The organism is Staphylococcus sp. GDX8P114P-2 (assembly GCF_017892945.1).
Lineage (GTDB): Bacteria > Bacillota > Bacilli > Staphylococcales > Staphylococcaceae > Staphylococcus > Staphylococcus arlettae.
In genome coordinates this window covers 1-57,671 of sequence record NZ_JAESMB010000012.1, presented here as the reverse complement: position 1 = coordinate 57,671, position 57,671 = coordinate 1, and the positions used below count along the sequence as shown (strand labels likewise).

Below are 57,671 nucleotides of genomic sequence, written 5' to 3'. Positions count from 1 at the left end.
GATGACATTTGACCATGTCCTAGACTGGAATCTTCTGGAGATAATGGTAAGACAGTTTTCTTAGATGGTTTGTTTTCTAATACAGTGACAAAATGACTAAAGTAAATGTTTAATTCGTCGATTTCTTCATCTCCATATAAATCAATAGCCTTTTTAGCTATCGCTTGAACAGATTTAAAGGATGGTTGGTCAGCAATATCAACGATTGAACCTTTTACTTCATAGCCTCTGTTTTTGAGAAAATCAACACCCGTTTGACCTAGTACTAAAATTTCATATTCATCTGCTCGTTCATGTTTACTTTTTATATCATTCAACAAGTTTTTTAATACACCAGCATTATATGCACCAGCTAAACCTTGATCACTTGTAATAACTAAATAGCCACTCTTTTTAACTTCACGTTGTTGTAACATTGGATGACTAGAGTTTTTATTAGCTCCAGCAACTGCAGTAATCGCATCTTGCATTTTTTCCATATACGGAGCAAATTGTTTTGTATTACTTTCAGCACGACGTAGTTTTGAACTTGAAACCATGTTCATTGCTTTAGTAATTTGTTTCATTTTTTCCGTAGATTTTATACGTGTATCAATCTCTTTAAGAGATGCCATTATCTCACCACCTTTTGTAGCTTATATTAATTATTGTGATTGACTAAAGCTCTTTTTAAATTCATTAATCGCAGCTTCAAATTTTTCGTTTTCTGGTAATCCACCTGAATTTCTAATCTCATCAAGTAATGATGAAGCATTTGATTTTGCCCATTGATTAAATTCAGTTTCAAAACGAGTAATATCTGCTACTGGGATATCGTCTAAATAACCTTTAGTTAATGCAAAAATAATTAATACTTGGTTTTCAACAGGTAGTGGTTTGTTTTTATCTTGTTTCAACACTTCTACTGTACGTTTACCACGTTCTAATTTTTGTGCAGTAAATTCATCTAAATCTGAACCAAATTGTGCAAATGATTCTAATTCACGATAAGAAGCTAAGTCTAGTCTTAACGTACCAGCAACTTTTTTCATTGCTTTAATTTGCGCTGATCCACCTACACGAGATACAGATTGTCCAGCATTGATTGCTGGTCTAACTCCTGAGAAGAATAAATCAGATTGTAAGAAAATTTGTCCATCTGTGATTGAAATTACGTTTGTTGGCACATACGCAGAAATATCGCCAGCTTGTGTTTCAATGATAGGTAAAGCAGTAATAGAACCGCCGCCTAGTTCATCATTTAATTTTGCTGCTCTTTCAAGTAATCTACTATGTAAGTAGAAGACATCACCTGGGTATGCTTCACGGCCTGGTGGTCTACGTAATAATAATGATAATTCACGATAAGCTGCTGCTTGTTTTGTTAAATCATCATAAACAATTAATACGTCTTTACCATCAAACATAAATTCTTCGCCGATTGTCACTCCTGCATAAGGTGCAATATATAACATTGGCGCTGGGTCTGCAGCTGATGCTGAAACAATGATAGTATAGTCTAATGCGCCTTCTTGACGTAATTTCTCAACATTCGCACGTACTGTTGAATCTTTTTGACCAATTGCTACGTAAATACAAATAGTATTCTCGCTCTTTTGGTTTAAAATAGTGTCAATTGCTAATGTTGTTTTACCTGTTTGACGGTCACCAATAATTAATTCACGTTGTCCTTTACCAATAGGTACTAAGGCATCAATCGCTTTAATACCAGTTTGTAAAGGTTGATCAACTGATTTACGATCCATTACACCAGTAGCTTTTTTCTCCACTGGTCTTGTTTTAGAGGTATTAATTGGGCCTTGTCCATCAATTGGTTGACCTAATGGGTTAACTACTCTACCAACCATTTCTTCACCAACAGGAACTTCCATAACACGACCTGTACGTTTTACTTCGTCCCCTTCTTTGATATCTTGATATGGTCCCAAAATAACAACACCGACGTTAGATTCTTCTAAGTTTTGTGCTAAACCTAGTACACCACTTTTGAATTCTATTAATTCTCCAGCCATAACATCGTTTAGTCCGTGAATTAATGCAATACCGTCACCAATTTGAAGTACAGTTCCAACATCCGTAACAGACATTTCTGACTCATAGTTTTCAATTTGTGAGCGCAATAATGCACTAATTTCTTCAGCTTTAATGGCCATCTATGTCACTCCTTTAATATTTATTAGTTCACTCTTTTGAAATGTTTTTCTAATTGTGCAAGATCATTTTGTATACTTGCGTCCATTACTTTTGTACCTACATTAATTCTAATTCCACCAATTAAAGCAGGATTAATTTCATTTGAAAGAATGACTTTAGATAATTGTGTTTTATTTGTTATTATTGTTTCGATTTCTGATAACTCTTGTTCTGACAATTCATATACAGATTCAACTACTGCATAATCACGGTTGTAAAATTCGTTGTATTGTTGAGTAAATGCATTATAAATTTTATCGATTAGCCCTAAATGACGATTAGATGCAAGAATCATCAGCATATTTTGTATGTATTGATTAGAATTACCAAATACAATACCTACGATTCTACGACGATGATGACCATCTATTTGAGGATCCTGATCCATTGCTACTAAATTAGGAATCTCAGATTGTACAGCCTCATGGATTATTGAAAACTCGTCATAAACACTATCTAGTATTTCTGCATCTTTAGAAGCGTCAAATAATGCTTTAGCATACTTGTTAGCTACAATAGCCATTATTTATCCCCTGCCTCTTTAAGGTACTTAGCAACTAGTTCTTTTTGATCTTGGTCACTAATTTCTTTTTGTAATACTTTAGATGCAATTAGTACCGACAAGTCAGACACTTGATTATTAATATCCGCAATTGCACGTTCTTTTTGGCTGTTGATTTCATTTTGTGCTGTTTCAATCATGCCATTTGCGCGTACATTAGCTTCATTGATAATTTCTTCATGTTGTTGACGTGCTTGTACTTTTGCGTCTTCTAGTATTTTGTGAACCTCGTCCTGTGTTTCTTTTAAAGTTTGTTTATTTTGTTCTTCTAATTTTTGTGCATTTAATTTAGCTTGTTCAGCATCATCAATGTCTTTATTTATATCACGTTCACGTTTGTCCATAACTTCTTTTAAAGGACCCCATGCAAACTTTTTCAATAATGCTAATAAAACAAGAAAAGTAATTAAGGTAACAATGATCGTACCCCACTGAACACCACTAGCTTGGCTTGCACCTAATACTAATGTATTTGTCATCGCATTCACTAGCTCATACACTCCTTTCTTTCATTGTAACTATTTGCTGTTAGATAAAAACGAATGGCGAAAGTCAAAAAACGACTTCGCCTTTTTTAAAGTGTAATTACATGAACATTACGATGAATGAAATTACAAGACCAAGGATTGGTAATGCCTCAACTAAACCAATACCGATGAACATAATTGACATTAATTGTCCACGTGCTTCTGGTTGACGTGCTACACCTTCTACTGTTCTAGATACGATAAGACCGTTACCGATACCTGCACCTAATGCTGATAAACCAATTGCGATTGCTGCTGCGATTAAATTCATTAATAAATCCTCCTAAAAATTGTTTTATAATTTTATTTTTAATGGCTATCTTGTACTTTGTGTGACATATAAACCATTGATAGCATAATGAAAATATAGGCCTGAATTGAACCTATGAAAATCGAGAATGCTTGCCAAACAACTAAACCTGGTAAACCTATAATCCAACCCCATAACAAGTTATTAACTACTAATCCTGATAAAAGAGTAAGTAATAATTCACCAGCATAAATATTACCGTAAAGACGAAGACCTAACGTTAAAGTTGAAGTGAACTCCTCGAATAAATTGATTGGTAATAAGAAAATAGGTTTTGTGTAATTACCAAAGTAACTCTTTGTGCCACGCATTTTAATACCATAATAATGCGTCAACAGAATTATTAGCGTTGACAGTGTTAATGTAACAGTGGCATCTGCTGTTGGTGATTTCCACCACAACGTATGTCCTGACACAATAGAGAATGGTAAGCCAAGCATATTACTCACAAAGATAAACAAGATCAAAGTAACTGCAAGGAAGTGGAATTGACCACCTTTTGACCATGCCATATTGCTTTCAATAATACCTCGAACAAAGTCAAAAACCCATTCTATGAAGTTTTGCTTGCCGGTTGGACGTTTTTGAAGATTACGTGTACATATAATAGCTAGTACAAATACAATAATCGCTGTAATAATTAACATCATAATTGATGATAAATTAAACACGAGGTCTAAACCAAATACATTCCAACTGACAAGAGGGTTGTCGTGTTGCATACAATTTCACCTCTCTTTTACTAGTTTTTTTTCTTATGAATAAACGGTTTAATTGTTACCACAACATAAGAAATCATTAAACCTAAAGCCACACCAAAAATATTGATATTGTCTTTAAAAAAGACCCATATGGTACAAGCTAAAATCGCTACCAAATATCTCCAAATATTGCCCGTAGAAATATGTATCGTGTCACTCTTCTTAGCTTTCGCTAAGTAATATTCGAAAATAATCGTATTGAGTAACGAACCAACAGTACCTATGATTAACCCCAATATAAAAGGTGATTGTGTGAAAAAACACACAATAATCAATACAATTAATAAGTATAGATAGTATTGTATATATTGATTGAAAATGATGGAGAAACGTTTCAATTTTGTGCCTCATTTCGTCTATTTCATTCGTTTATGAAAACCGTTCCACTCATACAAATTTAATAATAATATAGCCTGTAAGTCGTGTCAATTCTATTAAAATTGTTAAATAAGTTTTTTTGCAGTCGACATAAAATTGTCACATTTAAACAAATGAATTTGGCTTTTTATCAATTATGCCAAAATAATATTTAATATGCTCACAAATGCGACTCGATGCATTGCCATCACCATAAGGGTTTTTTGCTTCACTCATTGCTTCGTAGCTATGCTGATTATCTAAAAGCTCTTTAGTTGCTTGTTCTATTGTTGCTGTTGAAGTACCTACAATTTTTAATGTGCCAGCCGTTACTCCTTCAGGTCGTTCTGTTGCATCTCTTAACACTAAGACAGGTTTACCAAGTGATGGCGCTTCTTCTTGGATGCCACCAGAATCAGTTAGAATAATATGAGACTGATTTGCAAAATTGTGAAAATCAGTTACACCTAATGGTTCTATTAATTCTATTCTGTCATGTCCTGCCAAATAATTGTTTGCAATTGCTCTTACCTTTGGGTTTTTGTGCATTGGATAGACAACTACCACATCGCTATACGTCTCAACAATATTACGTACAGCTTGAAAAATACGTTCCATAGGTTCGCCAATATTCTCTCTACGATGAGCAGTTAATAAAACAATACGTTTACCGGGATGGCGTTTGAGAATTGCTGAATCATAGTGTGTTTTTATTGTAGTTTTCATGGCATCAATCGCTGTATTTCCAGTTACTACAATACTCTCCTCTGATTTGTTTTCATCTAGCAAATTTTGGGCAGCATTAAATGTAGGGGCAAAATTTAAATCTGCCATTACCCCTACCATTTGTCTATTCATTTCTTCAGGAAACGGAGCATATTTATCCCATGTTCTCAATCCTGCCTCAACATGACCAATAGGAACTTGATTGTAAAATGCAGCTAAACTACCAGCAAACGTGGTCATAGTATCACCATGTACCAAAATCATATCCGGTTGTTCTTCTTGAATAACACTTTCGAGCTTCATTAACACTTTCGACGTAATTTGTGATAATGTTTGACCTTGCGTCATTATATCTAAATCATAGTCTGGTTGAATGTTAAAAGTATCTAAAACACCATCTAACATTTCTCGGTGTTGTGCTGAAACTACGACTACTGGCTCCAAAGCATTACTTTCTTGTAATGCTTTGACCAGAGGTGCCATTTTCACTGCTTCTGGACGAGTGCCAAAAACAGTCATAATTTTCTTCATTTTACTCCACTCCTGGATGTCACTATTTTGTACCAAACAAACGATCACCAGCATCACCTAAACCAGGTGTTACATATGCATGTTCGTCTAATCTATCATCTAATGCAGCAATGTAGATATCTACATCTTCATGCGCTTCTTTCATCTTTTCTACACCTTCAGGTGCAGCAACTAAACACATAAAACGAATATGTTTCGCCCCGCGTTTTTTCAATGAATTAATTGCTTCTATAGCAGAAGAACCTGTTGCTAACATAGGATCAACTACAACAATTTCACGCTCTTCAATATCTTGTGGTAATTTAGCAAAGTATTCTATTGCCTCTAAAGTCTTTGGATCTCTATATAATCCAATATGACCTATTCTAGCCGCTGGCACGAGGTTAAGAATACCTTGTGTCATGCCTAAGCCAGCTCTTAAAATTGGAACAAACGCTAATTTTTTACCTGTTAAACGTTTTGCTACCATTTTTGTCACTGGTGTTTCGATTTCAACGTCCTGTAAATCTAAATCTCTTGTTACTTCATACGCCATTAACATACCGACTTCGTCAACTAATTCTCTGAATTCTTTTGTGCCAGTATTTACGTCACGAATATAACTTAATTTGTGTTGAATTAATGGATGGTCAAAAACATGAACCTTGCCCATTTCATTTCCCTCCTAATATTAATTGTATAAAGGATGATTTGTAGTTAATGCCTTCACTCTAGATTTACCTTCTTCTAAAGTTTTTTCATCTTCTGGATTCTTAAGCACTAAACTAATAATTTTTCCAACTTCTTCGAATGCTTTTTTATCAAAACCTCTAGTAGTTGCTGCAGGCGTTCCTAATCTAATACCACTTGTAACAAATGGTTTTTCTTGATCGAATGGTATTGTGTTCTTGTTACATGTAATACCAATCGCATCTAATGTTTCTTCAGCAATTTTACCTGTGATACCAACTGATGATTTCACATCAACTGCTACAAGATGATTATCAGTACCTCCTGAAACAACTCTGAAACCTTCGTTTGTCAATGTTGATGCTAAAGTTTGAGCATTTTTGATGACTTGCTCTTGGTATGTTTTAAATTCGTCTTGTAATGCTTCACCAAAAGCAATCGCTTTACCGGCAATAACATGTTCTAATGGACCACCTTGAATACCAGGGAAGATTTTTTTATCAATTTCTTTTTTATATTCTTCCTTACATAAAATCATACCACCACGAGGCCCACGTAATGTTTTGTGCGTAGTAGTAGTAACAAAATCTGCATACTCAACAGGGTTTTGATGTAAACCAACTGCTACTAGTCCTGCGATATGTGCCATATCTACCATTAATTTAGCCCCTACTTCGTCTGCGATTTCTTTAAATCGTTTGAAGTCAATTTCTCGTGGATAAGCTGAAGCTCCTGCTACGATTAATTTAGGTTTGTGTTGCTTAGCGATGCTTAAAACTTCATCGTAATCGATTTTTTCAGTATCTTTGTCAACGCCATAGTCTACAAAGTTATAAAATTGGCCACTAAAGTTAACTGGTGCGCCATGAGTTAAATGACCACCGTGGCTTAAGTTCATTCCTAATACAGTGTCACCATGTTCAAGTGCAACTAAGTAAACTGCCATATTTGCTTGAGAGCCTGAATGTGGTTGAACATTAACATGTTCTGCACCAAACAATTGTTTAGCTCTTTCTATTGCTAAGCTTTCAGAGACATCAACGAATTCACAACCACCATAATATCTGCGGTTAGGATAGCCTTCAGCATATTTATTTGTTAATACTGATCCTTGTGCTTCCATTACTGCTTCTGACACGAAGTTTTCTGAAGCTATAAGCTCGATGTTGTTGTTTTGACGGTTAAATTCATTTTGAATCACTTCATAAATTTCTTTATCTTGCTTTTGAATAAATGACATTGGTAAATTCCCTCGCTTCTGTATTAGTTATATTTCGCTCGTTCGCCACCAATTTTCTTAGGTCTAGATGATGCAATCGTTACATTCGCTTCACCAATTCGTTTTACACTAGTACGTTCAGGGATAGCCACATGTTGTATATGCATACCAATTAATGTTTGACCAATATCTATTCCTTTAGGTACTGAAATAGTCTCTACAACCATTGGATCATTTAATTGACTATAAGCATAAGTAGCTAAACTACCTCCAGCGTGAACATCTGGCACTACTGTAACTTCTTCCATCGTATGTGGGTCAAAGTTGGATCGATCAATAGTTACTGCTCGATTAATATGTTCACAGCCCTGAAATACGAAAGACACGCCTGTTTCTCGTTCTATAGTCGCTAACAAATTATATATTGTTTCTGCTACTTCCATAGAACCAACGGAACCAATTCGCTCACCTATGATCTCGGATGTCGAACAACCAATCAGGCACAATTCATCTTCAACAAAAAATTCACGCGCTTTGAGTTCATTAAGCAATAACTGCAAATCTTCCTTCATTTTCCCACCCCTTTGAAAATAATTATATACAAAGTGTAAAGTTCTACCATTTACTATATAAATATATAAATTCAGCAAACTTGCTACACCTAGTTATTATAACGTATTTTTCAGATAACTTATACTAATTCTACAAATTTATTGCGTTAATATTTTAATTTTTATTTTCTCAATCAAAGTATTAAGTTCTTCAAAAACTGCGTCGTAAGCGTCTTCATCCGCACCAAACGGGTCACTAACTTCTCCTTGATAACCTGCATATTCTTTAATTGTGAATACATGATTTTGCTGACCAAACATGTAACTAATTGTATCTTTATGCGTTGTTGACATCGTTAAAATTAAATCAGCTTGCAAATCTGTTTCAGTAAACATTTGAGTATGGCTTGGTTGAGGTAATTGTTGTTTATTAATAATTGCTTGGCTGTGTGTTGAAATTGCCCCGCCATTATTTGCATATAATCCTCTTGATTCAATTGTGTAATGTGCCAATTTAGCCTTAGCTATACTTTCAGCTAATGGACTTCTACATGTGTTACCCGTACAAACGAAAATAATCTTCATAAAGTATCTCCATCTATCCATAATTGATTAGTCGCTTTTAACATTCTATTCATTATTGCTGCTGTATCGTCTTTATCTTCAAAAGCATACAAATAAGCCTCGTCAATATCATCTCTTCTGTCTATAAGATGTAATATTTCGTATAGTCTGTGATTAGCTGTTTTAATATCTTGTTCATCATCACACAACTCTATATATTGTGCATTACTCGGCACATAAGATTTTAAGGTTGCTGGTACAATAAATGCTTTACGCTCCCATAATTTATCGTAATTTGGTTGGTGTCGAAAATTTCTTAACAGATAAATAGGTGTTTGCGGTGCATAATGTTTATATTTCATACCTGGAGCAATAGGTCTCTCGCTATCAAAATTTGTTGTTGCAGCAATACTATTTGGAATAACCGCTTCAATCATTTTTTGTGTAATGGAACCTGGTCGTGCAATTTTAAAAGGAAATGACGTACAATCTAATACTGTACTTTCTAAACCTTCCTCACTTTGATCGCCGTTAATAATGCCATCAATACGGCCATTTAAATCTTGATAAACATGGTCGAATTGAGTAGGTGATGGCTTGCCACTTAAATTGGCACTCGGTGCAGCAATAGGTAAATCAACCAATTGTAATATTTGACGACCAATTCGATGACTTGGCATTCTTACTGCAATACTATTTAACCCACCTGACACTTTCGAACATAAATAACCTGATTTCAACGGCAAAATAAATGAAATTGGACCAGGCCAAAAATGTTTCATCAGTAAATAAACTTCATCAGTTATACCTGTCGTAAAATCAGTAAGTTGCTCAAGACTGTGAATATGTACAATTAACGGATTATCTGATGGTCTACCTTTGGCTTGATATATTTTTTTAACCGCATTATCATCCAAAGCGTTTGCCCCGAGACCATACACTGTTTCAGTAGGCAAAGCTATTAACCCGCCTTGATGATAAATTTGTTTAATATCATCTATCTCTGGAAATGTTGTTATATCATCAATATAACTTCTGACATCCCATATTTTTGTATTCACGTAAAATCACATCCTTTTTATTATATTTTAAAATATAATAAAAAGTTATGCAGTTATGTGACATACACATAAAATACATAACTTCTTACCATCTAAATGAAACTATTCGATTATTGTTATTAATATCTTTCAAAACTGCTACTTTAATATGTGGATACAGTTCATTGATTATCTCACATAATTTATCACCTTGGTTGTGTCCTATTTCAAAAACAACAGGTGCACCTTCACATAAAACTGCTGGTAAATTTCGTAATATTGCTTTGTAGATAGCTAAACCGTTATCCTCAGCAAATAATGCGCGATGTGGTTCGTAGTCTAATACCGTATCACTCATCAGTGTTGCTTCATTATTTTCAATATAGGGCGGATTTGAAATCAAACCGTTTAACTTAATCCCTTGCTCAATTAAAGGATTTAATGTATCACCTAACAAAAACTGAATATCTACTTCATGTTGTCTTGCATTTTGCCGAGCAATCTCTAACGTCTCAGATGCAATGTCGGTAGCATAAACATTTAAGGTAGGCATTAACTTTTTTAACATAATCGGTATATTACCACTACCCGTACCAATATCTACAATGGTATCACCAGCATGTAACATGTTTAAAAAATGCAACATAACCTCTTCTGTTTCTGGCCTAGGAATCAGACAATTTTCATTGACAGTAAATCGTTCACCATAAAATGTTTGAAAACCAACAATATATTGTACCGGTTCCCCTTGATATAAACGAGTTAAAGCATTATCTAATTTTTCCTTGTCTGTTGCGGTTAATTGCTCACTAGAATGAAGTACCATGTCTAAACGTGACCAATTCATTAAATCCATTATTAACCAATCTACCCTTGAAGTTTCGTAGCCTAATGTTGAACAGTGCGCCTTAGCATGCTCAATATATGTCTTAAAGTTCACCATCGTTAAGTTCTTTCAATTTTTCAGTTTGTTCTGAAAGTGTTAACGCATCAATAATTTCATCAATTTTACCTTCCATAATTTGATCTAACTTTTGTATAGTTAAACCAATTCTATGATCCGTCACACGATTTTGAGGATAGTTATACGTTCTAATACGTTCAGAACGATCACCAGTACCAACAGCTGATTTTCTTTCCGAAGCATATTTAGCTTGTTCTTCTTGTACCTTCATGTCATAAACACGCGCTTTTAACACTTTCATTGCTTTTTCACGGTTTTTAATTTGAGATTTTTCATCTTGCGACGTTACTACTGTACCTGTAGGTAAGTGAGTAATTCTTACTGCTGAATCTGTTGTATTTACGTGTTGACCACCTGCACCACTAGAACGATATGTGTCAATTTTAATATCTTCATTACGTATTTCTATTTCAACGTCTTCTGCTTCAGGTAATACAGCTACTGTAGCTGTAGACGTATGTATACGTCCTCCTGATTCTGTTTCAGGCACACGCTGAACACGGTGTGCACCATTTTCATATTTTAATTTAGAATATGCACCTTGCCCTTGAATCATAAAGCTAACTTCTTTATAACCACCGTGGTCACTAGCATTCATCTCTACTATATCCGTTTTATAACCGAGTGTTTCACTATAACGTGAATACATTCTTAATAAATCACCAGCAAAAATCGCTGCTTCATCTCCACCAGCTGCTGCTCGAATTTCCACGATAACGTTTTTATCATCATTCGGATCTTTAGGAATAAGTAGGAATTTCAACTCTTCTTCTAATTCAGGCATACGTGCTTTATTATTGTGCAATTCTTCTTTCAGCATCTCAATTTCATCTTTATCTTTTGTATCTTGCAACATTAGTTCCAACTCAGAAAGATCTTCATTGACTTGCTTATATTCTCTATAAACATCTACAGTTTTTTGTAAATCCGCCTGTTCTTTAGAATAGGCTCTTAATTTATTCGAATCATTTACTACTTCTGGATCACTTAGTAACTCATTTAACTGTTCATATCTTTCTTCAACAATATCTAATTGATCAAACACTACATTTCCTCCTTTTTCTCATCACTTGGTGCGATAATGTGATGTGCTCGACATCTAGGTTCGTAACTTTCATTTGCGCCAACTAAAATTATTGGATCATCTATCTTCGCAGGTTTACCATCAATCAAACGTTGTGTTCTGCTAGATGATGCGCCGCACACTGCGCACACGGCCTGTAATTTAGTTACTACTTCGCTCACTGCCAATAATTCTGGTATTGGCTTGAACGGTTTCCCTCTAAAATCCATATCTAATCCAGCTGTGATTACTCTATGGCCTCTTGCAGCAAGTTGTTCTGCAATATTCACAACTTCGTCCTCGAAAAACTGAACTTCATCTATACCAATAACATCAACTTCAGATAAGTCGTGTCTTAAAATTTCAGAAGCTGTAGTAATGTTAATTGCCTCTATGGCATTACCATTATGAGAAACAATTTTATCTTTATGGTATCTGTCATCAATTGCAGGTTTAAATACCACAACCTTTTGTTTAGCATAAACACCTCTACGCAGTCGACGAATCAACTCTTCAGACTTGCCACTAAACATACTTCCAGTAATACATTCAATCCACCCGGAATGATAAGTTTCATACATTATGAGCTCCACCTTTTTCAAAACATAATCGGTTTATTATATCATATTTAGCGTGCAGAAATCTTTAAAAATTGATAACTGTTTTTAATCAAATTTATAATAAAAAGCAAATCATACACTTTAATAATTATCATTATAAAACAAAAAACATCCTCATATAAATATGAGGATGCGTTATAACAACTACTATTAGCTGTTGCTTGATTTGTAACCGAATTTCTTGTTGAAACGTTCCACACGTCCATCCGCAGCAGCGAATTTTTGACGTCCTGTGTAGAATGGATGTGAATCAGAAGATACATCTAAACGAATAACTGGATATTCGTTACCGTCTTCCCATTCCATAGTTTCTGATGATGTTTTTGTTGAACCACTTAAGAATTTAAAATCTGTAGTAGTATCTAAAAAGATAACTTTGTGGTATTCAGGATGAATATTTTGTCTCATTTTTTTCAGCTCCTTTGCCCTGAACCATCTGGAACAGAGTTATTTGTGAGTTTTTTACCCAATACTAAATAATTATAATTGCTATTATTGAAAAACACAACCCTTTATCTAAAGTTTCATAAAAGTTGTATCGATAACCATATATAGCATGTGCTTAATCAAACAATTAAATGATAGGTTTACCTGTCTTTGTGCTTTCTTCTGCTGCTTTTTGTAGTTGTAAGAAAAAGGTATGGTTATCATCAGTGCGTTTTAATTTACGAATAAAACGTTCTGTAAAATCAAGGGAATCAGTAAACATATTTCTCAATTGCCATAATGATTCTAATTCTTTTGGTGAAATTAACAATTCTTCTTTTCTTGTAGAACTACGACCAATGTCAATTGCTGGGAAGACTCTTCGTTCAGCTAATTTACGATCTAAATGTAATTCCATATTACCAGTACCTTTAAACTCTTCGTATATCATATCGTCCATACGAGAACCTGTATCAACGAGTGCGGTAGCAAGTATTGTTAAACTACCACCCGCTTCAATATTACGTGCTGCACCAAAGAAAGCTTTCGGTTTGTGAAGTGAAGCTGGATCTAAACCACCTGACAAAGTACGGCCACTAGGTGGAATAACTAAGTTGTACGCACGTGCTAAACGTGTAATGGAATCCATTAAAATAATGACATCTTTACCAATTTCAACTAAACGTTTGGCACGCTCTAATAGAAGTTCTGCTACTTTCACATGGTGTTGAGGCGGTTCATCAAAAGTTGAATGTACAACTTCTGCTGACTCAACAGAACGTTCAATATCAGTAACTTCTTCCGGACGTTCTCCAACTAACAAAATAAACAATTCTGCATCAGGTTTATTCGTTGCTATAGCATTGGCTATTTCTTTTAATAGTGAAGTTTTACCGGCTTTTGGTGGCGCAACAATAAGTCCACGTTGGCCTAAACCAATTGGAGTTATTAAATCCATTACTCTAGTTGAATAACGATTTTTAGTAGTTTCTAATAAAATACGTTCCTCTGGATAAAGTGGTGTGAGAGCTTGGAAATGAGGTCTTTTTTTAACTTCTTCAGCGTTTTCATCATTAACAAAGTCAACTTGTAACAAACCATAATATTTTTCATTGTCTTTTGGTTTTCTTACTTTTCCAGTAACCTTGTCACCACGTTTAATTTCAAAACGTCGAATTTGACTGGCTGAAATATATACATCTTTTTCGCCTTTTGAATAGTTAACAGTTCTCAAGAAGCCATAACCATCTTGTTGAATATCATCAAGGATACCTTCCATATAGTAATTTCCATCTTTTTCCATTTGTGCTTCCATAATAGCTAACACAAGTTCTTTTTTATTTAATTTACTATAGTTGGTAAGCTTTAATGTTTTTGCTTTTTGAGTGAGTTCTTTAGTAGTGTAATTCTTATATAGTTCGTGGAATGATTCGTACTGTGGAGATGTACGTGCTTTTTCAGGCATTATCTTGCACCCATTTCATAAAAAAGTTTATTTAAATAGCCTATTTTTGTCGCTATTCATTGTATAACTATAGCAAATTTTCTTTTTAATTACAAAATCTATTTCAGTAATTAAAAATATGCAAAAAAAGAGCGAGTAAGAAATCAAAGTGCATATTTGATTCCTTAGCATCGCTCTCTAGTAACTTAAAACTTGATCATATATAGTCAAATCAATAAACAATATAAGCCATAGTTAATCATTAAAGTTTTATTTTATAGTGATATTTTAGCCCTCTTGATAATAGCCAGCAATAGATTTAACTTCTAAGAATTCTTCAATACCAAAGTCTCCCCATTCGCGACCAATACCTGATTGTTTATAACCACCAAATGGTAAGTCTGGTTTACGACCTGCTTCATTTATTTCAATAGTACCTGCTTCAACTGAACGTGCGACTTTACGCAAGTTATCTAAGTTTTCACCATATACATATCCAGCTAAACCGTATTTTGTATCATTTGCAATAGCTATTGCTTCATCTAAGTCATTGTATGTGATGACAGACATCACTGGACCAAAAATTTCTTCTTGTGCAATTGTCATTTGGTTATCGACATTGTTAAATATTGTTGGTCTTGCAAAATAACCTTTGTCTAATCCTTCTGGTTTTCCTGGACCACCATATAATAACTCTGCACCCTCTTCAATACCTTTATCAATATAGGATTGAACTTGATCAAATTGTTTTTTACTAATTATTGGACCTACTTGAGTTTCACTATCTGTCGGATCACCAACTTTAATGTTAGCCATCTCTTCTTTTACTGCAGTAAGAAAATCTGCTTTAATACTTTCTGGCACGAGTGTTCTAGTACCTGCCGTACAAACTTGGCCTGTATTATTAACTACTTTCATTACCGCTGCACGTGCCGCTTCTTGAATATTTACATCATCTAATATAATGTAAGGTGATTTACCACCTAATTCTAATGATACTTTTTTAAAGTCTTTAGCGGCTTTTTCCATAATTTTAGCTCCTGTTGGTCCAGAACCAGTAAAGGACATCATTCTAACACTTGGATGCTCACTTAATGGGTTACCTACACCTGAACCATCACCATTAACTAAATTGAATACGCCTTTAGGAACGCCAACTTTATCAAATATTTCTGCCAAAATTATAGCAGCAAAAGGCGTTTCTTCTGAAGGTTTTAGTACTACTGTACTACCTGCTGCAAATGCGGCAGCAAGTTTTAATGAAGTTTGGTTTGTCGGGAAGTTCCATGGTGTAATAAGGCCTGCTACACCAATCGCTTCCTTAACAACTAAATTATTGCCTCGACGTTCTTCAAACTCAAACGTATCAAGTGCATCTCGAGCTGCTACGAAATGATCTAAGCCCATTTGATAATGTACATTTTCAGCAACTTTTGTTGGAGCACCTAATTCGTCGCGAATAGCTGCTACTAAATCTTCTTTTCTATTTTCATATTCTGTTACAATTTTATCTAATAAATTTCTACGTTCTTCGATTGAGCTATTTCTGAATTGAACATATACATTTTCCGCTGCTTGCACTGCTTTATCTACGTCTGCTTTATTACCTTTAGCAATAGTACCCATTACTTCTTCGGTAGCAGGATTAATCACTTCAATATTTTCACCGCTTGCACTATCAATCCATTCACCATTGATATATTGTTTAGTGTAATTTCTCATTATAAGCTCACTCCTTAATTCATTCTACCCACATTGTAACTAACATGACTGATATTTAAACAAATATGCTCATTCTGACCTAAGCTATAGTCTCAATCGTCATTTCGTGTATACATAAATCAGTATTAACACCCCGGCAAAGATGACTAGTATTGAAAAAAGCTTGGTTTGAAGCGCATTTTCAATCCAGTCAGCTACTGCCCATAAAAAAAGACTAGGACGAATCAATATTGTCCCAGCCTCGTTCATATTATTTTATTTCTGTTGTTCTAGTTCAATGTATTCTTGTGCCCACTTTTCCATTGGCACTAAAGCTTGTGATAATGCATAACCTTTATCTGTTAATTCATATATGATGTTCATCGGGCTTGTAGAAATCACTTTCTTTTCTACTAATCCCCATTCGCTTAAATCAGTCAACTTTATACTCAGTGCTCTAGGTGTAATAGTTTTTAAGTCACGCTTCATATCGGAAAAATGCGCTGATTGTTCTGAACATCTAGATAAATAATTTATGATAAGTCCATTCCAACTTCTTCCGACAATTTTAAAAGTTTCTTCAAGATACGGACATACCTCCATCATTTTCACCTCTAATCAGCTTTCGATTTTTACTCTTGATCTCTATCAAGTATATTTATTATACCACATTTTTTATATTTCTTCAGTCCAAATATCTGCACCTAATGCAGAAAGTGTTTTCACTATATTCGTATAACCTCTATAAATATGTTTCACATTATATATTGTAGTTACACCTTCTGCTAATAATCCTGCAACTATTAAGCATGCTCCCGCTCTCAAGTCACTTGCATAAACTTCAGCACCTTTTAATTGGGATGGTTTAATAGTAGCTGTACCATCTGCAGAATGAATATTAGCACCCATTTTTTGTAATTCTTCAACGTGTCTGAAACGTGCAGGATAAATAGTTTCTGTGACGAATGATACACCTTCAGTTAAAAATAGTAGCGGGGTAATAGGTTGTTGTAAATCAGTTGCAAACCCTGGGTAAACTAAAGTTTTAATATCTACACTTTTATAAGGTGTATTTCGTTTTATCGACACACTATCGTCATCCACTTGGATATCTACACCTAATTCTTTCATTTTAACAGCTAAAGGTTCTATATGCGTTGGAATAATATTATTTAATTTAATATCATCACCGCAAGCTGCTGCAATACACATATATGTACCGGCTTCAATACGATCTGGTATCACTTGATGATTTGAACCATGTAACTTTGAAACACCATTAATTTTAATTGTACTTGTACCAGCACCTTTAATATCCGCACCTAAACTTGATAAAAATGCAGCTACGTCCACGACTTCAGGTTCTTTTGCAGCATTTTCGATAATTGTTTGCCCTTCTGCTCGAACAGCAGCCAACATAATATTAATAGTTGCTCCAACACTTACAATATCTAAAAAGATATTTGCTCCTACTAATTTGTCTGCAACGAGTTTCATAGATGTATCACTTGATTCATCAATTTCTGCACCTAGAGCTTTAAAGCCTTTTATATGTTGATCAATCGGTCTTGGTCCTAATGGGCATCCACCTGGTAATCCAATAACACATTTATTAAAACGACCCAACATTGCGCCCATCATATAATAAGACGCTCGTAATGATTCTACCTTATTGTTGGGTAAAGGTGCATTCTCTATTGATTTTGGATCAACATTTAAAGTTGAGCCTTCTAATGTAGTATTTATATTTAAATCGCCTAACAAACTTACTAACGTATTAACATCTGAAATTTCTGGTAAACCACTAATAGTCACTGTATCCTCTGCAAGAATTGCAGCTGGAATAATCGCCACTGCACTATTTTTCGCACCATGGTTATTTACTGTTCCACTTAGTGTTTGACCACCTCTAATTTTTATCACTTCTTGAGCCATTCGCATGTTCTCCTTTGCCTATCAATGAGAAATTCTAATTTTACACAATATGTGCATTATAAATTAATTTGATGTCCAATGCAAAAACCATCAATTAAAAACCTTAACAATTCGATGACAGTATATTTCATATTAGTTACAATTCCCGCACATCTTTAGTTTCAACCATTTAATTATTACATTTTTTATTAATTTAATATGTTTTACTAAAAACAAATAAATATATCACTAATGCGATTATATTATAACATAAAAAAACAACTATTATACATCTGTATAATAGTTGTTCGAAAGAAAATATACTAATTATTTAGCTTGGTTAGAAGTACCGAACTCTTTAATTTTTCCTTTTACAGTTTCTTTAATCGCTTCACGAGCTGGTCCTAAATATTTACGTGGATCATAAACTTCTTGATCTTTGTTTAATACTTCGCGAACTGCTTTTGCAGAAGCAATTTGGTTTTCTGTATTTACATTAATTTTAGCCGTACCGTATGGAATAGCTTTTTGGATGTCTTTTGTAGGAATACCAGTACCACCGTGTAATACTAATGGTAGACCTGTAGATGCACCAATTTCTTCCATTTCTTTAAATCCTAATTTAGGTTCACCTTTATATGGTCCATGTACAGAACCTAAAGCTGGAGCTAAAGTATCGATACCAGTTCTTTCAACTAGTTCTTGACACTCTTTAGGATCAGCGTAAATCACGCCTTCAGCTACAACGTCATCTTCTTGTCCACCTACTGTACCTAATTCAGCTTCAACTGAAACGCCATTAGCATGTGCGTATTCAACAACTTTAGAAGTAATTTCTATGTTTTCTTCGAATGGTGCATGAGAAGCATCAATCATTACAGATGTGAAACCAGCATCAATCGCTTCTTTACATTTTTCGAAACTTGAACCGTGGTCTAAGTGAATAGCTACAGGGATTGTAATTTCGAAGTCATGTAGTAAACCTTCTACCATTTTAACTACTGTGTAGAAACCACCCATATATCGAGCAGCACCCTCAGATACTCCTAAGATTACTGGTGCATTTTCTTCTTGAGAAGCTTGTAAAATAGCTTGAGTAAATTCTAAGTTATTTAAGTTGTATTGACCAACTGCATAACCATTTTCTTTTGCGTCAATTAACATTTCTTTCATTGAAACTAAAGGCATGAAAGTTCCTCCTTGAGTGCATTAAGCACGTATTTTTACAATCTAATTATAGCAGAGTTTATTAACTTATGCATTCTTCCAATGAATTGTAAGCGTTTTTATTTAAAAAATTGTTAATTTTACTATAATTATTCCTTAAATTTACCATTTATTGCATTCCAAACATGAATTAATTACAATGAAATGGAAATCAGAACGGAGGAGAATTACATGTCTAAAATATTAAATACACAAATTACTGGTATATTTAATCGTTTAGAAGACCAATCATTAGATATCCAAATGGCTGCACAATGTTTGATACAAGCAATTGGCGGCGAAGGCACAGTCTATGTTAAGGGTTATGATGATTTAAAATTTTATGAATTCTTTATAACTAACAGTAATGAAAAACTAAAATCTAGCGACTTATTATCCTCGATCACTATGACAGAAGCGCTTGATTCAACCGATAGAGTCTTCTTATTCGCTCCTTTTTATACAGATGAAGTAGCGCAAGATGTGCATACACTTATCAACTTAGATATTGATTTTGTTCTAATTTGTAACAAACCGAAAACTGAGGATTTTCCGGATCATTTATTCCATTTTGTTAATTTACAGACACCACGACCAATCGTCTATACTGAAGATTATGATAAAATCATCACACCTCATCCAATGGCTTTTAACTACATTTATTATGAGATTTATACGCAAATGATTGAAATGACGAGAGATTTAGAACTCAACATCAACGATTAATAAATCGCTTTATGGCTGCACTGATTTATTACATTTAGGGGTTTCCAAATCAAATTTAAGAAAAGTCCGAGACATAAATAGCTATAATAAAAAATAATCGCCAATTTCTATTAAGCAGATGTAGAAATTGACGTTTTCTTTATTTTTAAATGTCTTTAATACAAAACCAAGTTCTTGTTTTACCCCTATTTATATCCTCAGTCAAGCACGCATGGGTGTTCAGTATGTGTAAGAGACTACAGGCTCGAACCATACCCCAGGCAAGTATGCACGGTCAATTTCATAAACTTTTAAATATAAGGATGACTAGCATTGAAAAAGCTTGGTTTGAAGCCCATTTTCAATACAGTCAGCTACTGCCAATATGAAAAGAGACTAGGACGAATCAATATTGTCCCAGCCTCTTCTTATAAGTTTATTGTTGTTGATGTTTTAATGACGCTTCAATAAATGCTCTAAAGATTTGTTGAGGACGATTAGGACGAGATAAAAATTCTGGGTGGAACTGACAAGCCACAAAGAAATCATTTTCTGGTATTTCTACCATTTCGACTAATCTACCATCTGGACTTGTACCTGAAAATACCATTCCATGTTCTTCAAGTTGTGCTCTATATTCGTTATTAAATTCATAACGATGACGATGTCTTTCTTCAATATCTGTCTCATTATAAATTTGATGTGCAAGCGTACCTTCTTGAATATGACAAGGATATAAACCTAATCTCAATGTACCTCCTAGATCTTCTATATCTTTCTGTTCTGGTAATAAATCGATAATAGGATGTGGCGTATTTGGGTCTAATTCAGCAGAATGAGCCCCTTCTAAACCTAAGACATTTCTCGCAAATTCAACTGTAGCTAATTGCATACCTAGACAGATACCAAAGTAAGGAACGTTGTTTTCACGCGCATATTGAATCGCTGCAATTTTACCTTCACTTGCTCTGAAACCAAAGCCACCTGGAACTAAAATGCCATCAACTTCTCCTAAGTAATCTGCTACATTGTCAGTTGTAACTTCGCTTGAATCAATCCACTTCACATTGATATCTTTTTTGAACGGGTAACCCGCATGTTTTAATGATTCTACTACTGACAGATAAGCATCTTGTAAGCTGACATATTTACCAACTAAGCCAATTGTTATTGTCCCATCCAAACTGTTAACAGTGTCTAATAAAAACTGCCACTCATCTAATTGAGTATCATATTTTGGTGTCAATTCTAGACGATTTATAACAATATCATCCATCTCTTGTTGACTTAATTGTAACGGAATTTCATATAGTGAATCAGCATCACGACATTCAATAACACTTTCTTTTTGAATATCACAGAATAATGCAATTTTATCTTTTAAGTCTTGTGTTAACTCATACTCAGTACGAACTACAATCAAATCAGGTTGAATACCTAGTCCTCGCAGCTCTTTCACACTATGTTGTGTTGGTTTTGTTTTCATTTCTCCAGCTGCTTTAATATATGGTAATAAAGTACAATGTACATACATTACATTTTCTCTACCTAGATCACTACGAATTTGTCTGATTGCTTCAATGAATGGTAATGATTCAATATCACCAGTTGTCCCACCTATTTCGGTAATTACAACATCGGCATTCGTACTCTCTCCTGCTAATAATAAACGTTCTTTAATTTCATTAGTAATGTGAGGAATGACTTGGACAGTCCCACCAAGATAATCACCTCTACGTTCTTTTTTCAAAACGTGAGAGTAAACTTTTCCTGCCGTCACATTTGAATACTTGTTCAAATTAATATCAATAAAACGTTCATAATGCCCTAAATCCAAATCAGTCTCTGCACCATCATCTGTTACAAACACTTCACCATGTTGATATGGACTCATCGTACCTGGGTCTACGTTTAAGTATGGGTCAAATTTTTGAATTGTTACTTTCAATCCTCTGTCTTTTAGTAATCTACCTAATGAGGCTGCAGTGATTCCTTTACCTAATGAAGAAACTACGCCACCAGTTACAAAAATAAATTTTGTCATTTCATGTCCTCCTATTATTCAAACAATATTAAAAGTATTGCAATTGATAATCCTAATATTTACTACGTATAAGGGGTGATACATTGAAATAGGAAATGTCATAATCAACCATTTTACTGCATTTTTGAACTACAATAAACATTATTACTATTATTTTACATCTCAATGATTTTAAAGTTTTAACAAAATAAAAAAAGCTCCCTCTCACATAACTGTAAGGGGGAGCGTATAGTTTATACACGTCGTCCTATTTAAAGGAGCCCGAATAAAATTTTATCATTTTCACAGGAAAAGTCAATTAAATCTGACAGAATAAATTTTTATTCTTCTTCATCGTCAAATTCGTCTTGTTCTTCTTCTTCATCGTCTAGGTCTTCATCATCTTCATCAATAACAATTTCAGATTCATCTATTTCTTCGTCTACTTCTTCATCTTCAGGATCAGCTAATTCATCACTTGTATCTTCAGTAGGTACAGTTTCTTCTTCTGTTTCATCCTCACCTAATAATTTCAAGTTTTTGTCTTCTTCATCTTCATCATCTAAAATATCAAACTTCTGAATCGTTGGTGCAATTTTCTCTTCGATGTCATCAACAGAATACCAATCACGTAAGCCCCATACATTTTCCCCAACATTCAAAAAGCGACCGTCAGTATTTAAATCTGTATAGAATTGTACAATTCTATCTTCGACTTCTTGATCTTCATAATGGCCTAATTCTTTAAACTCATCAATAATATCATATAAATTCATTGTATCTGCCTTTTCGTTTAATAACGTATAGGCCATGTCTATAAATGATTTCTCATCAACCATTTCTTTAGTATAATCTTGTATTCTCATAGCTCATAAACTTCCTTTCACAGGCTTTATCTATAAAGTTCTCTTTTTACTCAACTAATAGTAACAAAACTCAACTATAAATGACAAGTATTGATTTCGCAATCTAAACTAGTAATTGATATATTTTTCAAAAATACTAAAATCATCGCCAGATTCTACTTCAACAAAATTACTATTTAAGCATAATGTATCCAGTTCATTTCGTTCACCATATAGAGTAATAGTTATTACATTTACACCTTCAAAATATTTTCTCACAAACGTCGACAATTGTCTTAATGCACTCTGAGCGATGCCACTTGAACGTTGTGCTTGGTCTACTTCAATTGAAGTAATATTTAATCGTTCTTCATGTTGCTCTACACCTATAAAACCAACTTTTTGTCCATCTTTCAACAAATCAATCATGTGTATACCATATTTTACATCATCCTGATTCAATTTTAACATTAAAGATGAAACATATTTAGAATCTAAATCTAAATAGTAGAGTCGCTCTTTCCCTATTGGTCCTTCTTCTTTAGTAGCAGTATGCATAAATCCTGCACGTTCATATACATTCCATGCCCCTTTATTTTCTGCGTCAACTACTAAATAGAGATGATTAAATTCAGGGAACAAATATTGAACATATTGTGGTAAAAACATCATAATTTTTGTTCCATAACCATTGCCTTGATATTTTTCATTAATCGACAATGACCTAACATAAACCACTTTTTTAGGGGTATCGTACCCTTCATGTTGATAGTATTGATGTAAGACAAAAAAACCTATGACTTTATTTTGTTCATTAAGTACGATATTCGCAATTCTGTCCTCATCTTTTATCGCATCATCTAACACTGTTTTAGGTAAAGACGAATAAATTTGTTGTCTTTCACTTAATTCAAAATCATAAAGCTTTGTTCTATATTGTTCTTCAAATGGTTGAACTGTAATATTTTTAAATTGTTTTTTAATAACCATAAATAATCCCCTGCTTAATTTATTTCATGATATTTAAATACCACAAATATCAAATAGATAATCCATATATCTTAATCTTTTGCTCAATAACAGTTATATACGTAATTCAAAAACCAAATGAATGACCTACTGTATTTTCATATGTCCGCGCATTGCTTTCAAAACGTTTATTACAGCACCATAAAGTTTATTACTTGTACTTCATTTTTGTTAAATAGTAGTTAGTTCCTCTACCTCATCGAAAACTAACATAACTTCAGCATGCTCCAACGTTTCCCGAATCATACTTTGATAAAACTCTACAGTCCGTCAGACATTTTACCGTAAATAACCTTAACTACTATATTTTGTAAGCACCTTTGATTTTGATATTTTATTTTCCTTCATTTTATTATAATATAATGTATAATGTAAATTTTTTGAGGTGAGCAATAAATGAAAATCGGCATTGATGCTGGGGGAACGTTGATAAAAATTGTTATTGATGAACAAGGCAACAGAACTTATAAAACTAAATTAACTTCTGAAATTGATGATGTTATTCACTGGTTAAATAATATAGACTGTACGGATCTCAGCCTTACCGGAGGACATGCAGCAACTATAAAAGATCGTTTAAAAACTTCATCGCGTATTTTTGTAGAATTTGATGCAGCTGCTCAAGGTTTAAAAATTCTGTTAAATGAACAAGGTCATTTTTTAGATGACTACATCTTTACGAATGTAGGTACAGGTACATCATTGCACTATTATAATGGTGAAAGTCAGCAACGTGTTGGTGGCATTGGCGCAGGTGGCGGCATGATTCAAGGTTTGGGCTATTTACTGACTCAAATACAAGATTATGAAACATTAACAAACACTGCACAAAATGGAAATCGTGACATCATCGATTTAAAAGTAAAGCATATTTATCAAGATAGTACGCCTCCTATACCGGGTGATTTAACAGCTGCAAATTTCGGTAACGTACTTCATAATTTAAATGATAACTTTACTGATGCAGATAAACTTGCTTCTGTCATGGGTGTGGTTGGTGAAGTTGTAACTACTATGGCAATTACTGTAGCTAGGGAACATAATACTGACAATGTAGTCTTTATTGGCTCATCATTTTATAATAATAACTTACTCCAAAAAGTAGTTGAGGACTATACCATTTTAAGAGGATTTAAACCTTTTTATGTTGAAAACGGTGCCTTTTCCGGTGCGCTAGGTACACTTAATTTATAACAATTCAAAAAGACGAAATTTTGTTGTCATAACAAAATTTCGTCTTTTAAGTTAAAGTTTATTTAAAATGTTATTTTATCTATAAGTTTTTGTGCTGACACAACCGTTCCAATAACGCCCGGTTTTAAATCAACGGCAACAGCTTTGTCATCGTCTCTTAACTCATCTAGCCATTCCGCAAAAACTTCACCTTCAACTTCAATAATATCACATTCTTCAAAATCTTCATCTCTCACGCGTTCTGCACGTTCACGACTACTCCATACAGGCATGATATTAGGTTTTTCATGTTCATCATCACTAATTAAAATAAATTCCTTTTTATTTTTGGATGTTAAACCGTACACCTCATCTGTAGCAACCACTGCATTATTAAATTCTTTTAATCTAATATTGTCTAGATCACTCATTAATTCATTAGTACTATTAATAATATTTACAAGTTCTCCATCGTTAGTACTTGTAGGATTAATTAATACTTCGTCGCCTTCTTTGAAAACGTTATCCAATTCGTACGTAACAAATTTATCAATATCTAAAGCTTTAATTTCATCATAATCAATATCCTCTTTAGATAGAAACGTTTCTGCTTTATCTTTTTGCGTCCACATACAAATTGTATTTTTACCTAATACCTCATGCTTGAATGCTTTCTTATTTTTAGTCGCAACATAGAACACTTCAGTTATCAAGATATCTTGATAAAATGTATACGTTTTATATGACACTACGTACACCTCATTTCATTTTTGTTTATAATTAAAATATATCTAAGACAACAAATATAGTCAATGTACGAATTTAATTTCTCTAACAATACACGCTATAAATTAAGTTGATACTTCCTTTAAAAACAAGGATTCTAAGCTTTCTACCTCTTCTTTACTGGAAGCATGCCATATACATCCGAATCGTGAATTAACCGCTTCATGTTCAAACCAATCACCATCGTAATATGACAACGGGAATAATACACCTTGTTTTACATATTTTAAAATTGTCTGGTAAAACTTCGCATTATCTTTACTTGCAACATAACTATAAAATTTATGATAACCTTTATTTAATGATGGTTCTAATAGTAACATACTAGTTGAACCATTTTGTCTAAAATTTAAATCAATAGCGTATACGTCTCCAAATTTATCAACAAGTAAATCAAATCCTGCTATACCAAAAAAACCTTGTGCTACACCATTCTTCATAATTTCCTCACCAGCTTTAATTACATGTGATGGTACATTGTTGACATTTTGATTACCATGATAAAAGCCATAATCATTTGTAATTTGTTCAGCTGCTCCAATGTATTGCACTCCAGTGTTGTGTGAATAAGCAAATTGAACACAGTAGTTAGCTACTGCTTCTATTTTTTGTTCAATAATAAGTTGCTTAGTAGCTGACTTTGCATCTCGTATTCGTTGTATAGCTTTGCTTAAGTCGGTATCGTTATAGCAAATCATGACTCCATAACCACCTGCTGTCGGTAAATCATCACCTGGTTTTATAACAAAAGGGAATTGCCATGCTTGAACACGTTCCTCAAATGCTTCAAATGCAACCACTTCACGTTGTGGTAAATATTTATCATTTGTCCACTTTGGAATTTTAGCTTTATTATTTAATGCAACAAAAATATCTTTATCTAAGGCATAAGCTTCTTTAGATAATAATGATGGATCATGAATATACTGAAAGTAAATAGTTTTTTGTTGTTCCTTCACTAAGTTTTTTAATAACATTTCATACGATGATTTATCACTAAATGTATAAACATTTTGAGGTAACGATTTCCCAATTTCTGCAAAAAGTTGTTCTAACTTATCTGTTACACTTGCCTTGTGAACAATTACTGGCATGTTATCAGCAATAATCAATTCTCTTCCCGTTAAAAAATTAGATTGATGTTCTTCTGGATCTAACCATGGATTGGATATATATGAAGGTCTAGATGTATATACTGTATTACTCGCATAAAGATCGCTAAGCATTAACTTAGTCTGTAGCGAACTTCTATTTGTCATTTCGTATGCCCCTTTACATATTGAAATTGTTCTACAATTTCTTCGAATAATTGCTCATTTATAATTAAATCTAATCCCATTAAAGCGATAATTTTACTACCACGCAACAAAGCTTGGTCTCCATGAGTGCTAGCTGCTGCTTCACGAAAACGATGTGTATGTCCAACTAAGTTTCTAGAACCTATTTTAATATGAGGGTGTATCGTCGGTACTATATGGCTAACATTGCCAGTATCAGTCGAACCATAACCAAAATCATCATCGATAACTTCTTCTTCCATTTCAATAGCATACTTGGCAAATAAATCATCTAATTTTGGGGTTTTTATAAATTCATTAACACCATTTTGAATAGGGCCAAACTCATAATCACAACCAGTTTGAAGTGCCGCGCCTTTGGCTATTTGTCCAACACGTTCTGTTAACTGATCTAAAGCTTTACGTGTTGTCGCACGTGTATAAAATCTAGCATGTGTATAATCCGGAATAATATTGGCCGCTTTGCCCCCATCTAAAATTACCCCATGTACACGTTCAGTTTTTTTAATATGTTGTCTAAGTTGTGCTACACCGTTAAAATATGAAATCATTGCATCTAAAGCGTTACGCGCTTCATCTGCATTTTCTGAAGCATGTGTACTTTTACCATAAAATTTAATATCTAAAACATCTACAGCTAATGTATTAATCGTCTTATAGGTTTCGTTTCCGGGGTGCACCATGAGTGCCACATCTAACTCATCAATGATACCTTCTTTCACATACGAAGCTTTAGCACTACCATTGACACCACCTTCTTCAGCTGGACACCCTAAAACAATTACCGTTCCACCAATTTGATCTATTACTTTAGATAACGCAACACCTGCTAATGTACTAGCTGTGCCAATAATATTATGACCACATGCGTGTCCTAATCCTGGCAAAGCATCATATTCTGCAAGAAAACCTATTGTAGGTCCCGGTTTAGTAGATTCATATCTAGCGATGAATCCAGTAGCATGACCTGCAAGATCCGTTTCAATATCAAAACCTTCTTTTTTTAAGTGCTCAATTAATGTACGTGACGCGAATATTTCCTCGTTACCTAGCTCCGGGCGTTGATGTATTTGATGACTCATTTCAATATAATGCCGCTTATTGTTTTCTATATAGTCTAATATTGTTTGTTTATATTCCATACTATCTCTACCCTGCTTTCTTAAGTAATAATTCTATTTAATAATTTTTCCATAGTTAAAATTGCTCGCAATTATTTTGCATAATGAAAATCTAGTCTAATTATTACTCATTCTATCGGGTTTAACTATTTTTGTCATTAATTTTCTAACTATTTACTGAAAATTGTAATTGCCATGCGTGCTTGTTACAATAAATTATATGTATAAATTTAGGAGGGTTTTTTAATGCCAAAAATGAACGTAGAAAGCTTTAATTTAGACCACACTAAAGTTGTGGCACCGTATATCCGTTTAGCCGGGAAAATGGAAGGCCAAAACGGTGATGTTATCCATAAATACGATATTCGCTTCAAGCAACCAAACAAAGAACATATGGACATGCCAGGATTACATTCATTAGAGCATTTAATGGCAGAAAATATCCGCAATCATTCTGACAAAGTTGTAGATGTCAGTCCAATGGGTTGTCAAACCGGATTTTATGCTTCATTTATTAATCATGATAACTATGTAGATGTGTTAAATATTGTTGAAAAAACTTTAAATGATGTGTTAAGTGCTACCGAGGTTCCTGCGTGTAACGAAGTTCAATGTGGTTGGGCTGCAAGTCATTCACTTGAAGGTGCCAAAACAATTGCACAAACCTTCTTAAATGAACGTCATCAATGGCATAATATTTATAGTAATTAACAAAAAAGCGTAAGCCATAAACATTATGGCTTACGCTTTTTTATATTTTTAAATAGTATAAGAATTGAACTAATCTAGCTATTGTAGCTCATAGTACCAGCCTAACTCATATATGGCGAGATCGGCTGTTTCCTACTATACGATTATTTTTCAATGCCCATTTCTGCTAAATAACTGCTGCCATATTTTGGTAGTTGTACATCAAAATTATCAGCAATTGTAGCACCTATCGAACTGAACGTATCATCTTGTCTCAATTCATAGTATTTATTGATTTTAGGGCTAAACATTAGCACTGGTATATATTCTCGAGTATGATCAGTACCATCAGCAGTCGGGTCATTACCGTGGTCTGCTGTAATTATGACCAAATCATCCTCTTGTAAAACATCAATTAATTCTGGTAAACGCTCATCAAAATCTTTGATTGCTTGTGCATAGCCTGGTTTATCACGTCTGTGACCATATAGCGCATCAAAATCAACTAAGTTTAAAAAGCTAATACCACTAAAATCTTCTTTAGCTGTGTCAATCAATTTGTCCATGCCATCCATATTACTTTTTGTTCTAACAGCTTTTGTTACACCTTCACCGTCATAAATATCATTTATTTTGCCTAACGCAATTACGTCATAGTCAGCATCTTTTAGTTCATTCATTACTGTACGACCAAATGGCTTCAACGCGTAATCATGTCTATTAGCAGTACGTGTAAATTGTCCTGGTTCACCTACATAAGGTCGAGCAATAATTCGCCCAATCAAATATTTAGGGTCCTTAGTTAATTCTCGTACTTTCTCACAAATATCATAGAGTTCTTCTAAAGGAATAATATCTTCATGTGCCGCAATTTGTAACACTGGGTCTGCGGAGGTATATACGATCAAATCGCCTGTTTGCATTTGATGCTCTCCCCACTCATCAATAATTTGAGTTCCAGAGGCAGGACGATTTGCTACAACTTTTCGTCCAGTTAGTGCTTCAATTTCTTGCACAAGCTCATCAGGAAAGCCGTCCGGGTATACTTTAAATGGTTGCATAATATTTAGGCCCATAATTTCCCAATGACCTGTCATCGTATCTTTACCAACTGATGCTTCACTCAACTTAGTAAAAAATGCTTGTGGTTGTTCCACTTTATCGATTACAGGTAAAGCATCAATATTCCCTAAGCCTAATTTTTGCAAATTAGGTAAATCTTGTGAAAACCCTTCTAATGTGTGCTTTAATGTATGACTTCCTTCGTCATTAAAAGCTTTTGCATCTGGACCTTCACCTATTCCTACAGAATCCATAACTATTAAATGAATACGTTTAAATGGTGTAGTCATAATTTCCACTCCTATTCTGTAATAACTTTGTGTACTAATGTTGGTGCCGAACCGTTGTCGCTAATTGAAATACTAGCACGTAACTTTTCTATTACATCATCAACTTGTTCTCTATTGGCGTGAATTGTTAATAAAGACTCACCTTGAGCAACTCTATCTCCAACTTTTTTATTTAAGACGATACCTACGCTTAAATCAATGGAATCTTCTTTCGTTTGTCTACCTGCACCAAGTAACATTGAGGCCACGCCTATTTCATTAGCAATAATTTCAGTAACCACACCGTCAGTTTCAGCTGGCAACTCAATTTGATAAGTTGCTTGTGGTAAACGGTTAACATCGTCTACGACTGAGCTATCACCATCTTGATTTTCTAAAAATTGCTTGAATCTTTCCAAAGCTGAACCATTGTTAATCGCTTCTTTTAACAAAGCACGAGCTTCTTCTAAATCTTTTGCTTTACCACCTAAAACTACCATTTGTGAACCTAAAGTTAGAACGAGTTCTGTTAAATCTTTTGGTCCTTTGCCTTGTAATGTTTCGATTGCTTCTTTAACTTCAAGTGCATTTCCGATCGCATTTCCTAGTGGTTGGCCCATATCAGAAATAATTGCCATCGTTTTACGCCCTACATTATTACCGATACGCACCATAGCATGTGCTAATGCTTCTGCTTCTTCTATAGTTTTCATAAACGCGCCATTACCAGTTTTTACATCTAGTACAATTGCATCTGCACCTGCAGCAATTTTCTTGCTCATTATAGAAGATGCGATTAATGGAATTGAGTTTACTGTGCCTGTTACATCACGTAGACCGTATAATTTTTTATCTGCAGGTGTTAAATTTCCACTTTGTCCAATGACAGCTACTTTTGATTCGTTGACTAGTTTAGTAAATTTGTCCTCAGTAATTTCCACATGAAAGCCCTCTACTGATTCTAATTTGTCAATTGTACCTCCAGTATGTCCAAGTCCTCTACCACTCATTTTCGCAACAGGAACACCAACAGATGCTACTAATGGAGCTAAAACCAATGTTGTAGTATCGCCGACGCCCCCTGTAGAATGTTTATCGACTTTAATTCCCTCAATATTTGATAAGTCGATAACATCTCCAGAATTAACCATGGCCATAGTAAGTGCCGCACGTTCATCATCATTCATATCTTGAAAATAAACAGCCATCGCTAAACTAGACGCTTGATAATCAGGAATATCTCCCTTTGTATACCCATCAATAAAAAATTGTATTTCTTCTGTTGTTAATACTTTGCCATCTCTTTTTTTCTCAATTACATCTACCATTCTCATTTGTGTAGCCTCCCTTTATGACTATGTACAATTACATAGTTTCTCCAAAACACAAATCCCTAATTTTTGCTATTTTACTTAATAATCTGAGTCGCTTTCTAAACCTTGAATAATTTGTACGCCTGCACTTGCTCCAATACGTGTAGCTCCTGCTTCTAACATATTATTAAAATCTTCTAAATTACGTACGCCACCAGAAGCTTTTACTTCTAATGCATCTCCAACCGTTTGTTTCATCAATTGTACATCTTCAACTGTTGCTCCACCGCCGGCAAATCCAGTTGATGTTTTCACAAAGTCAGCACCCGCTGCTTTACTTAATTCACAAGCTTTAACTTTTTCTTCGTCAGTTAATAAACATGTTTCAATAATTACTTTTACAGTTTTACCATTAGCTGCGCCTACAACACCTTCGATATCTTTTTGAACTTCTTCAAAGCGTTGATCTTTCAATGCCCCAATATTAATTACCATATCAATTTCAGATGCACCATGTGCAATAGCATTTTCTGTTTCAAAAACTTTTGTTTCTGTAGTTGATGCACCTAATGGGAATCCAATAACAGTACATACTAACACTTCAGTATTTACTAATTGCTCAGCAGCGTATTTTACATGAGTTGGATTAATACATACAGATTTAAATCCGTATTGTTTAGCCTCATCTAAAATAGTATCAACTTGTGCTCTCGTAGAGTCCGGTTTTAATAATGTGTGATCGATAAATTTTGCATAATTCATAATTTAGTCCTCCTAATGTGTTTATTAAAATGTACATGGTCAAAGTAAAAACTAAAAGTAATAACGCCATAATACTTTTCCTACTCGTTATTGCACTTCCCTTTATACAACTTTTTATGTACACTTTTAATATCTCGCTTCATATGAAATGATTAGCTCATCTATTATTTTACAAAAAAAAGCAAAATTAATAAACATATGTTATCTTTAAATAACTAATGAATTAAAAGGAGAAGATAAAAATGACACAAGGGACAGCTCATATTCAACCAAATGGAAAGAAAATTGCTAAAACAGTACTTATGCCAGGCGACCCACTTCGTGCAAAATATATCGCTGAAAACTTTTTAGAAAATGTAGAACAGTTTAATGAAGTAAGAAATATGTTTGGCTATACAGGAACATATAAAGGAAAAGAAGTTTCTGTTATGGGTTCAGGTATGGGAATTCCAAGCATTGGGATTTACTCTTATGAACTTTATAATTTCTTTGATGTTGATACAATTATTCGTATTGGGTCATGTGGTGCATTACAGGACAATGTTAACCTTTATGACATTATTATTGCTCAAGGCGCTTCTACTAACTCAGATTATGTAGATCAATACAATTTACCAGGTCATTTTGCACCACTTGCTGATTTTGATTTAGTTGCAAAAGCTAAAGCTCAAGCAGATAACTTAGGCGCGGTGACACACGTTGGTAATATTCTTTCTTCTGATACATTCTACAACGCTGACGAAACGTTTAATGCTAGATGGCAACGTATGGGAATTTTAGGAATTGAAATGGAATCTGCGGCACTTTATCTTAATGCAACACATGCCAATAAAAAAGCTTTAGGTATATTTACTGTAAGTGATCATATTTTACGTAATGAAGCAACTACACCTGAAGAAAGACAAAATTCATTCACGCAAATGATGGAAGTAGCATTAGAAATCGCTGACTAATTTAAAATACAGACTTTATTTATAGAATTTTAAAATATAAAAAAGCTGGGACATCATATTTTGATGTCCCAGCTTTTTATTAATCAATTTTATTATTGTCCAAGATAAGATTTTAACATCCAATTATGTTTTTCTATATTTGTTTGCATACCGATAAACATATCTTCTGTCACATCGTCTTCAGCATCAGATGCTACTTCAATCGCTTCTTCTAATTGTTTAGATACATTTGTAAAATCTTTAGATAACTCAGAAACCATTTGTTCTGCAGTATAGCCTTTACCTGCTTCGTCGATAATTGACATCTCTAGACTTTCTTTCAACGTACCCACTGGATTTCCTCCGACAGCTAAAATACGTTCTGCTAAATCATCTACATATTGACTAGCTTCGTCATATAATTCCTCAAATTTAGTGTGTAGTGAGAAAAAGTTTGGTCCTTTAACATACCAATGGAAATTGTGTAACTTAGTAAAAGCTACTGTCCAGTTTGCAACTTGTTTATTTAATACATTAATTACATTTTCATTATTAGTCATTTAAATTCTCTCCTTCTTATATCGTTATTCTCTTGATTACATTTATTATTATATAATAATTATTCTAATCTGTAAACTGTTTTCCAATAATAATTTAGAATTATTCTAATTTACTAATGATTACGTGGAGTTTCTACATTTCCTACTTTTACGACTGACAAATTTATACTTTAGTCAATAAAGAACGATTGTTCATAGGCATTAGGCTGATGCCAATGCGTTTTCCACATATTATTTCTATTCTCTGCAAAAAAATTATAACCAATATTACTAATAAAATTAGGCGTAACTTTTAACAAAGCCCCTAACCATTTAAATTTCGTTAATGAAAAAATTAACGTAGCTATTGCTTCCGATTTAAATTGTAGTTGTTCGCCATTTTGTAATATTACACTATCGAAGCGGTTTGCTTCTGGAAAAGTTTGTCTTAATTGGTCACCTGCTGTACTTTTTAGTTTGGCAAATTGATAACGCCGTGATAAGCCATTTTGAATGAGCCATATTGCAAAATTATAACAATAAACACAACCGCCATCATAATAAACTATAGGCATTTAAACACACCTCTTTCGAATATGATACTTTTATTATACCTTTTTTCATACTTTTTCAATCATGGTACAATAATTAAAATTCAAGTAAACAATGTGCTAAGCAACATCGTTTTTTAAATTAATAGCCTTTATTGTATAAATTACAACACGATATCTTATAACAAAAAAACTGGGACATTATGCTGTCCCAGTTTGATTTATAGATTTTGGTTATCCTGATTTACTTTAACAATTCTAGTATATTTTAAAAACTGTTCAGAATAACGTTGTTTGATTTCATTTAAACTTTCATAAGTTATCCCAACTATATGCCAGTTAGGATTAAAATGATAAAAAGAATCTTTTTGACGTGACCATTTAATCATATTCCCATGTTTATTATAACGAGGCATGGTCACTTCATAACCTTCTAAAACATTTATAAATGTCTGAAAAACATCAGGATTAATACGATTAAAATTGTCGATTACAAGGTAACTTCTATCAGTACGTGGCATTAAATCAGTAATAAACCCTTCTCTAAAGTACATTGCTCCTGATTCATTAGGTAAATATTTACCATATAACATATCTTCAGTAAAATCTGGATGACCTGAAGTTATCACTGGATTGGCATTCGTTTTATGCAATAGGTTTTCAGCTGCTTTCAGACCCTCGTCACCAGGTTCAACTACTAATAAGATAAAAGGCTTAACGTCATCATCTTGTACTGGCATATTTGAGTCTTTATGTACCGATTCAAATTGTGGTTTCACGCCATTATTTTCACTTAATTCTTTAATTGCTTCATATTGTGTTTGAGATAAACTCGCTATGGCTTGTTTCGCATTTTCTTGTAGAAAATATAAGTTTTTTAATTTTGGATGTTTATTTAGTGTAGATAATGTCAATGGTGTGATGTGATGTTCATATAGTACTTCAATTGCAGTACTATTTGTCCTACCTGCAATTGGCGATTTTTCGTGTATATGTTGTGTGACTTCTCCAATACCTACCACAGATTGATCCATTTTTTTATTATAAAAAACAAGCTTATCCCCTTGCTCTAATTGAGTATAAAAGTGATAGCCATTACGTTTAATACCATTGTAAGTATGCGTAAACAAAGTGTAAGTTTGATTAGGTTCAAACGTATCTTCTTCAGAAATAAAGAAATAACGTGGCACTTTCACCGCGCCAGTACCTAAACTTACAATTAAATTAAATTCTTCTTCTGTTATTTGGTTAAATAAGGTTTCTTTCATATTACTCATTCTGAACTCTAACAATTCACTACGTTTTAAGTAATCTGCAGTTAAAGGATTCAATTGTGCCTTTAATTCAAAATGCACTCGGATTTTATTTTGTGCACCTGTTTGCACACTCGTAATTTCGCCATAGCCTAATAGCCCTGTATTCATTTGTACTTGATAAAAGATTACTTGGTCGCCTACTTTAGCTTGTTTAAAGGCACGAAATCCTTGTGATGGATTAAATTGAGCACCGGATTCGAATAATGTAGTTTGACCTACTAATGGTTCATTATGATTCCAGCGATTATAACCGCAATTTAACCAAAAATAACTTGTTTCCTCTGTCATTTACGATACTCCCATCTTTTTTGTGAAATTCTATCTGTCAATTATATTCATACATTATTCCTGAAAACAAATGTAACCTGCTTTTCAGGAATACTTAATTGTATTATTTAACTTGTAGTCTCTTTGCTATACTTATTGTTTTTTACATATTGATTTGTGTTAGAGCACCTAACAATGGCATAACGTTGATAAGTATGCCTCCCAATTTAAGCGTTACTTTCACGTCTTTCTCAGGAAAAGTTACAATTGTACAAACTATACCTAAGAATGCTACAACCATTGGAAAAATAAGAGAAGGATACGGTGGTATATTTAAAAACACACCTGCTCCAGCTAGCAAACCACAAATAAGTGATATATATAAAAACTTATACAAACATATTCCTCCTCTTTCATTACATATAACTAATAATAACTTCGAGCTCACCTTCAAATACAGTGTCTAAATCATCTGACGTTAAAATAAAATTGTCAGCATGGTTCACACTGTAAACTTCACCATCAATTATAACATTGCCTGATCCTTTTAAAATTGAAACCAATACAAATTCTCTCGGTTTCATGTAATTTAACGTCCCTGTAATTTGCCATTTGACAATAGTAAAGAAATCATTGGAGACAAGTTTTACCTGTTTATGATTTTCAATCAGTTCAGTATCAGGTCTTAAGTTTAAATCGTCATCTTTAATCTCTAAAACATCTTGAGCCTTATCCAATTGTAAAGATCGGTCAAGGTAGTCTTGTTGATTTCGTTCATAATCGTAAATGCGATATGAAACATCTGAGGATTGCATTGTCTCATAAACTATAATACCTTCCCCTACTGAATGGACTGTTCCCGCCGGTATAAAATAAAACTCTCCTGGTTTGACTTTCACCGTATTAAAAAGATTATCAAAATCAGCATTTGCTATTTTGTTAAGTGCTTCATTTTTAGATTTAACATTTAAACCATAAATAATTTCTGCACCTGGTTTTGCATCTACAATATACCAACATTCAGACTTCCCATATTGACCATTTTCATGCTCATATGCATAGGCGTCATCAGGATGTACATGTACTGAAAGTGGTGCTTGTGCATCTACCATTTTAGTCATTAAAGGAAAATCTTCACTTGGAAAATCACCAAACATTTCTTTATTATTTGTCCATACTTTATCTAATGTTTGACCTTTAAATGGTCCATTTATAATTTCGCAACGTCCATTTGGATGAGCAGAAATGCCCCATGCCTCCCCAACATTATCACTGGGTAAATTATATCCATAGCGTTCTAAGTTGTTACCGCCCCATACTTTTGAATGGAATACAGGCTTTAAAAATAACGGCATACTACACCTCCGACAATTGTTCGTTTTCATGTTTGAATCACTAGTACACTAGCATATCTCATATTCATTGGAACTGCTTGTTATAGTTCAACTTTTACTAGTTAATGATCACGTATTATCACATGAGTATTGTTCAATTTATTTCTTTATGTATTATAGCAAGTCTCAGTTGATAATAATAGTATATTCAAATATAACTACTTTTTAAGTGCATAGACTGTTGATTGTTTATCAATAATTAAACATCAAGTTATAATAATGTTTCATACTAAGATGCTTCGAGGGATACATTGTGCTATGTCCAAACGTATTGCTTTGCTTATCTCCAAGTCGAATGAATACTTATCGCGTTGAACTAACCCTTACGTAACCATTCTATATATAAAAACATTACTCTTTTTTCTCTTTGAAATTTTGTAAAATAGTTGCTTTTATTTCTGATAAGTGAGCTTCCATCGCTGCGATTGCTTGCTCTTCTTGTTGTTGCTCAATCGCTAAATAAATCGCTTCATGTTCTTCATAAAGTTTTTCCATCGTTTTTTGCTTACTATATATAAAAATCTTACGTGTCTCTTTCATCGAATCTTGCATTAAACCTGAAATATTATTCATTAATTCTACTAATAATGAATTATTTGCGGCTTGAGCAATAGAAAGATGAAATTGCAAATCGGCAGCTTCTCCCGATGTACCATCCGACACAGCTTTCCCCATATCTGTTAAAGCCTTTTTCATATTTTCTAGATCTGTTGCCGAACGTTGAATTGCAGCTTTACCTACGGTAGTACGTTCAATAATCTCACGCAACTCTAGTAGTTCCTCAACTTGTGTTAATGAATTGAATTTTTCTCCGATTTCAAAAAAGATAGGTTCTTTTTGTTTAATAAAAGTACCATAACCTTGTTTAATTTCAATAACGCCAATAGTCCTTAAAGCGTTTAATGCTTCTCTTATTGATGCTACACTAACACCATAATTTTGAGCCAATTTTTGTATAGATGGCAACTTATCGCCAACTTCATATTCTCCTGTTTTAATTTGTTCTAATAACAAATCTGCAACTTGTTCGTAAATTTTTACGTTCGAAATCTTCATTGTAGCTCCCCCTTACAATATCACAATTATATCAAATTATTTGCACTAATAATTAATGAAAGTCAATTCTTCCATATAATAATAAAAAAAGAGTGGGAAAATAATCAAATCAAACTAAATTTGATTTCATTTTCCCACTAAATATGATTAACATGCAATTCAATTATTTAAATTTATTAATTGCAGTTGTTAGTTCTTCTGTACCACTAATAATTTGGAATTCTGAATTATCGAAACCTGTTGTTGTTAATACTTGACTAATTACAGAGGCAACATCTTCTCGGGGTATAGTTCCTTTGCCATCAAAGAAAGCAGCCGCATCAACTCTACCTGTTCCCGCTTCATCAAGTAAACCACCTGGATGGACAATGACATAGTTAAGACCAGAACGTTTTAAATGTTCATCCGCATAGTGCTTGGCAATCGTATAAGGTTTTAATGCGCCACTCTCATCAAATGCTTCTCTTCTAGAATCATAAGTAGATACCATCACATATTTTGACACATGATTTGCTTTACTTGCTTCGATAGTTTTCACAGCACCATCTAAATCGACAATAATTGTTTTATCAGCACCTGTATTACCACCAGAACCTACTGAAAATACAACTTGATCGAATCCTTTAAATTTATCTGTCAGTGTCTCAATACTATCATTTTCAACATCGATAAGTTTGGCATCTATGCCTTTTCCTTGTAAATCATTTATTTGTTCTTCTTTTCTAACACCAGCAGTAAATGTTTCACCTGCATTTTGCAATTGCTGAATCAAATATTTACCTACACCACCATTAGCACCGATAACTAAAGTACTCATTACATATACCTCCTCATATTTACTAATTAATATACAGAATATACCCAATTGCTAATAAACAAAACTAATACGCTCACTTTTGACATGAGTAACGCTTTATATTAATATATGAATATAAATACATATATTAATATAAAGAGGTGATTGTTTGACTCAACATTTTACTGATATAGCTCCAGACTCTCTTGATACAGTCACTACCATTTTTAAAGCACTAAGTGATGGTACTAGAATCCGTATAGTAAATTTATTATCACAAGGTGAATGCAGTGTAGGCCATATTTCTCACACGTTACAAATAAGTCAATCTAATGTTTCACACCAATTACGTATACTTAAAGAAGCACATTTAGTCAAAGCTAATCGTCAAGGCCAATCAATGATTTACACAATTGATGATACGCATGTCACTACATTGCTACACCAATCATTACACCACGCTGAACATCAATAATGAAAAGAGGGATGACTTATGTCTTCACATAATCACGACCACAATCATAGCCATGTGCATACAAATAACAAAAAAGTATTATTATTTTCATTCATAATTATTGCTATCTTTATGGTAGTAGAAATTATTGGTGGGTTTGTAGCTAATAGTTTAGCTTTACTATCTGATGGGTTACACATGTTTAGTGATGCCATATCGTTAGGCGTAGCCTTAGTTGCATTTATTTATGCGGAAAAACATGCTACTTTAAACAAAACATTTGGTTACAAGCGCTTTGAAATTTTAGCAGCGTTGTTTAATGGTGTTACATTATTTGTTATCGGTATTATGATTATTATTGAAGCAATAAAACGTATGTTTAACCCAATCGAAGTCCAATCCACAGAAATGTTCATAATTAGTGTTATCGGCTTAATTGTTAATGTCATAGTTGCTACGCTTATGTTTAAAGGGGGCGATACTAAAGACAATATCAATATGCGTGGCGCTTTTTTACATGTCTTAGGAGATCTGTTGGGTTCTGTAGGAGCAATCGTTGCTGCTATCATCATTTGGATTTGGGGATTTACTTTAGCCGATCCAATAGCTAGTATTATCGTATCGTTATTAATTATTAAAAGTGGCTGGGGTATTACAAAATCATCTGTCAATATATTGATGGAAGGTACACCGTCGAACATTGATATGGAAACTGCCATCAGCGTATTAACAGAAGAACCAGAAATCATCGCAGTACATGATTGTCACTTATGGACTATTTCTAATGACATCAATGCATTAAGCTGTCATGCAGTCGTCTCCCCAAAATTAAGTATTGATGACTGTGAGTATATCTTACAACGTATTGAACATAACCTAGCACATTTAAATATTCAACATATGACTATCCAATTAGAAACACCTAAACATAAGCATGACGATCACACATTATGTACATTGCATTAATTACAAAAGACACGATAAGCAAACACCGTAATAAATTGATATGGTGTGACTTATCGTGTCTTTATATTATAGAAATTTATCAAAAATTAATGATTTACCAGGTACTTGTTTTTCATCAAACCCACGTAAAAATTCTTCATTATCATATGCTACTTTAACTCGGTCAATAGAGATGACATCCTCTTCAATAGTAACCAATCCATAAACAGCATGAGCACCATTGTTTAATCCCACTGCTCCTGGATTAAAATATATCTTTTCTTTGTCATCAAACAAATGAACTGTATGATTATGGCCAAAAACAATTAAATCAGCTTGTTTATCACTAAATAACGTTTGCATTGCTTCTTCTGTAGGTTCAGTGATTGGACTGAATGGTTGTTTATCAATCGGTGCACTCAACTGCTCATTCGGTATTTCATAATGAATAAATAAAACTTTTTTATTTCCAAATTTTTTCTCTATTACTCTCGGTAATTCATTTAATTTGTCATAATAATCTTCATCTAAATGATTTTCAATCCACTGATGATGTTCAAAAAATTTATCTTTTAAATCTTCTGGGTAAGGAGTATCGTTAACTAACGACATAACCGCTTCATCATGATTGCCGGCAATAATTTCCATGTCATCTCTGTCAAAAATATAATCTAGAACTTTATTCGTTTCATGACCCACACCAATATTATCTCCAAGATTATAAATTTTATCTACATCGCCTTTTCTATCAATATCATCTAATACCGCTTCGAGTGCATCAAAATTACCATGTACATCAGTAATAACTGCAAATTTCATGATGATGTCTCCTTTCATTATTTCTCATTAGGACATTTTAACATTTTATACCTGTTTTGTTACCTATTAATTTTAAAAATTTCATTTTTTTGATATTGTGATTATATCACTAAAAAGGAGTGCTTAAATTTTGTTTAAATTTCATAAACTTGCTATACGAAATGCCAAACCACAAAATGGGAAAATTTTAATGTTTACTATAGTAGGTTTTCTCATAGCAATGATATTAGCATATCTTGCTGTCTTACCAGTTCAACCAGCTATCTATAAATTTGCGATAGCACAAGCAACACAACAACCTATAGGTTCATCTATATTTATGATTATATTAGCCATTATCATACCATTAGTAGTATTTTTATTCATTGGCTATCCACTAATTTCAAGTGTACTATATACTATAGATAAAGCTTTAACAAAGCAAAATACTAAATTCACAGATATTTTTTCAACATTTAAAAAAGGTAAATATCTAAAATCTGTAATTTTAGGATTAATCACATTAATATTTTTCATCGTATTAATGCTAGTAAATTTATTATTAGGTAAATTGCTTAACTTTTTAATAGTTAAAGGATTCTCGGCATTACAAGGTCCTATCAGTAGCTCATCAAATGCTTTAGGTATTTCATTAACTATACAAATTATCGCAGCCACAGTTCTAGTGTTTATCCTATCATTTGTTTATTGGCTATTTGTTGTCATCATCGTTAACTATACTTTATCCTTTGTGAAAAACCCTAATTTAGGCGCATGGAAAGCAGTTAAACAAGGTTTTGCAAAAATTAAAAATGGTAATAAAACTTGGTTTAAATTTTATTTAGGATTATTATTACTTAATTTAATTGTTATATTATTTGCTAACCCAATAAGTCAATTAGTTAATATTTTAACTGGTGGCATATCTCAAACTGTAGCAGTAGCGCTAGCTTATGCAATTACAATTTTAGTTATTGTTATTCGTTTAGTTGTTTACTATATTAACTTGTTAGCAATTATCCAATATCATATTGAAGATGGTTCAACTGCTAACTTAGCATCTAGTAAAAAGAAAAAAAGTGATGACAAGAGCTTAACTAATCAAGTAAAACAACAAACAACTGATGACACCACTGCATCATCAAATATTAAAGATGACGCAAAAAAACAAGCTTCTGATACTCAATCAAAAGCTGAAGATGTCACAAAAGATATCAAAGATAAAAAAGAATAATTAGTGTGTAATTAAAATGTAGGAGACTTATTTAAAGTCATCCTAAAAAATGACTAATCCTTTATTTAAAGGATTAGTCATTTTTATTATCTTAAACGTTATTATTTATTTTAATAAAAATCAATGTCTTAACTTTTGCTCTATGTTATAACGTTAAAAACTTTTGTTGTAAATAATGTGCTGCACCATCTTCTTCATTAGTTAAAGACGTCACTTCATCGCAAAGTGCTTGAATTTCTGGGCGTGCATTTTTCATTGCGACGGTGTGCTGACCAAATGCAAACATCGCACGATCGTTATCACTATCACCAATTACTAATGTTTCACTTTGTTTAATACCAAAATACTCTATCATTTCTTTAATGCCCGTGCCTTTATCAACGTTATATGGCATTGTTTCTGCATTAAAGCGGGATGAATTTGACACACTAATACTGAGATTTTCTTTTTCTTCACCTAACATTGCTCTAAATGCTGTGATTTTATCGTATTCAGGTGAAAATAAATAAATTTTCGAAAATTTTTGGTCTACCAATTCTGTAACCCATTCTACCTTGTCTTTGATCGCATCTTTTCTTGAAAACCATTCACTTTCCCCTACATTTCCAGGCGGGGTATCAGCCTCAAACATCGTCATTGCCCATCGTTTGTCTTCCGCTAAAATAACGCGTGTTGAATCAAAAGGAAATACCTCATAGTAAATACCTTGTTGTCGTGCTTTTTCAACAATTTGTGTGACTGATGCTAAAGTTAAACTATGTTTAAATACTTCTTTATCATCAACCATACCTAGCGTCCCATTTGAACTAACAATGCCATCTACACTAAAATTTTCTGGTACTAAATGATGAATTTCATTATGTGCTCTGCCTGTTGCTAAAAATACTTTATATCCTTGTTTTTTTAGTGCATCAATAGTACGGACTGTAGTATCACTCACAAAATTATCTTTATGTAAAATTGTCCCATCCATATCTAAAAAAATTGCTTTAACTTTAGTCATTTCATATCCTCCAGCTCTTGTTTAATCATTACTAAAAAGTGCATATCTATTATTTTGATAAGCTACTTTAACATTTTTATTAAAAAATTCCGATAATGTAGTGTCGTTCAATATTTCAGTTATTGGTCCCGCTTTATAGCAAACGCCATTTTTCAGTAATAAGCCCTTATCAATTTGTGGTGTAATTTCTTCAACAAAATGAGTCACATAAATAACTGCTAAGTCAGGATTATCGACATACATTTGTTCTAACGCTTGTAGCAAGCTTTCCCTAGCAATAAAATCTAATCCGGTAGCAGGTTCATCTAGCACAAGTAACGATGGATTCCCCATTAAAGCACGTGCTATTAATACGCGCTGACGTTCCCCTGTAGATAAATAGCCATAATATTGTTGTTCAAATTCTGTCATACCTAATTGCGCTAAATAAGTTTGCGCAGCTTCCTTATGGCTTTCAGTTGGTTGTTGAAACACACCTATAGATTTAAAAGCTCCACTGATAACTACATCAAGTACTCGCTCCCCATCTTGAAATCGATTCATTAAACTATGCGATACAAATCCAATATGACTACGTACATTTTCTGCAGAATAACCAATTTTACCTGGTGTCATACCAAATAATGTCATCTTGCCTGCTGTATTAGGTTCATAAGCATTTAAAATATTAAGCAAAGTTGTTTTGCCAGCACCATTTAAACCATACAACATCCAATGTTCCCCTTTATGAATTTGCCATGAAACATCAGACAAGATATTGTTCCCTTGTTTACGTCGTGCAATGTGTTCCAAATCAACCAACATACGTGTCACCGCTTTCTATCTTGTTTTTACTTAGATAATAATATTACTTATCAAGTATAGTAGCCAACGACTTACCTTTAGCCACATCATCAATTAATTTATCCAAATATCTAATTTCTTTCATTAAGCTTTCTTCCATATTTTCTACTCTTACACCACATATCACACCTGTTATGTTCCGTCTTGATGGATTTAATCGAGGAGCTTCAGCAAAAAATGTTTCAAAATCAACATCAGCATTTAGTTGTTGATGCAACGTTTTAATATCGTAACCCGTTAGCCAACTGATCACTTCATCTACTTCATCTTGCGTTCTACCTTTTTTCTCAACTTTCGTGACATAATGTGGATACACTTTATTGACAGCCATCGTATATATTTTTGGTTGTGACATTAGCGACACCTCACTTTGCGTTAACTTTAGTTAATATCCATAGTTTACCATTTAATATAGCAGATAAAAATAGAACCATATGACAAATATCATATGATTCTACTTTAATATGTGTATTAATTATTCAACTGTAACTGATTTTGCTAAGTTACGTGGTTTATCAACATCTAAGTCTCTGTGTAATGCTGCATAATAAGAAATTAATTGCAACGCTACAACTGATACTAATGGAGTTAATAACTCGTGTACATGAGGAATGACATAAGTATCTCCGTCCTTATTAAGACCTTCCATTGAAATAATACATGGATTTGCTCCACGTGCTACAACTTCTTTCACATTACCACGAATTGATAAGTTTACCTTCTCTTGAGTTGCTAAGGCAACAACAGGTGTACCATCTTCAATAAGAGCTATTGTACCGTGTTTCAATTCGCCACCAGCAAAACCTTCAGCCTGGATATATGAAATTTCTTTAAGTTTCAACGCGCCTTCTAAACTAACATTATAATCAATAGTACGGCCGATAAAGAAAGCATTTCTTGTTGTTCTTAAGTAATCAGTCGCTACTTGTTCCATTACATCAGCATCATCAACAATTGCCTCGATCGCCGTTGTTACTTTTGCTAATTCACGTAATAAATCGATTTCTGATTCTTTACCATGTTCTTTAGCAACAATTTGTGACAAGATTGATAATACAGCAATTTGTGCTGTGTATGCCTTAGTTGAAGCTACAGCTATTTCAGGACCAGCATGTAACAATAATGTATGATTTGCTTCACGTGATAACGTTGAGCCAGGTACATTTGTTATCGTTAATGATTTATGTCCTAATTTATTAGTTTCTACTAATACTGCACGACTATCTGCTGTTTCACCAGATTGTGAAATGTAAATGAATAATGGTTTTTCTGATAATAGTGGCATGTTGTAAACAAATTCTGACGCTACATGTACTTCTGTTGGTACACCTGCCCATTTTTCAATGAATTCTTTACCAACAAGACCTGCATGGTAACTTGTACCTGCTGCAATAACATAAATTCTATCAGCTTGTGCTACATCTTTAACAATATCTTTATCAATTTTCAATTCACCATTGTCATCTTGATATTCTTGAATGATACGACGCATTACAGCTGGTTGTTCATGAATTTCTTTCAACATATAATGATCATAAACACCTTTTTCAGCATCTGCTGCATCAATTTCAGCAGTATAAGCTGCACGCTCTTGTTCTTGGCCATTTTGATCTTTAATGATTACTTTATCTCTTTTAACAATAACAATTTCATGGTCATGAATTTCTTTATATTGATTTGTTACTGTTAACATTGCAAGTGCATCTGACGCAATAACATTAAAATCATCGCCGACACCAATTAATAATGGAGATTTATTTTTAGCTACAAAAATTGTTTCATTATCGTGGCTATCGATTAAACCTAAAGCATAAGAACCTTCTAATAAAGATACAACTTTACTAAAAGCCGCTTCAGTTTCTAAACCTTGATTTGAGAAATGTTCAACTAATTGTACAATTACTTCAGTATCTGTATCAGATAAAAATGTTACATCTGCTAAATATTCATTTTTTAATTCTTCATAGTTTTCAATGACACCGTTGTGAACTAAAGTAAAACGTTCAGTCGCTGATTGGTGAGGATGTGAGTTTTCATGGTTTGGTACACCATGTGTTGCCCAACGTGTATGACCAATACCCACATTACCGTCTGTATTTTCACTATCAGTTACTTTTCTTAACTCTGCAATACGACCTTTTTCTTTAAATACTGTTGTACCTTCTTCATTCACAACAGCTACACCAGCTGAATCGTAACCTCTATATTCTAATTTTTCCAAACCTTTTAATAATAATTCTTTGGCATTATCATGCCCAATATATCCAACAATTCCGCACATATTTAATTTCCTCCAGTTGTCTAGCAACAGGGGGTTCTCGTATAAAAATAGCTCTCACTGTATTGATGCTTATTATTATAAATCACTTAAAAAAGTACAGAAATCCCCCTATTGCAGTATAATCGTTTTCGTTATTTGTTTTATGGCTAACTTATTAACTTTGTGCACAAGGTTGCCCTAGTGTTTTCCTTAATAAGATAACGAATGAGCCACATCCGAGATAGCATCCGCCGAAAAATCGATAACTATCTTCCTCGTCTACAAGCTTCATAGTTAAGACATATTAGTATTTCTGATTAAACACTAAATCTTGGACTTAATTATTCATCACTTGCACAGGCGCTTTAAATTGATATTACTTTCACTTTGCCCTCCTTCCACTCAATAAAACTATTGTACAACTTATATATATCCTTTGGCAAACTTTTTATGACTTTCAGTAAATTAATTGTAAATTTTTTATTAAGATGTAAATCATTGAAACCTATTTTTGGTAATGACAATTATGTCATGAATCGTGTGCCAAAGTTGAAATTAGTTTATATTGTGGCTAACGTGGTAAAACCCTTACAATTAAAGTATAAAAATTATAGAAAAAGAGGTGCATATTATGTCTCAAGCTCAGACTGAAGAAAAGAAGGGTCTTGGTCGTAAAGTACAAGCATTTGGGTCATTTTTAAGTAGTATGATTATGCCAAATATTGGTGCATTCATCGCTTGGGGTTTTATCGCTGCCATATTTATCGACGGTGGTTGGTTCCCAAATAAAGATTTGGGCGGCTTAGCTGGTCCGATGATTACGTATTTAATTCCATTATTAATCGCTTATAGTGGTGGTAAATTAATCCATGACATGCGAGGCGGTATTATTGCAGCTGTAGCAACAATGGGTGTAATTGTTGCATTACCAGATACACCAATGTTGCTAGGCGCTATGATTATGGGGCCACTTGTTGGTTGGCTCATGAAAAAAACCGATGAATTCATTCAGCCTAGAACACCACAAGGTTTTGAAATGTTATTCAATAATTTCTCTTCTGGTATTCTAGGTTTCATCATGACAATAGTAGGATTTAAAATATTAGCTCCTATTATGCAGTTTATAATGCATATTTTATCATTAGCAGTAGAAGCATTAGTTCATGCTCACGTTTTACCATTAGTAAGTATCATTGTTGAACCTGCAAAAATTGTTTTCTTAAACAATGCAATTAATCACGGTGTATTTACACCATTAGGTGCAGACCAATCAGCTTCAGCAGGTCAATCAATCCTATATACTATTGAATCAAATCCTGGGCCAGGACTTGGTGTGTTATTAGCATATATGATTTTTGGTAAAGGCACTGCTAAAGCAACGTCTTACGGTGCAGGAATTATCCACTTCTTTGGTGGTATTCATGAAATTTATTTCCCTTACGTTTTAATGAGACCGTTATTATTCATCGCAGTTATTTTAGGTGGTATGACAGGTGTAGCAACTTACTCATTATTTGATTTTGGATTCAAAAGCCCAGCATCTCCAGGGTCATTTATAGTCTATGTTTTAAATTCTCCTAAAGGTGAATTACTATACATGATTATAGGTGTCGTTTTAGCGACTTTAGTGTCATTCTTAGTATCAGCTATTATTTTAAAATTCACAAAAGAACCTAAACAAGATCTTGAAGCAGCTACTGCCAAAATGGAAGAAACTAAAGGTAAAAAATCTAGTGTATCTTCTAAATTAGCAAGTAGTGAAGGTGCTGCAACAGCTGACGCTAGTGAACAAGAAAATAGTGAAGCTGACGACGATGGTGATTTATTAGATAATTATGATACGGAAAATGTAGACGCTCATGATTATAGTAAAGTAAATCATGTCATATTTGCTTGTGATGCAGGAATGGGTTCAAGTGCGATGGGAGCTAGTATGTTACGTAATAAATTTAAAAAAGCAAATATTAAAGACGTTAACGTAACTAATACGGCAATTAATCAATTACCATCTGATGCACAACTTGTCATTACTCAGAAAAAATTAACTGACCGTGCAATCAAACAAGTACCAAATGCTATTCATATCTCAGTTGATAATTTCTTAAATTCCCCTAGATATGACGAATTACTAGCAAACTTAAATCAAGAAGAAAATTAATATAAACAGTCAAAGGAGGACACGACTATGTTGTTAAGTACCCGTGAAAAAGAAATTATTGCCATGTTAATTAAATACCATGGTCAATATGTAACAATTTACGATATTGCTCAACATCTAGCAGTGTCCTCTCGTACTGTTCATAGAGAGTTAAAATCAATTAAAAGCGCATTGGCCAACTTCAATATCACTTTAGAACGCGTTAATAAAAAAGGTTTGCAATTATTAGGGAATACTATTCAAATCGAACATTTAAAACGATATATTCAACAACATACCACTGTTGATTTATCAGTAGAAGAACAAAAGGTAATTATACTTTATGCTTTGATTCAATCGAAAGAATCTATAAAGCAATATAGTTTAGCACATGAAATTGGTGTCTCTATCCAAACATTGACTAAATTGTTAGATGACTTAACTGAAGAATTATTACAGTATCAACTGGTACTACAGAAAAAAAGAGGAGAAGGTATCTATTTAAATGGTCCTGAATCCAAAAAAAGAGAACTCTTAAGTCAACTCATGGTTAATAATTTAAATAGTACTAGTGTTTATTCAGTCATTGAAAATCATTTTGTCTATCAATCTATTAACCAAAATCAATTAAACATGGTAGACATGGATAAAATATTCCAAGTAGAACGTATTCTTATGGACCATTTAGGTCGCTTACCCTACACCCTAACAGAATCAAGCTACCTTACATTAACTGTTCATATTGTATTAAGTATTGATCGTATGTTGAATGGTGATTATGTTTCATTAAACGATGAATTATATAATGACATACGTCATACATTTGAACATGAAATAGCTACTGCTTTAAGTTTACATTTGGAACATATTTATGGCGTAGCGTTTAATCAAGCAGAGATTGGTTTTATTACTATACATTTACGTGGCGCAAAGCGTAAAGATTCTAATCAAGTAGATAGTAGTGATGAAAGTGAACAGTTCCCAATTGATACTTTTATTACACAAGTATCACGCATCTCGCAAATTTCATTTGATAATACTGCAACATTAATTGAAGGACTTAAATTGCATATCATTCCAGCAATAAATCGTCTTAAAGCGAATATTGAGACATATAATCCTTTAACTGACATGATCAAGAAAGATTATCCTTTATTATTTGCTAGTGTAAAGAAAGCACTTTATATGGTATGGCCTAAACTGCAATTTCCTGATAGTGAAATAGGCTTTATTGTGCTTCATTTTGGAGGCGCAATTAATAAGAAAGCTACTACAGATTTTCATGTGTTAGTGGTATGTAGTAGCGGAATTGGCACAAGTCAAATTTTAGCTGCACGCTTGCAACAATCATTTCCAGATATCACTAGTACGACACAAGCGTCAGTCGGTGATTTAGTTGATTTAGATTTACAACGTTATGCAGCAATAGTATCAACGGTTGATTTAGATATTTTCGCACCTTATATAACTGTCAATCCGTTGTTACCAGATACAGATATTAATCATGTCGCATCTTTCATGAAACTACAACAAACACAGTCACAACAATCGTCTGAACTTGAATCTAATATCAACATAAGTATTCAACATCAAGATGATACTTTGCGTTATATACGCAATGGTTTAACTTTAATTGATAATGTAAATATTGAATATACAGATGTTGCAGAAATAAATGATTATTTAACGACACATTTATATCAACAACAAATTATAAACGATGTACAGTCATTCGCTGATGAACTTCAACAACGTTCATTGACACAAAATTATATTTTGGACCCCTATCCAATCGCTATACCTCATTTAAAACATCGATTGATTTTGCGTCCATATATATTAGTTACAATATTAAATCAGCCAATGGAAGTTATTGATGATCAAAATGACAAACACACTATTCAGTATTTACTTGCTATGTTTGCACCAGAGGATGACTTTAGCGCTGAAATTATTAGCCGCTTCTCTAGTGCCTTTGCAAATCATTTAACTGAATTGGAAACACTTATGTTATATCCCGAACGCATTCGGGAATTGGTGAAACAAAGCTATTTACAAGAATTACAAAATAAATTACAAGATGGAGTGGATAATTATGACTGAATTATTTAGTAACGAAAACATTTTTTTAAACGCAACTGTGAGCAACCGTAATGAAGCCATTGAACAAGCTGGCCAAGCATTAGTGTCAAGTGGTGCAGTTACCGATGCATATATTCAAGCTATGAAAGACCGTGAAGAAGTTGTTTCAACATTTATGGGTAATGGCTTAGCTATTCCACATGGTACTGACGAAGCCAAAACAAGTGTTTTAAAATCTGGTTTAACTTTACTACAAATTCCAAACGGCATTGACTGGGATGGCGAAGAGGTAAAAGTTGTTGTAGGTATCGCTGGTAAAGATGGTGAACATTTAGATTTACTATCTAAAATTGCAATCACATTTAGTGAAGAAGAAAATGTTGACCGTATCGTTAATGCTTCTTCTGCTGAAGAAATCAAACAAGTATTTGAGGAGGCTGAAGCATAATGAAAGCATTACACTTTGGAGCAGGTAACATTGGACGAGGATTTATCGGTTATATTCTTGCCGATAATCAGGTTAAAGTTACTTTTGCCGATGTTAATGCAGAAATTATTGACGCCTTAGATCAACAACATGAATACGATGTTATTTTAGCTGATGAAGCTAAAACAACAACTCGTGTTCATAACGTTGATGCAATTAACTCAGGACAACCTTCTGAGGAATTAAAACAAGCTGTATTAGAAGCTGATATAATTACAACTGCAGTTGGTGTCAATATTTTACCTATCATCGCAAAAAGCTTTGCACCTTATTTAAAAGAAAAACAAAATCATGTCAATATCGTTGCGTGTGAGAATGCTATCATGGCTACGAATACATTAAAAGAAGCAATATTAGATATTACTGGTCCATTAGGTGATCATATTCATTTTGCTAACTCTGCAGTAGATCGTATAGTACCTATTCAAACAAATGACAATATTTTAGATGTTGTAGTTGAACCATTTTTCGAATGGGTGGTCGAAAAAGACGCATGGCATGGTCCAGAATTGAACCATATTAAATATGTTGATGATTTAACACCTTACATTGAACGTAAGTTACTAACAGTTAACACTGGCCATGCTTTCTTAGCATACGCAGGTGCTTATCAACAATTACCTACAATACTAGAAGCTATTAAAAACTCACAAATTAAAGATGGTTTACATGCGGTATTAAAAGAAACAAGTGCTTATATTACTAAAGAATTCAACTTCAATGAACAAGCACAAGCACAATATGTCGATAAAATCATCGGTCGTTTTGAAAATCCTAATCTATCAGATGAAGTAACTCGAGTAGGTCGTGGTACTCTTAGAAAGATTGGGCCAAAAGATAGAATTATCAAACCACTGACATATCTTTATAATCACAATCTGCCACACGACAATTTAACTAAGTTAGCTGCATTATTATTAAAATACGATGACGTTAACGATCAAGAAACAGTTGAAAAAAATAAATATATCGATACTCACGGATTAGATGGTTTCTTGAAAACGTATGCTAAAACAGATGATCACTTAACTACTGAGATTATAACAGCTTACAATCAATTATAACTTCAGTATCAATAATGAGTTATCGTAAATTTTCAGTTCAAAAAAAGGATGAGACACAAATCGTGTCCCATCCTTTTACTATATTATAAATCTTAATCCAAGCCCATTTTTTCTTGTACAACATCCGCAATAGTTTTAGCAAAACGTTGGGCATCTTCATCTGTCGCAGCTTCTACCATAACACGTACTAATGGTTCTGTACCTGAAGGTCGCACTAAGATTCTACCCTCGCCATTCATTTCAACTTCTACTTTAGTCATAATTTCCTGAACGTCTATATTTTCTTCTACTCTATATTTATCTGTAACGCGTACATTTACTAATGATTGTGGATATTTTTTCATTTGAGCTGCAAGTTGACTTAATTTTTTACCAGTAAGTTTAATTGTAGCCGCAAGATGTACGCCTGTCAGTAATCCATCTCCTGTAGTATTGTAATCCATCATAACAATATGTCCGGATTGCTCGCCACCTAAGTTATAATTACCTCTACGCATTTCTTCTACAACATAACGATCTCCAACTTTTGTTTTATTAGATTTAATTCCAGCTTCATCTAGCGCTTTATAAAAGCCTAAGTTACTCATTACAGTAGATACAATCATGTTATCATTTAACTCATGATTTTTAGCCATTTCTTGACCTATGATAAACATGATTTGGTCTCCATCTACAATATCTCCATTTTCATCAACAGCAATAAGTCTATCACCATCGCCATCAAAAGCTAATCCGAAATCTGCTTCTGATTCAACTACGGTTTTAGCTAATGTTTCTGGATGAGTTGAGCCTACTTGTTCATTTATGTTATAACCATCTGGATTACAACCAATAGTTACTGTATCAGCTTCTAAATCACCGAATAAAAATGGTGCTAATGATGAAGTAGATCCATGTGCACCGTCTAATGCTATCTTCATACCATCTAAATCAACATCAATTGTAGATTTTAAGTAACTTATATATTTTTGAGCGCCTTCAAAGTAATCAGAATAATGCACAATGGCATCACCTACTGGTCTTGGCAGATCCGGATTTTCTTGGTCTAAAAGTGTTTCAATTTCTTGTTCTTGCTCATCTGATAATTTAAAACCATCTGAACCAAAGAATTTAATACCATTATCTGCAACTGGATTATGGGAAGCGGAAATCATAACACCCAACTCTGCTTCCATTGCCTTAGTTAAATAAGCAACACCTGGAGTTGAAATTACACCTAATCGCATTACTTCTGCACCAATTGAAATCATACCAGCGATTAATGCTGATTCAAGCATTTGTCCCGATACTCGTGTATCTCTTCCAACTAATACTTTAGGGTGATTTTTCCCTTGATTATGGGCTAAAACATAGCCACCGTAACGCCCTAATTTAAATGCGAGTTCAGGAGTTAGCTCTTTATTTGCTATCCCTCTAACTCCATCTGTACCAAAATATTTTGCCATTTTTATTTCTCCTTTTGCTCTATAATTATATTATTTAACTATAACTTTTGCAGTAGTGTCATTAGGTTCTACTTTAGATACTTCATCCGGAACATCCAGCTGTACTGACTTGTCTGTTGTTTCTGATATATTATCTAAGTCTATTTCACCTTTTATCTCATCTACATCTTCAAGTTCTTTTCTGTTACCAAAAACCTCTACTTCTTTATCACTTAATTCGATGTCATCTATTTCTTTGCCATTTGCTAAACTGCCAGTTGTTTTAGTCTTAATTTTCACCTTTTTACTGTATGGCTCTACTTTAGCACTTAAGTTCACTTCTTCTGGCTGAATAGAAACATCTAATTTATTTAAGTTTCTATCAAATGCTGTGATTTTGGCAACATCAGTTGTATCTTTACTAATTTTACTATTATTTTTATACGTTGCTTTCAAGTACGCAATTTTATCAATTTGATCTTGTCCTCCTGTTACTTTCACAGTATCAGGCGAAACAGATTGTTCACTCACTTTATAATCTGCATCGACATCATTACTACTTACATCTGGCTCAACTTTTAAGTTTTTCGTTACTTTTTCTTCTAAGTTAACAGTAGCCTCTTTAGGCTTCACATCATAATCTATATCTTTGTTTAAGCCATGAACTTTAAACTGTGTTGTATGTCGTCCAGATTTTTCACTGTTTAAATCAAGTGTTACTTTGATATTTTGTCCATTTTCAGCTTTTAAAATTTGCGACTGTGGACCAGATATTTCTACATCAACTGTTTCAGGTACTTTACTAGCATATAATTTATTACTATTATATTTTACTTCCACTGGAACATCTTGAAGTGTCTCTGTTGTCTTTTGACTAAATTTGTCTGCATTAAACATATTTCCAAACACATTATTTGCAGATAAAAAGAAAAACACAGCGAGAGCTAAAGCAATTAAGCGTAAACCCCATTTACTTTCCAACATATTATTTCACACCTTTCTGTTGTAAGTGTGAACCAAACCAATGTTCTGCCAATAATTCTTCAAATGCTTCAGTGGATATATCTTTACGTAATTTGCCATCAAATGTTACTGAAATAGATCCTGTTTCTTCGGATACAATAACAGTAAACGCATCTGATACTTCTGATATACCAACAGCTGCTCTATGTCGCGTACCTAGGCTTTTAGCAATTTTAGCACTGTCTGATAGAGGCAAATAGCATGCCGCACTGGCGATTTTATTTTCTTGAATAATCATAGCACCATCATGCAACGGTGTATTTGGAATGAAAACATTTGTTAACAATTCTTGAGAAATATTGGAATTCATTGGAATACCAGTTTCTATATAATCTTGTAAACCAGTATTTTTTTCAAAAACAATTAAAGCACCAATACGTCTTTTTGCCATATATTGCACTGCTTTTGATACAGCTACTATGAGTTTATTTTCATCACTGTTAATATTACTACCATAGCGCTTAAATAAACTACCTCGGCCTAGCTGCTCCAAAGCTCTTCTAATTTCTGGTTGGAAGATAACAATTAATGCTAATACCCCCCATTGAATAACTATATCGAACAAGCGCGATGTTGCCGTTAAGCTCAACATTTTACTTATTTGTTGTCCGATTACTATTACGATAATTCCTTTTAATAATTGAATGGCCTTTGTACCTTTAAATACTGTAATGAGAAGATAAAGTACGTACCATACGATTAGTAAGTCTAGTACACTTGTTATTATTTTAACAGTGTTCCAATTATCAAATAAGCTGGATAAATCCATAACATCTCCTCCGGTATTCTAATCCCATAATATGTATTATACCAATCTTCGCTTAGCCTGTCATATCATGCCTGTTCATTATATAAATAACTTTGACATTAAATTAATTATTTATCAAAATTATAGCTTATTATTTATACCCTTAATAAGATAACAATAAAAGACGTTTATGATGAAAAGTTGATTCATCATAAACGTCTTTTGCACTTACTATAATAAAGTTTCTCCGAAGAAACTACCCATTAAACAGACAGCTTGTTCAGCTGTGTGATTGTTTTGATCAATTAATGGATTTACTTCTACAACATCCATTGATGTAATCAAATTAGTATTGTGCAGCATTTCTAAAGCAAAATGGCTTTCTCTGTATGTAAGTCCACCTAATACCTTAGTACCTGTACCAGGTGTTTCCACTGGATCAAGTGCATCAACATCTAGTGACAGGTGAATTCCATCTGTTTTGTCTTTTAGATAAGATACTGATTCTTCCATTACTTGCTTAATACCGTTTCTATCAATATCAGCCATAGTATAAGTTTTGATATTATTTTCTCTGATAAAGTCACGCTCACCAACATCTAAGTCTCTCATACCTATTAATACAATATTTTCAGGTTTCACTTTAGGTGCATAACCAGAGATATTCACTAATTGTTTATCGCCATCCCCTAGCAATACCCTTAAAGGCATACCGTGGATATTCCCTGATGGAGATTCTTCAGGAATATTTAAATCACCATGGGCATCGTACCATATAATACCCAAATTTTCATAATGTTGACTAACCCCTGATATAGAACCAATAGCAATAGAATGATCCCCACCAATGATAAGTGGAAAAGCTTGATTTTTTATACTGCTAGAAACTGCATTACTTAAATTTTCAGAAACCTCAATAATTTCATTTAAATTGCGTAATCCTTCTTGTTTACCTTTGAATTTTTCAACGTCAACAGCAGGAACGGCAATATCTCCTTTATCTTCTACTGAATGACCTATATTTTTAAGTCGCTCTACTAGTCCAGCATATCTCAAAGCATCCGGTCCAAAGTTCACCCCTAATTTTCTTTGTCCAAATGTAGATGGTGCTCCAATAATATGTATGTTCTTCATATTCTCATAACCCCTTTGTAAAGAATTTAATATAAGAATACGTTATCATTAACTATCTTTCAAGTTTTCTTAGTACTGAGAAAGCCCGACATGACAGGCAAAATACATATAAAATCATAATTTTGATTTAACATTCATTATATACAACATTCATGTATATTTTATCAAAAAAAATGTATATAAAATTTCATAAAAAAAGAAGTACTTTCTTATGAAAGTACTTCTTCAATAGTGAGCCATAGAGGATTCGAACCTCTGACCCTCTGATTAAAAGTCAGATGCTCTACCAACTGAGCTAATGGCTCTAATGGCTGGGCTAGCTGGATTCGAACCAGCGCGTGACGGAGTCAAAGTCCGTTGCCTTACCGCTTGGCTATAGCCCATTAATGGTGGAGGGGGGCAGATTCGAACTGCCGAACCCGAAGGAGCGGATTTACAGTCCGCCGCGTTTAGCCACTTCGCTACCCCTCCGACATTATAAAATAAAAATGGTGGAGAATGACGGGTTCGAACCGCCGACCCTCTGCTTGTAAGGCAGATGCTCTCCCAGCTGAGCTAATTCTCCAATATGTAATGACCCCGACGGGACTCGAACCCGTGTTACCGCCGTGAAAGGGCGGTGTCTTAACCGCTTGACCACGGGGCCATATGGCTCCACAGGTAGGACTCGAACCTACGACCGATCGGTTAACAGCCGATAGCTCTACCACTGAGCTACTGTGGAATAATTTTATTACAATGCCTGGCAACGTCCTACTCT

Annotated in this window: 58 protein-coding genes and 6 tRNA genes (1 of these 64 running past the window's edge); 11 read left to right on the top strand and 53 right to left on the bottom strand. The window is 33.6% G+C overall.

The features are described 5' to 3' along the window. The 22 genes from atpG to fdaB all read right to left on the bottom strand — a co-directional run. Nucleotides 1-614: the 5' portion of an ATP synthase F1 subunit gamma gene (atpG, locus tag KA845_RS06405; protein ID WP_002510311.1), read on the bottom strand. The gene continues 253 nt to the left of window position 1, outside the view; the window shows 614 of its 867 coding nt (coding positions 1-614); it begins with the start codon at nucleotides 612-614; its stop codon lies off the left edge, out of view. Nucleotides 615-644: 30 nt separating this feature from the next. After that, complete coding sequence (gene atpA / locus KA845_RS06400; RefSeq protein ID WP_167868162.1) at nucleotides 645-2,153, bottom strand: F0F1 ATP synthase subunit alpha; 1,509 nt, start codon at nucleotides 2,151-2,153, stop codon at nucleotides 645-647. A gap of 23 nt (nucleotides 2,154-2,176) precedes the next feature. After that, entirely contained in the window at nucleotides 2,177-2,716 is a 540-nt protein-coding gene (locus tag KA845_RS06395; protein ID WP_103388817.1) for a F0F1 ATP synthase subunit delta, read from the bottom strand. Continuing rightward, complete coding sequence (locus KA845_RS06390; protein ID WP_031266549.1) at nucleotides 2,716-3,234, bottom strand: F0F1 ATP synthase subunit B; 519 nt, start codon at nucleotides 3,232-3,234, stop codon at nucleotides 2,716-2,718. Before KA845_RS06390 ends, KA845_RS06395 begins: the two co-directional genes overlap by 1 nt. 106 nt (nucleotides 3,235-3,340) lie before the next feature. After that, entirely contained in the window at nucleotides 3,341-3,553 is a 213-nt protein-coding gene (gene atpE, locus KA845_RS06385; protein ID WP_002510315.1) for a F0F1 ATP synthase subunit C, read from the bottom strand. Between the two features lie 38 nt (nucleotides 3,554-3,591). Next, nucleotides 3,592-4,314 (bottom strand): F0F1 ATP synthase subunit A, encoded by a 723-nt coding sequence (gene atpB, locus KA845_RS06380; protein WP_002510316.1) that lies wholly within the window; start codon nucleotides 4,312-4,314, stop codon nucleotides 3,592-3,594. Between the two features lie 20 nt (nucleotides 4,315-4,334). Continuing rightward, nucleotides 4,335-4,691, bottom strand: a complete 357-nt coding sequence (locus KA845_RS06375) for an ATP synthase subunit I (RefSeq protein WP_167868161.1) — start codon at nucleotides 4,689-4,691, stop codon at nucleotides 4,335-4,337. Between the two features lie 145 nt (nucleotides 4,692-4,836). Then, nucleotides 4,837-5,967, bottom strand: a complete 1,131-nt coding sequence (gene wecB / locus KA845_RS06370; RefSeq protein WP_167868160.1) for a non-hydrolyzing UDP-N-acetylglucosamine 2-epimerase — start codon at nucleotides 5,965-5,967, stop codon at nucleotides 4,837-4,839. A 22-nt stretch (nucleotides 5,968-5,989) separates the two neighbouring features. After that, on the bottom strand, nucleotides 5,990-6,619 hold the full coding sequence (gene upp, locus KA845_RS06365) for a uracil phosphoribosyltransferase (protein WP_002510319.1): 630 nt from the start codon (nucleotides 6,617-6,619) through the stop codon (nucleotides 5,990-5,992). A gap of 18 nt (nucleotides 6,620-6,637) precedes the next feature. Further along, complete coding sequence (locus tag KA845_RS06360; protein WP_021458996.1) at nucleotides 6,638-7,876, bottom strand: serine hydroxymethyltransferase; 1,239 nt, start codon at nucleotides 7,874-7,876, stop codon at nucleotides 6,638-6,640. Nucleotides 7,877-7,899: 23 nt separating this feature from the next. Then, on the bottom strand, nucleotides 7,900-8,427 hold the full coding sequence (locus tag KA845_RS06355; protein WP_167868159.1) for a TIGR01440 family protein: 528 nt from the start codon (nucleotides 8,425-8,427) through the stop codon (nucleotides 7,900-7,902). Between the two features lie 138 nt (nucleotides 8,428-8,565). Then, complete coding sequence (locus KA845_RS06350) at nucleotides 8,566-8,991, bottom strand: low molecular weight protein arginine phosphatase (RefSeq protein ID WP_021458998.1); 426 nt, start codon at nucleotides 8,989-8,991, stop codon at nucleotides 8,566-8,568. Beyond that, nucleotides 8,988-10,031 (bottom strand): L-threonylcarbamoyladenylate synthase, encoded by a 1,044-nt coding sequence (locus KA845_RS06345; RefSeq protein WP_103388814.1) that lies wholly within the window; start codon nucleotides 10,029-10,031, stop codon nucleotides 8,988-8,990. The genes KA845_RS06350 and KA845_RS06345 overlap by 4 nt, the downstream gene beginning before the upstream one ends. 85 nt (nucleotides 10,032-10,116) lie before the next feature. Next, entirely contained in the window at nucleotides 10,117-10,953 is an 837-nt protein-coding gene (prmC, locus tag KA845_RS06340; protein ID WP_167868158.1) for a peptide chain release factor N(5)-glutamine methyltransferase, read from the bottom strand. Further along, entirely contained in the window at nucleotides 10,940-12,019 is a 1,080-nt protein-coding gene (gene prfA / locus KA845_RS06335) for a peptide chain release factor 1 (protein ID WP_210127867.1), read from the bottom strand. The genes prmC and prfA overlap by 14 nt, the downstream gene beginning before the upstream one ends. Beyond that, nucleotides 12,019-12,618, bottom strand: a complete 600-nt coding sequence (locus KA845_RS06330) for a thymidine kinase (RefSeq protein WP_002510327.1) — start codon at nucleotides 12,616-12,618, stop codon at nucleotides 12,019-12,021. The genes prfA and KA845_RS06330 overlap by 1 nt, the downstream gene beginning before the upstream one ends. 189 nt (nucleotides 12,619-12,807) lie before the next feature. Further along, nucleotides 12,808-13,065: a type B 50S ribosomal protein L31 gene (locus KA845_RS06325; RefSeq protein WP_002510328.1), complete on the bottom strand. Its 258-nt coding sequence runs from the start codon at nucleotides 13,063-13,065 to the stop codon at nucleotides 12,808-12,810. Between the two features lie 166 nt (nucleotides 13,066-13,231). Continuing rightward, entirely contained in the window at nucleotides 13,232-14,548 is a 1,317-nt protein-coding gene (gene rho / locus KA845_RS06320; RefSeq protein WP_002510329.1) for a transcription termination factor Rho, read from the bottom strand. Between the two features lie 267 nt (nucleotides 14,549-14,815). After that, nucleotides 14,816-16,249: an aldehyde dehydrogenase family protein gene (locus KA845_RS06315; RefSeq protein WP_002510330.1), complete on the bottom strand. Its 1,434-nt coding sequence runs from the start codon at nucleotides 16,247-16,249 to the stop codon at nucleotides 14,816-14,818. A 255-nt stretch (nucleotides 16,250-16,504) separates the two neighbouring features. After that, entirely contained in the window at nucleotides 16,505-16,831 is a 327-nt protein-coding gene (locus KA845_RS06310; RefSeq protein WP_002510331.1) for a winged helix-turn-helix transcriptional regulator, read from the bottom strand. A 72-nt stretch (nucleotides 16,832-16,903) separates the two neighbouring features. Next, complete coding sequence (locus KA845_RS06305; protein ID WP_103388813.1) at nucleotides 16,904-18,163, bottom strand: UDP-N-acetylglucosamine 1-carboxyvinyltransferase; 1,260 nt, start codon at nucleotides 18,161-18,163, stop codon at nucleotides 16,904-16,906. Nucleotides 18,164-18,469: 306 nt separating this feature from the next. Next, nucleotides 18,470-19,330, bottom strand: coding sequence for a class IIb fructose-bisphosphate aldolase FdaB (fdaB, locus tag KA845_RS06300; RefSeq protein ID WP_002510333.1), 861 nt, complete (start codon nucleotides 19,328-19,330; stop codon nucleotides 18,470-18,472). A 210-nt stretch (nucleotides 19,331-19,540) separates the two neighbouring features. Between fdaB and KA845_RS06295 the strand changes: the two genes are divergently transcribed. Beyond that, nucleotides 19,541-20,074 (top strand): DUF2529 family protein, encoded by a 534-nt coding sequence (locus KA845_RS06295; protein ID WP_021459002.1) that lies wholly within the window; start codon nucleotides 19,541-19,543, stop codon nucleotides 20,072-20,074. A gap of 415 nt (nucleotides 20,075-20,489) precedes the next feature. Here KA845_RS06295 and KA845_RS06290 read toward each other — a convergent pair whose 3' ends face one another. The 3 genes from KA845_RS06290 to KA845_RS06280 form a co-directional block, all read right to left on the bottom strand. Continuing rightward, on the bottom strand, nucleotides 20,490-22,097 hold the full coding sequence (locus KA845_RS06290; protein ID WP_002510335.1) for a CTP synthase: 1,608 nt from the start codon (nucleotides 22,095-22,097) through the stop codon (nucleotides 20,490-20,492). Nucleotides 22,098-22,417: 320 nt separating this feature from the next. After that, nucleotides 22,418-22,942, bottom strand: a complete 525-nt coding sequence (rpoE, locus tag KA845_RS06285) for a DNA-directed RNA polymerase subunit delta (protein ID WP_002510336.1) — start codon at nucleotides 22,940-22,942, stop codon at nucleotides 22,418-22,420. 108 nt (nucleotides 22,943-23,050) lie between these two features. Further along, nucleotides 23,051-23,911, bottom strand: a complete 861-nt coding sequence (locus tag KA845_RS06280) for a GNAT family N-acetyltransferase (RefSeq protein WP_002510337.1) — start codon at nucleotides 23,909-23,911, stop codon at nucleotides 23,051-23,053. A gap of 435 nt (nucleotides 23,912-24,346) precedes the next feature. On the opposite strand from KA845_RS06280, the gene coaW reads away from it, so the two are divergent. Then, nucleotides 24,347-25,144 (top strand): type II pantothenate kinase, encoded by a 798-nt coding sequence (gene coaW, locus KA845_RS06275; protein ID WP_210127866.1) that lies wholly within the window; start codon nucleotides 24,347-24,349, stop codon nucleotides 25,142-25,144. Between the two features lie 62 nt (nucleotides 25,145-25,206). Here coaW and KA845_RS06270 read toward each other — a convergent pair whose 3' ends face one another. The 3 genes from KA845_RS06270 to KA845_RS06260 form a co-directional block, all read right to left on the bottom strand. After that, nucleotides 25,207-25,872, bottom strand: coding sequence for a DUF2750 domain-containing protein (locus tag KA845_RS06270; RefSeq protein ID WP_021459005.1), 666 nt, complete (start codon nucleotides 25,870-25,872; stop codon nucleotides 25,207-25,209). 102 nt (nucleotides 25,873-25,974) lie between these two features. Further along, complete coding sequence (ldmS, locus tag KA845_RS06265) at nucleotides 25,975-27,168, bottom strand: L-aspartate--L-methionine ligase LdmS (RefSeq protein WP_021459006.1); 1,194 nt, start codon at nucleotides 27,166-27,168, stop codon at nucleotides 25,975-25,977. After that, complete coding sequence (locus KA845_RS06260) at nucleotides 27,165-28,349, bottom strand: M20 family metallopeptidase (RefSeq protein WP_210127865.1); 1,185 nt, start codon at nucleotides 28,347-28,349, stop codon at nucleotides 27,165-27,167. The genes ldmS and KA845_RS06260 overlap by 4 nt, the downstream gene beginning before the upstream one ends. 225 nt (nucleotides 28,350-28,574) lie before the next feature. On the opposite strand from KA845_RS06260, the gene KA845_RS06255 reads away from it, so the two are divergent. Then, nucleotides 28,575-29,039 carry an S-ribosylhomocysteine lyase gene (locus tag KA845_RS06255; RefSeq protein WP_210127864.1) on the top strand — a complete coding sequence of 155 codons (465 nt, stop codon included), beginning with the start codon at nucleotides 28,575-28,577 and terminating at the stop codon, nucleotides 29,037-29,039. 143 nt (nucleotides 29,040-29,182) lie between these two features. Here the strand turns inward: KA845_RS06255 and deoB are convergent, their stop codons facing one another. The 3 genes from deoB to deoC form a co-directional block, all read right to left on the bottom strand. After that, nucleotides 29,183-30,370 (bottom strand): phosphopentomutase, encoded by a 1,188-nt coding sequence (deoB, locus tag KA845_RS06250; protein WP_002510370.1) that lies wholly within the window; start codon nucleotides 30,368-30,370, stop codon nucleotides 29,183-29,185. An 11-nt stretch (nucleotides 30,371-30,381) separates the two neighbouring features. Then, complete coding sequence (locus tag KA845_RS06245) at nucleotides 30,382-31,683, bottom strand: pyrimidine-nucleoside phosphorylase (RefSeq protein ID WP_107373943.1); 1,302 nt, start codon at nucleotides 31,681-31,683, stop codon at nucleotides 30,382-30,384. 78 nt (nucleotides 31,684-31,761) lie between these two features. Next, nucleotides 31,762-32,424, bottom strand: a complete 663-nt coding sequence (deoC, locus tag KA845_RS06240) for a deoxyribose-phosphate aldolase (RefSeq protein ID WP_103388810.1) — start codon at nucleotides 32,422-32,424, stop codon at nucleotides 31,762-31,764. A 242-nt stretch (nucleotides 32,425-32,666) separates the two neighbouring features. On the opposite strand from deoC, the gene deoD reads away from it, so the two are divergent. Then, nucleotides 32,667-33,377, top strand: a complete 711-nt coding sequence (deoD, locus tag KA845_RS06235) for a purine-nucleoside phosphorylase (RefSeq protein WP_002510366.1) — start codon at nucleotides 32,667-32,669, stop codon at nucleotides 33,375-33,377. Nucleotides 33,378-33,469: 92 nt separating this feature from the next. Here the strand turns inward: deoD and KA845_RS06230 are convergent, their stop codons facing one another. The 7 genes from KA845_RS06230 to KA845_RS06200 all read right to left on the bottom strand — a co-directional run bounded on the left by KA845_RS06230 (nucleotide 33,470) and on the right by KA845_RS06200 (nucleotide 39,296). After that, nucleotides 33,470-33,916 (bottom strand): Dps family protein, encoded by a 447-nt coding sequence (locus tag KA845_RS06230; protein ID WP_002510365.1) that lies wholly within the window; start codon nucleotides 33,914-33,916, stop codon nucleotides 33,470-33,472. A 170-nt stretch (nucleotides 33,917-34,086) separates the two neighbouring features. After that, on the bottom strand, nucleotides 34,087-34,470 hold the full coding sequence (locus tag KA845_RS06225; protein WP_002510364.1) for a thiol-disulfide oxidoreductase DCC family protein: 384 nt from the start codon (nucleotides 34,468-34,470) through the stop codon (nucleotides 34,087-34,089). 197 nt (nucleotides 34,471-34,667) lie between these two features. Further along, on the bottom strand, nucleotides 34,668-36,050 hold the full coding sequence (locus KA845_RS06220; RefSeq protein ID WP_103388809.1) for an EVE domain-containing protein: 1,383 nt from the start codon (nucleotides 36,048-36,050) through the stop codon (nucleotides 34,668-34,670). A 142-nt stretch (nucleotides 36,051-36,192) separates the two neighbouring features. Next, nucleotides 36,193-36,426 (bottom strand): hypothetical protein, encoded by a 234-nt coding sequence (locus KA845_RS06215; RefSeq protein ID WP_103388808.1) that lies wholly within the window; start codon nucleotides 36,424-36,426, stop codon nucleotides 36,193-36,195. 19 nt (nucleotides 36,427-36,445) lie between these two features. After that, nucleotides 36,446-37,384 carry a type I phosphomannose isomerase catalytic subunit gene (locus tag KA845_RS06210; protein WP_002510361.1) on the bottom strand — a complete coding sequence of 313 codons (939 nt, stop codon included), beginning with the start codon at nucleotides 37,382-37,384 and terminating at the stop codon, nucleotides 36,446-36,448. A 390-nt stretch (nucleotides 37,385-37,774) separates the two neighbouring features. Next, complete coding sequence (locus KA845_RS06205) at nucleotides 37,775-38,479, bottom strand: FadR/GntR family transcriptional regulator (RefSeq protein WP_021459011.1); 705 nt, start codon at nucleotides 38,477-38,479, stop codon at nucleotides 37,775-37,777. 163 nt (nucleotides 38,480-38,642) lie between these two features. After that, nucleotides 38,643-39,296 carry an SDR family oxidoreductase gene (locus KA845_RS06200; RefSeq protein ID WP_002510359.1) on the bottom strand — a complete coding sequence of 218 codons (654 nt, stop codon included), beginning with the start codon at nucleotides 39,294-39,296 and terminating at the stop codon, nucleotides 38,643-38,645. Between the two features lie 148 nt (nucleotides 39,297-39,444). Here KA845_RS06200 and KA845_RS06195 point away from each other — a divergent pair, with 148 nt between their 5' ends. Both KA845_RS06195 and czrB read left to right on the top strand, forming a co-directional pair. Then, complete coding sequence (locus KA845_RS06195) at nucleotides 39,445-39,750, top strand: ArsR/SmtB family transcription factor (protein ID WP_103388806.1); 306 nt, start codon at nucleotides 39,445-39,447, stop codon at nucleotides 39,748-39,750. An 18-nt stretch (nucleotides 39,751-39,768) separates the two neighbouring features. Next, on the top strand, nucleotides 39,769-40,695 hold the full coding sequence (gene czrB, locus KA845_RS06190) for a CDF family zinc efflux transporter CzrB (RefSeq protein ID WP_103388805.1): 927 nt from the start codon (nucleotides 39,769-39,771) through the stop codon (nucleotides 40,693-40,695). Nucleotides 40,696-40,761: 66 nt separating this feature from the next. Here the strand turns inward: czrB and KA845_RS06185 are convergent, their stop codons facing one another. Further along, nucleotides 40,762-41,493: a metallophosphoesterase family protein gene (locus KA845_RS06185; RefSeq protein ID WP_002510356.1), complete on the bottom strand. Its 732-nt coding sequence runs from the start codon at nucleotides 41,491-41,493 to the stop codon at nucleotides 40,762-40,764. Nucleotides 41,494-41,623: 130 nt separating this feature from the next. On the opposite strand from KA845_RS06185, the gene KA845_RS06180 reads away from it, so the two are divergent. Next, nucleotides 41,624-42,706 carry a hypothetical protein gene (locus tag KA845_RS06180; RefSeq protein ID WP_107377064.1) on the top strand — a complete coding sequence of 361 codons (1,083 nt, stop codon included), beginning with the start codon at nucleotides 41,624-41,626 and terminating at the stop codon, nucleotides 42,704-42,706. 145 nt (nucleotides 42,707-42,851) lie between these two features. On the opposite strand, the gene KA845_RS06175 is transcribed toward KA845_RS06180, so the two are convergent. The 4 genes from KA845_RS06175 to glmS all read right to left on the bottom strand — a co-directional run bounded on the left by KA845_RS06175 (nucleotide 42,852) and on the right by glmS (nucleotide 46,833). Further along, nucleotides 42,852-43,709: an HAD family hydrolase gene (locus tag KA845_RS06175; RefSeq protein ID WP_021459013.1), complete on the bottom strand. Its 858-nt coding sequence runs from the start codon at nucleotides 43,707-43,709 to the stop codon at nucleotides 42,852-42,854. A gap of 21 nt (nucleotides 43,710-43,730) precedes the next feature. After that, nucleotides 43,731-44,513, bottom strand: coding sequence for an ABC transporter ATP-binding protein (locus KA845_RS06170; protein WP_103388803.1), 783 nt, complete (start codon nucleotides 44,511-44,513; stop codon nucleotides 43,731-43,733). Between the two features lie 43 nt (nucleotides 44,514-44,556). Then, nucleotides 44,557-44,907, bottom strand: a complete 351-nt coding sequence (locus KA845_RS06165; protein ID WP_002510352.1) for a DUF2200 domain-containing protein — start codon at nucleotides 44,905-44,907, stop codon at nucleotides 44,557-44,559. Nucleotides 44,908-45,027: 120 nt separating this feature from the next. Further along, entirely contained in the window at nucleotides 45,028-46,833 is a 1,806-nt protein-coding gene (gene glmS, locus KA845_RS06160; protein WP_002510351.1) for a glutamine--fructose-6-phosphate transaminase (isomerizing), read from the bottom strand. 610 nt (nucleotides 46,834-47,443) lie between these two features. On the opposite strand from glmS, the gene KA845_RS06155 reads away from it, so the two are divergent. The 4 genes from KA845_RS06155 to KA845_RS06140 are packed head-to-tail and all read left to right on the top strand — an operon-like array spanning nucleotide 47,444 to nucleotide 52,582. After that, complete coding sequence (locus KA845_RS06155; protein WP_200670021.1) at nucleotides 47,444-48,970, top strand: PTS mannitol transporter subunit IIBC; 1,527 nt, start codon at nucleotides 47,444-47,446, stop codon at nucleotides 48,968-48,970. A gap of 27 nt (nucleotides 48,971-48,997) precedes the next feature. Next, nucleotides 48,998-51,052: a BglG family transcription antiterminator gene (locus KA845_RS06150; protein WP_167868150.1), complete on the top strand. Its 2,055-nt coding sequence runs from the start codon at nucleotides 48,998-49,000 to the stop codon at nucleotides 51,050-51,052. Further along, nucleotides 51,045-51,479 carry a PTS mannitol transporter subunit IIA gene (locus KA845_RS06145; protein ID WP_002510348.1) on the top strand — a complete coding sequence of 145 codons (435 nt, stop codon included), beginning with the start codon at nucleotides 51,045-51,047 and terminating at the stop codon, nucleotides 51,477-51,479. Before KA845_RS06150 ends, KA845_RS06145 begins: the two co-directional genes overlap by 8 nt. Then, nucleotides 51,479-52,582 carry a mannitol-1-phosphate 5-dehydrogenase gene (locus tag KA845_RS06140; RefSeq protein WP_002510347.1) on the top strand — a complete coding sequence of 368 codons (1,104 nt, stop codon included), beginning with the start codon at nucleotides 51,479-51,481 and terminating at the stop codon, nucleotides 52,580-52,582. The genes KA845_RS06145 and KA845_RS06140 overlap by 1 nt, the downstream gene beginning before the upstream one ends. A gap of 92 nt (nucleotides 52,583-52,674) precedes the next feature. Here the strand turns inward: KA845_RS06140 and glmM are convergent, their stop codons facing one another. From glmM to KA845_RS06090, 10 genes are all read right to left on the bottom strand, one after another. Then, on the bottom strand, nucleotides 52,675-54,027 hold the full coding sequence (gene glmM / locus KA845_RS06135; RefSeq protein WP_002510346.1) for a phosphoglucosamine mutase: 1,353 nt from the start codon (nucleotides 54,025-54,027) through the stop codon (nucleotides 52,675-52,677). Nucleotides 54,028-54,057: 30 nt separating this feature from the next. Further along, nucleotides 54,058-54,990 (bottom strand): CdaR family protein, encoded by a 933-nt coding sequence (locus tag KA845_RS06130; RefSeq protein ID WP_002510345.1) that lies wholly within the window; start codon nucleotides 54,988-54,990, stop codon nucleotides 54,058-54,060. Nucleotide 54,991: 1 nt separating this feature from the next. Beyond that, nucleotides 54,992-55,798, bottom strand: coding sequence for a diadenylate cyclase CdaA (cdaA, locus tag KA845_RS06125; RefSeq protein ID WP_002510344.1), 807 nt, complete (start codon nucleotides 55,796-55,798; stop codon nucleotides 54,992-54,994). 210 nt (nucleotides 55,799-56,008) lie between these two features. Further along, nucleotides 56,009-56,911, bottom strand: coding sequence for an arginase (gene rocF, locus KA845_RS06120; RefSeq protein ID WP_103388800.1), 903 nt, complete (start codon nucleotides 56,909-56,911; stop codon nucleotides 56,009-56,011). Between the two features lie 232 nt (nucleotides 56,912-57,143). Further along, nucleotides 57,144-57,216 (bottom strand) — tRNA-Lys (locus KA845_RS06115). A gap of 3 nt (nucleotides 57,217-57,219) precedes the next feature. Continuing rightward, nucleotides 57,220-57,294: transfer RNA gene (locus KA845_RS06110), tRNA-Gln, on the bottom strand. Nucleotides 57,295-57,298: 4 nt separating this feature from the next. Beyond that, nucleotides 57,299-57,382 (bottom strand) — tRNA-Tyr (locus KA845_RS06105). 18 nt (nucleotides 57,383-57,400) lie between these two features. Further along, nucleotides 57,401-57,476, bottom strand: a tRNA-Val gene (locus tag KA845_RS06100). A gap of 9 nt (nucleotides 57,477-57,485) precedes the next feature. Beyond that, nucleotides 57,486-57,557, bottom strand: a tRNA-Glu gene (locus KA845_RS06095). 3 nt (nucleotides 57,558-57,560) lie between these two features. Beyond that, nucleotides 57,561-57,635: transfer RNA gene (locus tag KA845_RS06090), tRNA-Asn, on the bottom strand. Nucleotides 57,636-57,671: the final 36 nt, after the last annotated feature.

What these genes read in the sequence shown, in the direction of transcription:
- atpA (WP_167868162.1), bottom strand. Translation starts at nt 2,153, where the DNA reads ATGGCCATTAAAGCTGAAGAAATTAGTGCATTATTGCGCTCACAAATT.
- KA845_RS06395 (WP_103388817.1), bottom strand. Translation starts at nt 2,716, where the DNA reads ATGGCTATTGTAGCTAACAAGTATGCTAAAGCATTATTTGACGCTTCT.
- KA845_RS06390 (WP_031266549.1), bottom strand. Translation starts at nt 3,234, where the DNA reads ATGACAAATACATTAGTATTAGGTGCAAGCCAAGCTAGTGGTGTTCAG.
- atpE (WP_002510315.1), bottom strand. Translation starts at nt 3,553, where the DNA reads ATGAATTTAATCGCAGCAGCAATCGCAATTGGTTTATCAGCATTAGGT.
- atpB (WP_002510316.1), bottom strand. Translation starts at nt 4,314, where the DNA reads ATGCAACACGACAACCCTCTTGTCAGTTGGAATGTATTTGGTTTAGAC.
- wecB (WP_167868160.1), bottom strand. Translation starts at nt 5,967, where the DNA reads ATGAAGAAAATTATGACTGTTTTTGGCACTCGTCCAGAAGCAGTGAAA.
- upp (WP_002510319.1), bottom strand. Translation starts at nt 6,619, where the DNA reads ATGGGCAAGGTTCATGTTTTTGACCATCCATTAATTCAACACAAATTA.
- KA845_RS06360 (WP_021458996.1), bottom strand. Translation starts at nt 7,876, where the DNA reads ATGTCATTTATTCAAAAGCAAGATAAAGAAATTTATGAAGTGATTCAA.
- KA845_RS06355 (WP_167868159.1), bottom strand. Translation starts at nt 8,427, where the DNA reads ATGAAGGAAGATTTGCAGTTATTGCTTAATGAACTCAAAGCGCGTGAA.
- KA845_RS06350 (WP_021458998.1), bottom strand. Translation starts at nt 8,991, where the DNA reads ATGAAGATTATTTTCGTTTGTACGGGTAACACATGTAGAAGTCCATTA.
- prmC (WP_167868158.1), bottom strand. Translation starts at nt 10,953, where the DNA reads ATGGTGAACTTTAAGACATATATTGAGCATGCTAAGGCGCACTGTTCA.
- KA845_RS06330 (WP_002510327.1), bottom strand. Translation starts at nt 12,618, where the DNA reads ATGTATGAAACTTATCATTCCGGGTGGATTGAATGTATTACTGGAAGT.
- KA845_RS06325 (WP_002510328.1), bottom strand. Translation starts at nt 13,065, where the DNA reads ATGAGACAAAATATTCATCCTGAATACCACAAAGTTATCTTTTTAGAT.
- rho (WP_002510329.1), bottom strand. Translation starts at nt 14,548, where the DNA reads ATGCCTGAAAAAGCACGTACATCTCCACAGTACGAATCATTCCACGAA.
- KA845_RS06315 (WP_002510330.1), bottom strand. Translation starts at nt 16,249, where the DNA reads ATGAGAAATTACACTAAACAATATATCAATGGTGAATGGATTGATAGT.
- KA845_RS06310 (WP_002510331.1), bottom strand. Translation starts at nt 16,831, where the DNA reads ATGGAGGTATGTCCGTATCTTGAAGAAACTTTTAAAATTGTCGGAAGA.
- KA845_RS06305 (WP_103388813.1), bottom strand. Translation starts at nt 18,163, where the DNA reads ATGGCTCAAGAAGTGATAAAAATTAGAGGTGGTCAAACACTAAGTGGA.
- fdaB (WP_002510333.1), bottom strand. Translation starts at nt 19,330, where the DNA reads ATGCCTTTAGTTTCAATGAAAGAAATGTTAATTGACGCAAAAGAAAAT.
- KA845_RS06295 (WP_021459002.1), top strand. Translation starts at nt 19,541, where the DNA reads ATGTCTAAAATATTAAATACACAAATTACTGGTATATTTAATCGTTTA.
- KA845_RS06290 (WP_002510335.1), bottom strand. Translation starts at nt 22,097, where the DNA reads ATGACAAAATTTATTTTTGTAACTGGTGGCGTAGTTTCTTCATTAGGT.
- rpoE (WP_002510336.1), bottom strand. Translation starts at nt 22,942, where the DNA reads ATGAGAATACAAGATTATACTAAAGAAATGGTTGATGAGAAATCATTT.
- KA845_RS06280 (WP_002510337.1), bottom strand. Translation starts at nt 23,911, where the DNA reads ATGGTTATTAAAAAACAATTTAAAAATATTACAGTTCAACCATTTGAA.
- coaW (WP_210127866.1), top strand. Translation starts at nt 24,347, where the DNA reads ATGAAAATCGGCATTGATGCTGGGGGAACGTTGATAAAAATTGTTATT.
- ldmS (WP_021459006.1), bottom strand. Translation starts at nt 27,168, where the DNA reads ATGACAAATAGAAGTTCGCTACAGACTAAGTTAATGCTTAGCGATCTT.
- KA845_RS06260 (WP_210127865.1), bottom strand. Translation starts at nt 28,349, where the DNA reads ATGGAATATAAACAAACAATATTAGACTATATAGAAAACAATAAGCGG.
- KA845_RS06255 (WP_210127864.1), top strand. Translation starts at nt 28,575, where the DNA reads ATGCCAAAAATGAACGTAGAAAGCTTTAATTTAGACCACACTAAAGTT.
- deoB (WP_002510370.1), bottom strand. Translation starts at nt 30,370, where the DNA reads ATGACTACACCATTTAAACGTATTCATTTAATAGTTATGGATTCTGTA.
- KA845_RS06245 (WP_107373943.1), bottom strand. Translation starts at nt 31,683, where the DNA reads ATGAGAATGGTAGATGTAATTGAGAAAAAAAGAGATGGCAAAGTATTA.
- deoC (WP_103388810.1), bottom strand. Translation starts at nt 32,424, where the DNA reads ATGAATTATGCAAAATTTATCGATCACACATTATTAAAACCGGACTCT.
- deoD (WP_002510366.1), top strand. Translation starts at nt 32,667, where the DNA reads ATGACACAAGGGACAGCTCATATTCAACCAAATGGAAAGAAAATTGCT.
- KA845_RS06230 (WP_002510365.1), bottom strand. Translation starts at nt 33,916, where the DNA reads ATGACTAATAATGAAAATGTAATTAATGTATTAAATAAACAAGTTGCA.
- KA845_RS06225 (WP_002510364.1), bottom strand. Translation starts at nt 34,470, where the DNA reads ATGCCTATAGTTTATTATGATGGCGGTTGTGTTTATTGTTATAATTTT.
- KA845_RS06220 (WP_103388809.1), bottom strand. Translation starts at nt 36,050, where the DNA reads ATGACAGAGGAAACAAGTTATTTTTGGTTAAATTGCGGTTATAATCGC.
- KA845_RS06210 (WP_002510361.1), bottom strand. Translation starts at nt 37,384, where the DNA reads ATGCCGTTATTTTTAAAGCCTGTATTCCATTCAAAAGTATGGGGCGGT.
- KA845_RS06205 (WP_021459011.1), bottom strand. Translation starts at nt 38,479, where the DNA reads ATGAAGATTTCGAACGTAAAAATTTACGAACAAGTTGCAGATTTGTTA.
- KA845_RS06200 (WP_002510359.1), bottom strand. Translation starts at nt 39,296, where the DNA reads ATGAGTACTTTAGTTATCGGTGCTAATGGTGGTGTAGGTAAATATTTG.
- czrB (WP_103388805.1), top strand. Translation starts at nt 39,769, where the DNA reads ATGTCTTCACATAATCACGACCACAATCATAGCCATGTGCATACAAAT.
- KA845_RS06185 (WP_002510356.1), bottom strand. Translation starts at nt 41,493, where the DNA reads ATGAAATTTGCAGTTATTACTGATGTACATGGTAATTTTGATGCACTC.
- KA845_RS06175 (WP_021459013.1), bottom strand. Translation starts at nt 43,709, where the DNA reads ATGACTAAAGTTAAAGCAATTTTTTTAGATATGGATGGGACAATTTTA.
- KA845_RS06170 (WP_103388803.1), bottom strand. Translation starts at nt 44,513, where the DNA reads ATGTTGGTTGATTTGGAACACATTGCACGACGTAAACAAGGGAACAAT.
- KA845_RS06165 (WP_002510352.1), bottom strand. Translation starts at nt 44,907, where the DNA reads ATGTCACAACCAAAAATATATACGATGGCTGTCAATAAAGTGTATCCA.
- glmS (WP_002510351.1), bottom strand. Translation starts at nt 46,833, where the DNA reads ATGTGCGGAATTGTTGGATATATTGGGCATGATAATGCCAAAGAATTA.
- KA845_RS06155 (WP_200670021.1), top strand. Translation starts at nt 47,444, where the DNA reads ATGTCTCAAGCTCAGACTGAAGAAAAGAAGGGTCTTGGTCGTAAAGTA.
- KA845_RS06150 (WP_167868150.1), top strand. Translation starts at nt 48,998, where the DNA reads ATGTTGTTAAGTACCCGTGAAAAAGAAATTATTGCCATGTTAATTAAA.
- KA845_RS06145 (WP_002510348.1), top strand. Translation starts at nt 51,045, where the DNA reads ATGACTGAATTATTTAGTAACGAAAACATTTTTTTAAACGCAACTGTG.
- KA845_RS06140 (WP_002510347.1), top strand. Translation starts at nt 51,479, where the DNA reads ATGAAAGCATTACACTTTGGAGCAGGTAACATTGGACGAGGATTTATC.
- glmM (WP_002510346.1), bottom strand. Translation starts at nt 54,027, where the DNA reads ATGGCAAAATATTTTGGTACAGATGGAGTTAGAGGGATAGCAAATAAA.
- KA845_RS06130 (WP_002510345.1), bottom strand. Translation starts at nt 54,990, where the DNA reads ATGTTGGAAAGTAAATGGGGTTTACGCTTAATTGCTTTAGCTCTCGCT.
- cdaA (WP_002510344.1), bottom strand. Translation starts at nt 55,798, where the DNA reads ATGGATTTATCCAGCTTATTTGATAATTGGAACACTGTTAAAATAATA.
- rocF (WP_103388800.1), bottom strand. Translation starts at nt 56,911, where the DNA reads ATGAAGAACATACATATTATTGGAGCACCATCTACATTTGGACAAAGA.